This window comes from Enterobacter cloacae complex sp. P29RS (assembly GCF_014893445.1).
Classification (GTDB): Bacteria; Pseudomonadota; Gammaproteobacteria; order Enterobacterales; family Enterobacteriaceae; genus Enterobacter; species Enterobacter intestinihominis.
Window position 1 is genome coordinate 57,672 of sequence record NZ_JADBPZ010000006.1, and the last position, 57,396, is coordinate 115,067.

The following is a 57,396-nucleotide window of genomic DNA, read 5'->3' on the forward strand; positions in this document are numbered from 1 at the left end:
GTGAGGCTGCTGACGGCCAGTTCATTTAACAGCGTCACGTCCAGCACTTTATGAGCGCGGGCGCCCAGTTTGAGGGCCAGTTCACGAGCGACATCGATTTCAGCGCGATGACGCTGACCATAATCAAAAGTGACGCAATGCACTTCATCATACTGGTGAAGTGCCTGAATCAGGCAGGTTGTGGAATCTTGTCCTCCGCTGAACACGACGACGGCACGTTTCATAGATCATCTCGACAGTTACGGTAAAAGCGTCATGTTAACGCCTGGCTAAAGCGGCGACCAGCTTCTTCACGCGTTTGGTGGAGGAAGCCAGGCTTCGGTGAAGTCAAACCAGCCGCGAGTGTTAAGGCGTATGCCGTTGACCCCCGGAGGCGCGCTGATTTGATACTGGTAGTTAAAGAGCGGTGTCAGGACGGCTGTCTCCATTAATCGGCTGAAGATAGCCTGAAGTCCTGCGTGTCGGTCACGTTCGTCGGCCTGCGTCTGCACCGCATCCAGCGTGGCCTGCAAATGGGCGTATGCCGGTGCGCTCAGCAGATGCGGCCAGAGCGCATCGCAGCGGAGCCATTGCTCAAGGGTATACGCTGGCGCTTCGCCAATCAGTCTGTCTCCCATCATGATGTCTGCATCGGCAAGCTGCTGGCAACCGTCCCACGTCTTGGCGTCGTGAAAGATGACGGTCAGTTCACAACCTTGCCGCGCAAGGTATGCTTTTAACTGGCTGGCCATGGTGTGAAGCTCAACCGGCAGGTGGTAGACAAGCGTCAATGCCTCTGGCAGCACAACGTCGGTTAAATCAGTCCACTGGGGGATCGCCCAGCCGGGAAGCAGTTCTTCGGTAGGAGTGATGAGCCCTTCGTTCAGGGGAAGCGTGTGCAGCAGCGTTGAGAGATGAATGATATTAATCAGCCGCTTTGCCTGAAGTTCGCTCAGACGCGGACTTTGTTTCAGCGTGAGGTAGCAGAAGCCCAGACTGGTGCTGTTACTCACCAGCCGCAGGCTGGTCAGCTCGTCGGCCTCGCCAATGGCGATTTGCACCGGGTGGCGACAGCTGGTGCCCAGACTGTAGTCAAAAAGCTGGGGCGTGATCCAGTACTCGATAGCCTTAAGCAACGGATGGCCAAGGTGATACTGCTCGTGGCTTTCCAGACGCACCAGTTCAGGCTCAAAAACGCTCAGCCGAAAGGGACCGCTGCCCACCACGGGGTAATCAGGATGCGCCAGACGGCTACAGTAGGTTGCCAGCCTGTGCGCCAGCCAATAGTCAGGTTGATGCAGAATAAACGTCAGGCTTTGCGGATGCGTGGTTTCGATACGTAAGACGCTGCGGAAAAGCGTGTCCATGCCGGGCTGCGATAGCAGCGCCGTCAGGCTTTGCCTGAGCTGTGCCGTCTCTATTTTATCGCCGTTATGCCAGTGCAGGGTGGAGCGTATGTAGAAATGCCAACGCAGGCCGTCAGCAGAGACTTCCCAGTGATGCGCCAGATCGCCCGTGGGTTCACTGCTGTTACCATTAAAACGCATCAAACCAGAGAATACCTGTCCCGCCAGATGCTGCTCCGCCCGGCCAGGGAGAAACCCCGGCTGAAGCGGCTCCAGCGAGCGATAGTAGGGAATACGCAGCGTCGGCGTATCGTTCTGCCATTGCCCGCCCATAAACGGATGCAGCAGCGATCGCAAATCTTCAGGCGCGAGCTGGGCCAGCTCCAGCGCGTTGTGCTGCTGTCCACTTTTCAGGGCCTCTTCCATCATCGTATTACGCAACGAATCCGGGGTGACGTGAAAGCGTAATTCCCCACGCTTTCCTCGTCCGGAGCGGGCGTTCCAGCTTAGCCAGCCCGCCTCCTGCGCCTGGCGCAGCAGGGTGCGTACATGTCGCTCGCTGCAAAAGCAGCGGCTGGCAAGTTCACTGATGGTCACCTGCTGCGTTGCGCCGGCGGAGGGGTGCCACAGACGCTGATACTGGTTAAGACGGTTAAGCTGGCGCATGAAAAACCCGGAACAATAATTATCATCTATTCACTATTACTTCCGTATATCTCACGTAATACTGATGCACAAGTTAACCGCATCACATTTCGGGAGTAATTATGGCTCGGCTCGCTGCATTTGATATGGACGGCACGCTTTTAATGCCGGATCACCGTTTAGGGGAGAAAACCCTGAACACACTTAAGCGCCTGCGCGAGCGTGAAGTCACCCTGACGTTTGCCACTGGTCGTCATGTGCTGGAGATGCGCCATCTGCTGGGAACATTTGCCCTCGATGCGTTCCTGATCACCGGCAACGGGACGCGCATTCACTCCGTCGAGGGCGATGTGCTGCACCGTCAGGATCTGGATCCGGAAGTGGCGGACATCGTCCTGCACAGCACCTGGGATACGCAGGCCAGCGTGCATGTTTTTAACGATGAAGGCTGGTTTACCGGGCGTGAGATCCCGGCCTTGCTGCACGCTCACGTTTACAGTGGCTTTAAATATCAGCTCATCGATTTGCGCCGCATTCCGGCACACAAGGTAACCAAGATCTGCTTCTGCGGCGATCACGACGATCTCTGCCGCCTGCGTATTCAGCTTAACGAGGCGCTGGGCGACCGGGCGCACCTGACCTTCTCGGCGGTGGACTGTCTTGAAGTGCTGCCGGTGGGCTGTAACAAAGGATCTGCGCTGGCGGTGCTGAGCGATCGTCTGGGGCTGACGATGCAGGACTGTATGGCCTTTGGTGACGCCATGAACGACCACGAGATGCTGAGCAGCGTAGGTCGTGGGCTGATTATGGGGAACGCGATGCCGCAACTTATCGCCGCGCTCCCGCATTTACCGGTTATCGGACACTGTCGTAACGAAGCGGTGTCCCATTTTTTGACGCATTGGCTGGACAAAAATAACCTCCCATATTCCCCCGAATAGCGAGATCCTTCCAGCAAGCCAGGCTAAAGCCTGGCTTTTTTTTATTTCACCAGATGCGAAATCTGCGCTTTCCACGGTTCAACATCGCCAATATTGGCCTGTACCCATTCTGCGTTGTAATAGGTGTCCAGGTAGCGTTCCCCGCTGTCGCACAGCAGCGTGACGACAGAGCCGCTAAGGCCTTCTTCACGCATTCTCGCGGCCAGTTGTAGCGCCCCCCACATATTGGTGCCGGTAGAGGCTCCGACCTTACGGCCAAGCTGTGTCTCCAGCCAGTGCGCCGTCGCGACGCTGGCGGCGTCCGGCACGCGGAGCATCTCATCCACAACGTCCGGAATGAACGAAGGTTCGACGCGCGGGCGACCAATTCCTTCGATCTTGCTCCCCACAGGGCTGCGCAGGCTGGCATCGCGAGATTGCCAGTAATCAAGGAACACCGAGTTCTGAGGGTCAACCACCATCAGCTGCGTATCATAACCCTGACAGCGGATATAACGTCCGATGGTGGCGGAGGTTCCGCCCGTGCCCGCGCTCATGACAATGTAAGAGGGGACGGGATGTGGCTCGTGGGTCATCTGGCGGAAAATGCTGTCCGCAATGTTATTATTGCCGCGCCAGTCGGTGGCGCGCTCGGCGAAGGTGAACTGGTCCATATAGTGACCATTTAGTTCGCGGGCCAGCATTTCGGAGGCCGCATAGATTTCGCAGGCGCTTTCCACAAAGTGGCAGCGTCCGCCGTAAAATTCGATCTGTTCAACTTTACGTTTCGCCGTGCAGGAGGGCATCACAGCGATAAACGGCAGGCCCAGCAGGCGGGCAAAGTAGGCCTCTGAGACGGCAGTTGATCCGGACGACGATTCAATAATCGTGGTGCCTTCTTTAATCCAGCCGTTACATAAACCGTATAAAAAGAGTGAACGCGCCAGGCGATGCTTCAGGCTGCCGGTAGGATGGGTACTTTCATCCTTCAGGTAAAGCTGAATGCCGGGAAATCCAGGCAAAGGCAGGCGGATCAAATGGGTGTCTGCCGAGCGCTGATAGTCGGCATTTATTTCGCTGATGGCATGTTTAACCCAGGTGCTATTCATCGTAGTTATCCGTTTGTCATTTTGTGCCCAGCATAGCGAAAAGCACAGAAAAAATTGTTGCTATCTGGCCTTTAAAATAGAATGTAAGGAGAATAATTTTCTCTGGGAGGTGGATATGCTAGATAAAATTGACCGCAAGCTGCTTTCTTTGCTGCAAAGCGACTGCACCCTCTCTTTGCAGGCGCTGGCAGATGCCGTTAATCTGACCACCACACCGTGCTGGAAGCGCCTCAAGAAGCTGGAAGACGATGGCATTCTGCTGGGACGTGTGGCGCTGCTGGACCCCGAAAAACTGGGGCTTGGACTGACCGCCTTCGTCCTGATAAAAACGCAGCATCACAGCAGCGAATGGTACAGCCGCTTCGTCACCCAGGTTTCCGACATGCCCGAGGTGCTCGGCTTCTGGCGCATGGCGGGGGAATACGACTATCTGATGCGTGTTCAGGTGGCAGACATGAAGCGCTACGATGATTTTTACAAGCGGCTGGTCAATAGCGTACCGGGCTTGTCCGATGTCACCTCCAGTTTCGCCATGGAACAGATTAAATACACCACAGCGTTACCCATTGAATAACTTCATAAAATATCTTCAGGAAAAGACCGCGTGCGATTATTTGCCCAATTAAGCTGGTACTTTCGTCGGGAGTGGCAACGCTACCTCGGCGCGGTGGCCCTGCTTATTATCATTGCCATTTTGCAACTGATCCCACCCAAAGTGGTGGGATACGTCGTGGATGGTGTTACGGAACAACATTACACCGCCGCACGGGTGATGATGTGGGTCGGTACGCTGGTGTTGACGGCCGTGGTGGTTTACCTGCTGCGTTATGTCTGGCGCGTGCTGCTGTTCGGCGCGTCCTATCAGCTTGCCGTTGAGCTGCGCGAGGACTTTTACCGCCAGCTGAGCCGCCAGCACCCTGAGTTTTATCTGCGTCACCGTACCGGGGATCTCATCGCCCGCGCCACTAACGATGTGGACCGTGTGGTGTTTGCCGCCGGTGAAGGGGTGTTAACGCTGGTGGATTCCCTGGTGATGGGCTGTGCGGTACTGATTGTGATGTCTACGCAAATTAGCTGGGAGCTCACGCTGCTGGCGCTGCTGCCGATGCCGCTGATGGCGCTGGCGATTAACCGCTACGGCGAGCAGCTCCATGAACGCTTTAAGCTGGCGCAGGCGGCGTTCTCGTCGTTAAACGATCGCACCCAGGAGAGCATGACCAGCATCCGCATGATCAAAGCGTTTGGTCTGGAAGACAGGCAGTCCGCGCTGTTTGCGGCCGACGCCGCCGATACCGGTGCGAAAAACATGCGCGTGGCGCGTATAGACGCCCGCTTTGATCCGACAATCTATATTGCGATTGGCATGGCGAACCTGCTGGCGGTGGGCGGCGGCAGCTGGATGGTGGTGCGAGGCACCATGACCCTCGGGCAGTTAACCAGCTTTGCGATGTACCTCGGGCTGATGATTTGGCCGATGCTGGCGCTGGCCTGGATGTTTAACATCGTTGAACGTGGGAGCGCCGCCTACAGCCGTATCCGCGCCATGCTGGCGGAAGTGCCGGTAGTGAACGATGGCAGCGAGCCGGTACCGGAAGGTCCGGGTGTTCTGAAGGCTGATATCCGCGTCTTTATCTACCCGCAAACGGAACATCCGGTGCTTGAAAACGTCAGTTTCACGCTGCGTCCTGGTCAGATGCTGGGCATCTGCGGCCCGACGGGCTCCGGTAAAAGCACCATTCTGTCACTGATTCAGCGCCATTTTGACGTGAGCGAAGGCGATATCCGTTTCCATGACGTCTCCCTGCCACGTCTGCTGCTGGATGACTGGCGCAGCCGCCTGGCGGTCGTCAGCCAGACGCCGTTTTTGTTTTCAGACACCATAGCCAACAATATCGCGCTCGGGTGCCCGACGGCGACACAGGACCAGATCGAGCATGTGGCGCGCTTAGCCAGCGTCCATGAGGATATTCTGCGCCTGCCGCAGGGCTACGACACAGAAGTGGGTGAGCGGGGCGTTATGCTCTCCGGTGGACAAAAACAGCGTATCTCTATTGCCCGCGCGCTGCTGCTGGACGCTGAGATCCTGATTCTGGATGATGCGCTGTCCGCGGTTGACGGGCGTACCGAGCATCAAATTCTGCATAACCTTCGCCAGTGGGGGGAGGGGCGCACGGTCATCATCAGCGCGCACCGTCTGTCGGCCCTTACCGAAGCCAGTGAAATTCTGGTGCTTCAGCACGGGCATATTGCTCAGCGTGGTCAGCATGAGCAGCTCGCCGGGCAGGCCGGCTGGTATCGGGATATGTACCGCTATCAACAGCTTGAAGCTGCGCTGGATGAGGAGGTCACCGATGCGTAAGTTTGGACAGATGTGGCCGACGTTAAAACGGCTGCTCGCCTATGGCTCACCGTGGCGCAAACCGCTTTCCATCGCCGTGCTGTTACTGTGGATCGCCGCGATTGCGGAGGTGACCGGTCCGCTGCTTATCAGCTATTTTATCGATAACATGGTGGCGAAAAGCTATCTGCCGCTGGGGCTGGTGGCGGGGCTGGGTGTGGCGTATGTCGGGCTACAGCTGACGGCGGCGGGGCTGCACTATGCGCAGTCGCTGCTGTTTAACCGGGCCGCCGTGGGCGTGGTCCAGCAGCTACGCACGGATGTGATGGATGCCGCGCTGCGCCAGCCGCTGAGTGAGTTTGATACCCAGCCGGTCGGGCAGGTTATTTCGCGCGTCACCAATGACACCGAGGTGATCCGCGACCTTTATGTGACCGTTGTCGCAACGGTTCTGCGCAGTGCCGCATTGATTGGCGCGATGCTGGTGGCGATGTTCAGTCTGGACTGGCGGATGGCGCTGGTAGCGATCGCTATTTTCCCGGCGGTGCTGATTGTGATGGTGATTTACCAGCGCTACAGCACGCCGATTGTTCGTCGCGTGCGCGCTTACCTTGCAGACATCAATGATGGCTTCAACGAAGTGATCAACGGCATGAGCGTTATCCAGCAGTTTCGCCAGCAGGCGCGTTTTGGCGAGCGAATGGGAGAAGCCAGCCGCTCGCACTATATGGCGCGGATGCAGACGTTACGTCTGGACGGCTTCCTGTTACGCCCGCTGCTGAGCCTCTTCTCTGCGCTGGTGCTGTGCGGGATGTTGATGCTGTTTGGCCTGACGACGCGCGGAACCATTGAGGTGGGGGTGCTGTACGCGTTTATCAGTTACCTTGGCCGTCTTAACGAACCGCTGATTGAACTCACTACGCAGCAATCGATGCTGCAACAGGCGGTAGTCGCGGGTGAGCGTGTGTTTGAGCTGATGGACAGGCCGCGTCAGACCTATGGCGATGATGAACGTCCGCTGGAAAGTGGATCCATAGCGTTTGATCATGTCTCGTTTGCCTACCGCGACGATCAGCTTGTCTTGCAGGATATCAACCTCGAGGTACCGTCGCGCGGTTTTGTCGCCCTGGTTGGGCATACCGGCAGCGGCAAAAGCACGCTCGCCAGTTTGCTGATGGGCTACTATCCGTTGACGCAGGGGGAGATCCGTCTGGATGGACGGCCTCTTTCCGCGCTTAGCCACAACGCGTTGCGTAAAGGCGTCGCGATGGTGCAGCAGGATCCGGTAGTGCTGGCGGATACCTTTTATGCCAACGTGACGCTGGGACGATCTTTCACGCCTGAGCAGGTATGGGAGGTGCTGGAAACGGTGCAGCTGGCAGATCTGGCGCGCGGGTTAAGCGAGGGGATCAATACCCGGCTGGGCGAGCAAGGCAATAACCTCTCTGTCGGGCAAAAGCAGCTCCTGGCGCTGGCGCGCGTGCTGATTGAGACGCCGCAGGTGTTGATTCTGGATGAAGCGACCGCAAGCATCGACTCCGGTACCGAACAGGCGATCCAGCTGGCGCTGGCTGCCGTGCGGGATCGCACTACGCTGGTGGTGATCGCTCACCGCCTCTCAACGATCGTCGATGCCGATACCATTCTGGTGCTGCACCGTGGCCAGGCCGTTGAACGGGGTACGCACAAAGCGCTGCTCGAGGCGAAAGGACGCTACTGGCAGATGTATCAGTTGCAGCTGGCAGGCGACGAGCTGGCCGCCAGCGTGCGCGAGGAGGAGTCGCTCAGCGCCTGATGCACCATAACAAGGCAATGCGCTAACAGTCTTAACCGTTGGTGCAAAACTGAAACGCACCCTGCACTGCCATGGTGCGTTTTTTTTCTCCCCTTCGCGGCGCATGCGCGCCGCGGCGCTTTCCTCCTCACATTTCACTTCTGGCACACCCTTTGCAATATCCCTCTCGTGTTAGCTGCGGCCATTACCGAATTCTGACTGGAGGGGATATATGAAGCTGGTTACGGTGGTAATCAAACCATTCAAACTCGAAGACGTGCGTGAAGCGCTGTCTTCCATGGGTATTCAGGGACTGACTGTCACCGAAGTGAAAGGCTTTGGGCGTCAGAAAGGTCATGCCGAGCTTTATCGCGGGGCGGAATACAGCGTTAACTTCCTGCCAAAAGTGAAGATTGATGTGGCGATTGCCGACGATCAGCTTGATGAGGTGATTGATGTCGTCAGCAAAGCGGCCTACACCGGAAAAATTGGCGACGGCAAAATTTTCGTTGCCGAACTACAGCGCGTCATTCGCATCCGTACCGGCGAATCTGACGAAGCGGCGTTGTAAGTAACTCCTGGCACACAGTGATAGGGATCGAGAAAATGATGAAAGCAACAATGAAAACAGGTCTGGGTTCGCTGGCACTGCTGCCGGGCCTGGCAATGGCTGCACCTGCTGTGGCAGACAAAGCCGATAATGCCTTTATGATGATTTGCACCGCGCTGGTGCTGTTCATGACGATTCCGGGGATCGCGCTGTTTTACGGCGGCCTGATCCGCGGCAAGAACGTACTCTCCATGCTGACGCAGGTTGCCGTCACGTTCGCGCTGGTGTGCGTGCTGTGGGTGGTTTACGGTTACTCGCTGGCCTTCGGGGAGGGCAACGCCTTCTTCGGCAACGTTAACTGGGCGATGCTGAAAAATATCGAACTGACCGCGGTAATGGGCAGCTTCTATCAGTATATTCATGTCGCGTTCCAGGGCTCATTCGCCTGCATCACCGTGGGGCTGATTGTGGGCGCGCTGGCTGAGCGTATCCGCTTCTCTGCGGTACTGATTTTCGTGGTGGTCTGGCTGACGCTCTCCTATGTCCCGATTGCGCATATGGTCTGGGGCGGTGGTCTGTTGGCTTCCCATGGCGCTCTGGACTTTGCGGGCGGCACCGTTGTTCACATCAACGCCGCCGTAGCCGGCCTGGTAGGCGCATACCTGATTGGCAAGCGCGTGGGCTTTGGGAAAGAAGCATTTAAGCCGCACAACCTGCCGATGGTCTTTACCGGCACCGCCATCCTCTACTTTGGCTGGTTCGGCTTCAACGCAGGTTCAGCCAGCGCCGCTAACGAAATCGCCGCGCTGGCCTTCGTGAATACCGTGGTGGCAACTGCCGGGGCCATCCTCTCATGGGTATTTGGCGAGTGGGCCGTTCGCGGCAAGCCATCCCTGCTGGGTGCCTGTTCTGGGGCGATTGCCGGTCTGGTAGGTATTACGCCAGCATGCGGTTACGTGGGCGTGGGCGGCGCATTGCTGATCGGTATCGTCGCGGGTCTGGCGGGGCTGTGGGGCGTTACCGCACTGAAACGTATTCTGCGCGTTGACGATCCGTGTGATGTATTCGGCGTACACGGTGTGTGCGGCATTATCGGCTGTATCATGACCGGAATCTTTGCTGCACAATCTTTGGGCGGCGTAGGTTATGCTGAAGGCGTGACCATGATGCATCAGGTGCTGGTCCAGCTTGAAAGTATCGCGATTACGGTTGTCTGGTCGGGCGTTGTAGCTTTTATCGGCTACAAGCTGGCCGATATGACCGTGGGGCTGCGCGTACCGGAAGAGCAGGAGCGCGAAGGTCTGGACGTCAACAGCCACGGCGAGAATGCGTACAACGCATAATTTGAGTGCCTTGCCGGGTGGTGGCTTCGCCTTACCCGGCCTGAAAAAGTGAAATTTGCAGGCCCGGTAAGCGTAGCGACCGGGCTTTTTACCTCACCCGCGATTACGCATCACACCTTCCTGCACGGTAGAAGCCACCAGCACACCATCCTGGGTGTAAAACTCCCCGCGAACAAAACCGCGTGCGCTGGACGCAGAGGTACTTTCTACGCTGTAAAGCAGCCACTCGTTCATATCGAAAGGACGATGGAACCACATGGAATGGTCAATCGTGGCGACCTGCATCCCTTTTTCCAGGAATCCCACGCCGTGCGGCTGTAGCGCAACCGGCAGGAAGTTGAAATCCGACGCATAACCCAGCAGATACTGATGCACGCGCAAGTCTGCCGGTACGCTGCCGTTGGCGCGGATCCACACCTGGCGGGTGGGCTCAGCAGTATGCCCCTTCATTGGGTTATGAAATTCGACCGGGCGGATCTCCAGCGGTTTATCGCACAGAAACTTCTCTTTTACCTGCGGCGGCAGCAGATGTGCGAGTGCGCGGGCAATTTCGGTTTCCGATTTCAGATCGTCCGGCGATGGGGCAGACGGCATCTGTTTTTGATGCTCATAGCCCGGCTCTGGCGCCTGGAAGGAGGCGGTCATGTAGAAGATGGGCTTCCCATGCTGGATGGCCGCCACACGGCGAGCGCTGAAGCTTTGGCCGTCACGCAGAACTTCCACGTCGTACACAATCGGTTTAGCGCTGTCACCGGGGCGTAAAAAGTAGCTGTGGAATGAGTGCACCAGACGGTCTGCCGGAACGGTCTCCTTAGCGGCATATAGCGCTTGCCCCACGACCTGGCCCCCAAAAACCTGGCGTAAGCCTAAATCTTCGCTCTGTCCGCGAAAAAGCCCTTCTTCTATTTTTTCCAGGTTCAGCAATGTCAGCAGATTGTTCAGTGCCTGACTCATAGTGGTCCTCAATAAACGCCGTGGCGAAAGATACGCTGAGTATAACGCAGAAACGATAGTGGTCCGATGGGTAGAATTATCTTAATACCTGGGCAAAATTAGGCATAAATCCGTGATTTGTGCCACACTTGTTTACGTTATGTGAATAAAACGACATCGGATGGGATCGATCCCGCCGGTGCATTGATGATAAGGAGACTTCAATGAAACTCGTGCCTATGTTAAGCGGTGTTGCAATGGCGGTGGCGTTGTCCGCCTGTGCGGATAAGAGTGCCGATGTAGCGGTACCAACGGCGACCCCAAACGGGATTAACACCCTTTCACAGCAAGCTATTCGACAGCCTAACGTGTCCGGTACCATCTGGATCAAACAGAAAGTCGCTCTGCCGCCGGACGCGGTTTTAACGGTCACGTTATCCGATGCGTCTCTGGCGGATGCACCGTCTAAAGTCCTTGCACAGCGTGCAGTTCGTACAGAGGGTAAACAGGCGCCGTTCAGCTTCGTGCTGCCGTACAACCCGTCTGACGTTCAGCCTAACGCGCGTATCCTCCTGAGCGCGGCGGTAACGATCAACGATAAGCTGGTCTTTATCACCGATACCGTGCAGGAAGCGGTCAACAAAGGGGGCACCAAAATCGACCTGACCCTGGTCCCGGTGCAGCAGACTGAAGTGCCTGTGGCAACGCAGACCAATCAGCCGACCTTGCCTACACCGCCAACACAGTTGTAACTTTCTTTCGCCCTCTTCATCTTGACGGGAGAGGGCGTCAGTATTCCCAGCGATACTTCTGCATATCTATCTGTCCCGTCCCGGACACCTGTACCCCTTCTGAGAGTAATGCCTGACGCTGGCGCTGCAAGTCTGGCCCGGTGAGGGAAATGGCGCCATGGCGATTAACGACCCGGTGCCATGGTAACGTACTTCCCTCCGGAAGCCTTCTTAGCACGCCGCCAACCTGACGCGCTGCGCGCGGAGAGCCCGCCAGTCGGGCGACTTCCCCATAGGTCGTGACACAGCCTTCCGGAATCGAGGCCACGATTTGCCACACTCGCTGTGGGAAAGAGTCGTGTTCGTCCATTGTTTCTCCAGCGGGAAATCAGCGAAGGGTAATGTTATACGAAGATAAAGAAGATTGTCGGGTCAGTTTGCGCAATAATCCAGCATCCAGTTGCCAGCGGCTTGCAATTGAGGTGCTCCACAGGGATAATGCGCCAGCGCGTTGGTTATCAACGCTCTCAATGGGGGCTCTGTTGGTTCTCCCGCAACGCTACTCTGTTCACCAGGTCAGGTCCGGAAGGAAGCAGCCAGGGCAGACGACGTGGGTGCCGGGATGTAGCTGGCAGGGCCCCCACCCATTTGTGTTCTTCTCTGAAGTTTCCCCCTATATAAACCTTCTCAATTATGTGCCTATTTTGTTCGTGCAATATATCCTTCATTGAACTGAAGTAATAATGTCATAAACCTGTAATAATAGACTGTCATTTTATTATCGGGCGTCTTTTTGTTGTCATAAGTAAAAAAATATATATCTGGATAACAAACTTATCTTCGTGTATTAAATTAAACACGTGTTCCGAAAGGATGTGACAATCATGGTAACTGCGGTTTTAAACGTTAAAATTGATGAAGCGCTAAAAGAAAGACTCCGCCACTATGCGGAAGACAATAATGAGAATTTAAGCGTGACCACAGAGAAACTGCTGCTGCTGGCATTTGAAGCAGTAGAAGAGGCGGGAGTATCGGAAGAGGATGTTGATAATCAGCATATGGAAGAAGAGAGCGTAAATCCATTTACTCCTAAAGAAATCAAAGCACTACGTAAACTTCTGAAGAAGAGAAAATGAAACAACAACTATCGACTGCCAGCGATTACAAAGAGGCCTGCAATCTGTTACGTTCGGGCTATGTGAAACATGTTCGACTTGGCTGGAATGTAGGAAGTGATGAGTTCTTTCGAATTGCGTCTGACTGGTGTGATACCGGTGCAAAAATAAAGAAAGAAGGTGAAAATTTCATTATTTCGCTGAAAGGCTTCCCGATTCCTCCTCAACATTAAGTTGTTCTTCATGAAAACAGCTGACTGCATGCGTTACAGTCAGCTGTTTTTATTGTTTCTGGCGAATAATTTACACCAGGCTCCGTTTTACTGGCGGTGTACTTTTATTCAAGGCAAGCCACAGCGGTTTGATACGCAGTAATGCCTCTTCAAGTTCTGGCGAATTGAGTGAGAAGGGCATACGCAGGTAGCGGTCAAACGCGCCTGAAAGCCCAAAGCGCGTGCCGGTGCCCATAATGATGCCTGTCGTTTCCGCACGTGCCGCCAGTTGAGTCGCCAGCATGCCGGGTAGTTCAATCCAGTATGAAAGTCCTCCCTCCGCTTCCTGAAACCGCCATTCGGGGAAATGCTCCCGTAACATCTGGCCGCAGCGGTCACGCCGTTCTGCCAGCATTTGCCGCCGGGCAGGCAGGAAGGTTTCACTGTTTTCGATAAGCCACAGCGTGGCCAGCTGTTCCAGCACCGGAGAGCCCAGATCCAGCGTATCGCGCGTCTGTGCGAGCGTGGCGATAGTGCGGGACGAGGCGCGGATCCAGCCGAGACGAAGCCCACCCCAGAAGCTTTTGCCTGCGGAACCCAGCGTAATCACCGCGGCCTCCGGGTTAAAGGCGGCCAGCGGCGGCGGCGGGGGAGCATCGAACCAGAGATCGACCATGGTTTCATCCACCACCAGCGTGGTGCGGGTTTGCGCGGCGATGTCGGTTATGGTCTGACGCGTCGCGGCATCCATGCAGCGCCCGGTCGGATTATGAAAATCCGGCATTAGATAGGCCAGACGCGGGGCTGTCTGGGCAAGCGTTGCGGCAAAACCATCGGTATCCCAGCCCGTTTCTGGCAGCGAGACGCCCACGGGCCGGCATTGCGCCCCCTGAATCGCGGCTATCGCCAGCGGGTAGGTGGGATGATCCACCACCACGCGATCCCCGGGCCCGGTCATCATTCTTAAGATCAGGGCGAAGCCGCTGACGGCACCGTTCACCACCATCACTTCGTCTGCCCGGGTGGGCAGACCGCGTGCAGTGTAGCGGGAGGCGATAGCTTCACGCAGCGCTGGAAGCCCAAGCTGATCGTACCCGGTCAGCGCCAGATTCGGCGTAATGGTCGTCAGCGCGTGGGTGTAGGCCTGATGGATCTCTGGCCCTGCGTTGAGCGCGGCGGTTGAGAGATCCAGCGCCGCGCTGGCAGTGGAAAGCGTGGGCACGGCCCGGCTGTCTGGCAGGATCGCCCGGGAACCGCTGCCGTGACGGCTCTCCAGAAAACCCTCTTCACGCAGATGCGCCAGCGCGCTGCTGATGGTGGTGCGGCTGACGTCCAGTGCGGCGGCCAGTTCCCGCTCTCCGGGCAGGCGCGTGTTTAGCGCCAGCCTGCCATCCAGAATTAACAGGCGTAACGCGTCAGCCAGCTGGCGCCACCGCGGGGTGCGGGAAGAGGTTTGTTGCCAGTGCCCTAACAGGCGAACCAGAGACTGGCTTCCAAAACGACGTGATGACATGTGCAGTCCACTATTTGAAAACTGGACATTAATCATAGTGCCATTTTCAGCGAAGATGGAAGCTGGTTCTTCGGAGAAGTGAAAATGGTGCGTCGTCTGGTACAACTTTATGTCGGTTTAGCCCTTTACGGACTTTCAACCGCGATGTTTATTCGTTCGGATCTGGGTGTTGATCCCTGGAATGTTTTTCACCTTGGCGTCGCCATCCAGGCCGGAATGAGCATCGGCACGGTGATGATTTTAACCGGGGCTGCGGTGCTGCTGCTATGGATCCCGCTGCGTCAGCTTCCGGGGCTGGGTACGGTCAGTAACGTGATTTGTATTGGCCTGGCGGCAGATGCGTCAATGGCATTGATCCCGGAACTCACCTCGCTGCCCGTGCGCATCACCCTGCTGGTTTCCGGCATTGTGGTTAACGCCCTTGCCACCGGAATGTATATCGGCGCGGGTTTTGGCGCAGGCCCGCGCGACGGTCTGATGACCGGCATACACGCCCGGCTGGGCTGGTCGATCCGCAGCGTGCGTACCGCAATCGAGGTGACCGTGTTGATCGTCGGCTATCTCCTCGGGGGAGCGTTTGGCGTCGGAACCGTGCTATATGCGTTAACCATCGGCCCGCTGATCCAGCTTTGTTTGCCGTGGTTTCGCCAGAGACCGCGCATGCAGAAAGCTGCGCAGCCGGAGCGGATTGCTTAATTTTGCGAAGCGCTCACAGGCTATAATGGCGTAACTGTGTCAGAATAGTGACTACCTTTTACGACGCCAGAATCTATGAAAGCGATCACTCTTTATGACGTTGCCCGCGTAGCGGGCGTTTCTTATCAGACCGTTTCCCGGGTGATTAACGACGCGGAACACGTTTCTGCCCGTACGCGGGAAAAGGTCCGACAGGCCATGGCGGCGCTACACTATGTACCTAACCGTGGCGCGCAGCAGCTGGCCGGAAAACGCACCCGCACGCTGGGGCTGATGACCAGCGATCTGGCGCTGCATGCGCCGTCGCAAATCGCCTCAGCTGTAAAATCCCGGGCAGTGGAGCAGGGGGCTGGCGTGCTCATCTCTATGGTGGAGCAGCCCGCGCAGTGTCAGGCTGCTTTGCAGGAGTTACTGGCGCAGCGCGTGGAGGCGCTGCTGGTGAACGTTCCGCTGGAAGATGCTCAGGCAGAAATGCTTCAGGAAATGGCCTCGCCGACCCCGGTTCTTTTTCTTGATGTTTCCCCCACAGCTCGGGTTAACAGCCTCGTTTTCAATGCTGAACAGGGCGCTGGCCTGGGGGCGGAGCATCTGCTTTCGCTGGGGCACCGGCGAATTGCGCTGCTCGCCGGGCCGGAAAGTTCTGTCTCTGCCCGGGCTCGCCTGGCGGGATGGAAAACTACGCTGGCTCAGGCTGGCGTGGAGGCGTTTGCGGTGGCGCAGGGCGACTGGAGCGCGGCTTCAGGCTACGAGAAAGGGCATCAGCTCCTGGCGGGCGCACAGCTGCCGGAGGCGATCCTTGTGGCGAACGATCAGATGGCGCTTGGCGTTTTACGCGCCTGTGCGGAAAAAGGCGTTGCGGTACCGGGGCAGATCTCGGTTGTCGGGTTTGATGATACGGCTGACAGCGCGTGGTTTTCCCCTCCGCTGACCACCGTTCGGCAGGCGTTCCGCGAGGCCGGTGAACGCAGCGTGGAGTGGCTCCTGGCAACAGCCCGTCACGCCGAACCCTGGCAACAACAACTTCCCGTTACGTTGATCGTTCGTCATTCCACCGCGCCGCGCGCCGTACAACAGGCCGATCGTGAAGAGCTGGCGCAACAGCTAAGAACGCTGGCGCTGCTGGCGGAGAAACTGGCGCGCAGCTAGCGCTTTTGTGATCGTGCTCGCCTGGTGACGATCAAAGTCTTTACCGCCACCGTTTACCATGGCATGTTGACTAAAATTGTGAGCGCTTCGCAAAGAGGTTGATATGTCTTCCACATTGCCGCTGACCCTCAGCGCAATTCTGGCTCGTCGTGACTGGGAAAACCCGGGCGTGACGCAGTGGAATCGTCTGGCCGCACACGCGCCTTTTCATAGCTGGCGCGATGAAACCCTCGCCCGGGAGGATAAGCCTTCGCTGAGCAAGCGTCTGCTTAACGGCATCTGGCGATTCAGCTTTTTCCCGGCACCAGAGCAGGTGCCCGAGGCATGGGTAACGGACGATCTGTCTGATGCCGTTGAGATGCCCGTGCCGTCGAACTGGCAGATGGAGGGATTTGATACCCCCATCTACACCAACGTCACCTACCCGATAAATGTGAACCCGCCCTATGTTCCGGCTGAAAACCCAACCGGTTGTTACTCGCTCACATTTGAGATGGATGGTGCCTGGCTGCTCAGCGGGCAAACCCGCATTATCTTTGATGGGGTGAATTCAGCTTTTCATCTGTGGTGTAACGGCCAGTGGATGGGCTATTCCCAGGACAGCCGTCTGCCTGCGGAGTTCGACCTCAGCGCGGTGCTGCGACCGGGGCAGAACCGCCTGGCGGTGATGGTGTTACGCTGGTGCGACGGAAGCTACCTGGAAGATCAGGACATGTGGCGGATGAGCGGCATTTTCCGTGACGTCTCGCTGCTGCACAAGCCGGAAACGCGAATTGCCGATTATCAGATCGTGACCGATCTGAATGCCGAATGCGATCGGGCGATACTCCGGGTTGACGTTGCGCTGGAAGGCACACGCTACGCCGAATGCGAGGTGGCGTTTACCCTGTGGCGTAGCGGCGAAGCCTGCGCGCGAACCACGCAGCAGCCCGGATCGGCCATCGTGGACGAACGCGGCAGTTGGGCTGAACGGCTTACGGTGGCGATACCCGTGAACGCTCCCGCGCTGTGGAGCGCTGAAACACCGGAATGCTATCGGCTGACAATGTCGCTTCGGGATGCGCAGGGTAACGTGCTGGAAACTGAAGCCTGCGATGTCGGTTTCAGACGCGTCGAAATCAGCAACGGCCTGCTGAAGCTTAACGGCAAACCGCTGCTGATCCGCGGCGTGAACCGTCACGAACATCATCCTGAGAAGGGGCAGGTGATGGATGAGGCGACCATGCGCCGCGACATCGAACTGATGAAGCAGCATAACTTCAACGCCGTGCGCTGCTCGCATTATCCGAACCATCCTCTGTGGTACACGCTTTGCGATCGCTACGGCCTGTACGTGGTCGATGAGGCGAATATTGAAACCCATGGCATGGTACCGATGAGCCGTCTGGCGGACGATCCGCGCTGGCTGCCTGCCATGAGCGAACGCGTAACGCGTATGGTGCAGCGGGACCGGAATCATCCGTCCATCATCATCTGGTCCCTGGGGAATGAGTCCGGGCATGGGGCGAATCACGATGCGCTGTACCGCTGGCTGAAAACCACCGATCCCACGCGGCCGGTGCAGTACGAAGGCGGAGGGGCCAGTACGGCGGCAACCGATATTATTTGCCCGATGTATGCCCGCGTCGATCAGGATCAGCCGTTCCCGGCGGTGCCAAAGTGGTCGATTAAAAAGTGGATTGGTATGCCGGACGAAACCCGTCCGCTGATCCTGTGCGAGTATGCCCACGCGATGGGTAACAGCTTTGGCGGCTTTGCCAGCTACTGGCAGGCATTCCGCAGCCATCCCCGGTTGCAGGGCGGCTTTGTCTGGGACTGGGTCGATCAGGCGCTGACGAAAAAAGCGGAAGACGGCACGGCATTCTGGGCCTACGGCGGCGATTTTGGCGATAAGCCCAACGATCGTCAGTTCTGCCTCAACGGGCTGGTGTTTCCCGATCGCACCCCGCATCCCGCCCTTTACGAGGCACAGCGTGCCCAGCAGTTCTTTACCTTTACGCTGGTGAGCACCGCTCCGCTGGTCGTCGATATCCAGAGCGATTATCTGTTCCGTCATACTGACAACGAGAGTCTGCGATGGTCGGTGGCGCGTGACGGTGTGGTGTTGGCTTCCGGCGAAATAACCCTTTCTGTTGCGCCCCAGGGGACACAGCGCGTGGAGATCCCGCAGACTGAATTCGGCGCTGAACCGGGCGAGGTCTGGCTCAACGTGGAGATCGTTCAGCCGCAGGCCACGCCGTGGTCGCCGTCCGGCCACCGTTGTGCCTGGGATCAGTGGCCGCTCCCGGCTCCGCTGTACCTTACGCCACCGAAAGCAGACGGAACCCCACCACAGTTAACGGTGCAGGAAGAGGTGCTGGACATCACTCATCAGCAGCAGCGCTGGCAGTTTAGCCGTCTCACCGGCAACCTGACCCAGTGGTGGAACGCGGGCGCTGAAACGCTCCGTTCCCCGCTAACGGATAACTTTACCCGGGCGCCGCTGGATAATGACATTGGCGTCAGCGAGGCGACCCGCATCGATCCGAACGCGTGGGTGGAACGCTGGAAAGCGGCAGGGATGTATGAGATATCCTCGCGCCTTATCCAGTGTGAAGCGGAACAGCATGCCCGTGAGGTGGTGGTGACCACGCAGCACGTCTGGGAGCATCAGGGTAAAGCGCTGTTTATCAGCTACAAGGTCTGGCGGATTGATGACCACGGGTTACTGCACGGTGATGTGCAGGTGACGGTGGCGTCTGACATTCCTGAACCCGCTCGCGTGGGCCTGAGCGTTATGCTGGCGGATATCCCGCAAACGGTGCGCTGGCTGGGGCTGGGCCCGCTGGAGAATTATCCGGACAGAAAACTGGCGGCGCAGCAGGGGCGCTGGGCGTTACCGCTGGACGCCATGCAGACGCCGTATATCTTCCCGACGGAGAACGGTTTACGCTGCGACACCCGTGAGCTGACGTTTGGCTCACATCACTTCCAGGGACAGTTCCATTTCTCCCTGAGCCGTTACAGCCAGCAGCAACTGCATACGACAACGCATCACCATTTGCTACGGGAAGAGGATGGCTGCTGGTTGAATCTTGATGCGTTCCACATGGGCGTGGGGGGGGACGACTCATGGAGCCCGAGCGTAGCACCCGCCTTCATTCTGCAAAACCGTCGGCTGCGCTACACGTTTAGCTGGCAGCAGAACGGCTGAGCCGAAACGTGCGGCCACTGTCGTGGCCGCACGTAACACCGCGTAATGGGTTTATTTCCTGAGGTTGTGCTCGGCCCAGCGAATGAAATCTTCTTTAGGCAGCGCCTTGCTGAAATACCAGCCCTGTCCGTACTGCACGCCGTGGCGATGCAACCATTCGAGCTGCCCTTCAGTTTCAATGCCTTCTGCGACCATCGCCAGCTTAAGCGATTTGGCCATTTCGATGATGTGGGGAGTCACGTTCTTATACTCCAGCGCGTCCACAAAGGATTTATCAATCTTCAGGGTATCGACATCAAGATCCTGCAAATAGCTCAGGCTGGAGTAACCCGTACCAAAATCATCAATGTAGATGGCATGCCCGGAGCGCCGAAACGCAGCGATGGCAGGGGCGCTGACGGCAGGATCGGCAAAGCCGCGCTCGGTCAATTCAAGGGCGATCTGGCGCGGGTGGACGCCCCATTTGTTGAGCAATTGACTCAGCAGGCGAGGCAGCTCGGGGGACGTTAAATCGGCTGGCGCAAGGTTGACAGAAATGTGCAGTTCCGGGTGATGATGCAGCCAGGCACCTAAATCCTCAAACACCTTATTCACCACCAGCTGTGTCAGCGTTGAAATAAGCCCCGTCTGCTCCGCCAGGGGAACAAAGAGATTAGGCGACAGGTCACTGCCATCTGGCTGCGGCCAGCGCATCAGCGCTTCTGCACCCACCAGTTTTCCACTGCATAGCGCCACAATGGGCTGATAGTAAACCTCGATCTCCCGGTTGTTGATCGCGTCGATCAGCCGGTTACGCGGGGAAAGCAAACGGCGGAGGATGCGAAGCACAATAAGGGCTGCAACCAGGCTTATCAGTATGCCTGCCGGTAGCCAGATGATCAGCTGCTGATGCCAGGATGCCGCGAGCGGTTTTAACGATGCCCAGGCAATAACCGTAAGCCCCAGTTCTGGCACCGGTTTCAACACGTACATCGAGCCGTTGTATTGCACGCGCTTAACGTCCTGCTGCTCCTTAACGACAGAAAGAATATACGGGTCGAGAATATTGCTTCTGGCAAATATCCGATGGGTTTCGCTTCCCACCAGGGCGGCATCCATCGAAATGTCACCGAACGGGACAACATCCACAAGCGACGCCGGATCGACCATTACCAGATAATGTCCTTTCCCCAGAACGGCCATATAACGGTGAATGCCGAGGTCGTTTTGCGAGGTGAGCCACGCGCTATATCCGTCTGCGGTGATCCGCATCGGGGGCGGTAAGATCGCCGTATTACTGGATTGTTCCAGAGAGGAGCAGAGCGGCTTCAGGTTATCGATATACATCACTTCCTGAATATAGCGCCATGAGAACGCGACACGACGCATTTCGCGTAAGTGCGGAGGAGTGCAGGGCGGGGCGTTGAACAACTGTAGGTGCGTGAGCGCCTGTTTTGCCTGCGCAACGACTCTGTCGGTACGGATCAGGACGCGCGAGGCATATCTGTCCAGTGCATCCACAAATTTCGCCTCTGCCTGACGATGCGCCAGCCAGATACTGAGGCACACAGGGACCAGCACAGAGAAGATCAGTACGCCTGTCACCAGGCTGACCAGATGTCGGGTTCGCATGCTGCTGTATCCTTTCCATATGCCCGACCAGGGCATGGAGTTTGCGCGCCAGATGAAAAATTTTTTATCGCTAAATGATATAGTTATAGCATGTAACAGTCTCTCGCAGTATTTGAAAACCTTTCAAAAACAGGCTGTGCGTCACAGGGGTTGTTTTTGCAGCAAAGCTCAGATAGTATTTTGTTATGTTATAACAATACATGAAGGCCAGAGATGAAACCGAATATCCATCCAACCTATCGCACCGTTGTGTTTCACGACACCACGGCTAATGAATATTTTAAAGTTGGCTCAACGATTAAGACAGACCGTGAAATTGAACTTGAGGGGAAAACGTATCCCTACGTTACTCTTGATGTCTCCTCTAAATCACATCCGTTTTATACCGGGAAGCAGAAGACCTTCTCGACGGATGGCAGCGCGGCACGCTTCCGCAAGCGTTTTGGTGGCTTTCTTGATGCGAAGCGAGGCTAATCATGCAGGTGCTTAACTCATTGCGCAGTGCAAAACAGCGTCACCCGGATTGCCAGATAGTCAAACGCAAGGGACGCTTATACGTGATTTGCAAATCTAACCCGCGCTTTAAGGCGGTGCAGGGGCGTAAAAAAAGACGCTAGAGGCGCGTTTCTCGCCAGCTTTCCAGGGATCTTTTCTGTTTGCCATCGACGGTAAAATTGTCGGTGGCAAGCCAGCTTTCAAACGCGCTCGCCAGCGCTGACCACTCTTTGTCGAGAATTGAAAACCAGTCGGTGTCCCGGTTTCGGCCTTTAATGACCAGCGCCTGGCGAAAACGCCCTTCAAACTGAAACCCAAGACGCAGGGCCGCTTTGCGGGAGGGTTCGTTCAGGCTGTTGCACTTCCATTCATAACGTCGGTAGCCCAGGGTATCGAACACGTACCGCATCAGCAGATACTGCGCTTCTGTCGACATGGGCGTGCGGCTTAACAGTGACGAGAAGTGAACATGTCCCACTTCTACAACGCCGTTTTTAGGATCGATCCGCATAAGGGACAGCGTCCCGGCAGGAGATTGGGTCTGGTTATCGATAACGCTAAAGTGGATGGGATCGGATAATTTGCTCACGCTCGCCACCCATTCGGCAAACTCCTCTGCGGTGGCATCGGGTTCACGCAGCAGCCACGTCCAGCTTCGGGTATCTCCGGCCAGGGAATACGCAGAGAACAACGCGTGGGCATGCTCCACGCGCAGCGGCTCAAGCCGACAATAGCGACCCTGAAGTACCACCCGGGACGGGTGCGGGCGAGGCTGCCAGTCGGTAAGGCTTTCCCCTACAGGTTGTCCAAACTCATTGAATATACTCATCTTTATTTCCACGATGTTGAAAAGATCTCCAGATTAGTGAATTACTGGTTCCTTAAAAAGAACCACCAGGCTATGTTTTGCTGGTACCACGAGGAGGTAAAGATGAATATACCGGGTGATGAGCTATACACCCTGCTCCATGCTGCGCTGAAAAAACGTGGGGAAGAAACGCTCCAGCGCGCGCTCTACCTTGCTTTGCGGGAGGCCATACTGTGCGGAAGGCTTCGGTCCGGCAGTCATTTGCCCGGCTCGCGAACGCTGGCGCAGCAGATCTCGGTGTCCCGAAACACCGTTAATGCGGCGCTGGACCAGCTCACGCTCGAAGGTTATTTGCTGCGTAGCCGCCAGGGTACGCGGGTGGGGCAATTCGCGCATCGTACGATTGCCCGGACATTACCGGACCCGGACGTCAGGCTGACAAAACGTGTTGCCCTGCTGCCCGCGCCTGTGCCGCGCGACACTCCGGTGATGGCATTTACGCCAGGAACGCCTGCCATCAACTATTTCCCCTTGCCGCTGTGGCGGCGGTTATACGATCGCGTCCTGCGCGAGGAGGGGAGCGCCCTGTTAGGGTATGGCGACCCGGCCGGCGAGCCGACGCTACGGGCCGCCATTGCCCGCCATCTTGCGCTCTCCCGCGGCATTGACTGCGATGCCAGCCAGATTGTGATAACCGAAGGGGCACTGGAGGGCGTCAATCTGTGCACGATGCTGTTAAGCGAGCCGGGGGATGTCGCCTGGGTTGAAAATCCCGGCTATAGCGGTGCTAAAAGCGCTTTCGTCAAAACCGGCCTGGCGATGAGCGGCATACCGGTTGATGACGAGGGGATGTGCTGGGAAGGGTTGTGTGCGCCTTCACCCACGCTGATTTTTACCTCGCCATCGCATCAGTTCCCTTACGGAAGCGTGCTCAGCGCGCGGCGGCGTCTGGCGCTGCTGGAACTGGCCCGGCAGCACAGCGCGTGGATCATTGAGGACGATTACGACAGCGAATTCCGTTATGCCGGTGAGCCCGTACCGGCGATGCTGGGAATGGTCAACAATGCGCCCGTTGTGTATCTGGGGACGTTCAGCAAAACGCTGTTTCCGTCGCTCAGAATGGGGTTCATGGTATTACCGCCAGCGCTGGCGAAGGCGGCGCGTCCGGCCATTGGCTCGCTGCTGCGCGGCGGACATCGCGCTGAACAGCGCACCCTGGCGCTATTTATTGAGGAAGGCCACTATGCGCGACATCTTGCCGCCATGCGCCGACTTTATCGTAAGCGATACCGCCAGCTGCGGGAGGTGCTAAGCGCAGAGCTTCATACGCCGCACCGTGTTCTTGCCGGAGAAGGAGGGATGCACCTGGCGCTGGCAATTGACGGTATCGACGACCAGCGGCTGGTGGAGCAGGCAAGAGCGTTTCAGCTGGCACCCGCTGCACTGAGCGGGTACTACCTTGAGACGACGCAGGGGCAAACCGGTCTGGTTTTAGGTTACGGCAATACCTCTGCTTCGCAGTTTGCGCCGGGTATTCGACGTCTTCAGGCGCTCATTACACAGCAGCGGGGCGGGAAAGGGTAAAGACATCATAAAAAGAGAGCTGGCCCTTGGTGAGGACCATTTTCTGCAACTTCTCTTTTTGCCCGGCTTCGACAGCCGGCGAGTGCAGGATGCTGTCGATCAGCTCCTTCGGCACGTAACGCGTGTTGTACCACTCCCCGTTGTAGCAGACGCGGAAATCGAGTACGTCGATATCTTCATACCGGTAACGCGGATTGACGTCGAAAAAGAAAAACGCGTTAAACACCACGAACAGCACAACCAGCAGCCAGACGGAATCGACCAGCGTTTCAGACTTCAGCATGACGATAAGCGTTGCCAGCCAGGCGGCGTACATGGCGACGAACAATCCGGGATGATTGCGAATAAAGCTGATGCTAAAGCGCGGACGATTGTCGCGCTTTTCGCGGGTATTGAGCTCGTCGATGGTGGCGGTAAGCAGGCGCTGTATCTCTGTCATTTTTTGCCTTTATGATTGTTAAAAATACAGGTGATCTGCCTATTTTATGAGAGGGGTTTATGCGATGAAAGTAACAGTTATGCCAGGAAAAAGCATAACAGTTACTCAGGATGCGCTTAGATCATTTTAATGATTTTCGCCGGATTCCCGCCCACTACCGCATTGGCCGGCACGTCTTTGGTCACTACCGCGCCGGAAGCGATAACCGCATTATCGCCAATGGTCACGCCAGGATTAATCACCGCGCGTCCGCCGATCCAGACGTTATGGCCTATGGTGACCGATTTACCGTACTCCAGCCCGCTGTTACGTTCGGTCGCGTCCAGAGGATGCGTGGCTGTATAAATGTGCACCCCCGGTGCGAGCATACAGTTATCGCCAATGCGGATAGGGCAGACGTCCAGCATGACGCAGTCGAAGTTGGCGTAAAAATTGTTGCCCAGATAGATGTTATAGCCGTAGTCGCAGCGGAAGCTCGGCTCAATATAAGCGCCTTCGCTTTGACCCAGCAGGTCAGCTAATAAGGCGCGACGTTCGGCCTTCTCATCGGGTGCGGTATGGTTATAGCGGTGAACAATATGACGAGCGCGTAAACGGTCAGCCCTCAGCGTGTCATCGCCGGGGCGATAATATTCACCGGCAATCATCTTCTGTTTTTCTTCACTCATGGGAACCTCTCTGGAATCGTTTTACGTAGCGTAAAGAGGATTAGCCAGAAAGGGAACGTTCCCTAAAAGTGACTGTGACAGGAGTCACAACATTCTTGCGTATAAATACGTTTTATACGGGGACCTGGCGTTTGCACTTGAAGCGTAATACGAAAGGTAAATTCAGCTTAACAACGGGCGTAGTGCCTTTAAGTCTCTCTTCAACGACTAACGAACAAATTTCCATACCGAAGAGGGGATCTTGTCATAGAGTTTATTCATGGTCAGTTCAGCAAGACGATGGTCGGCAGCTGAATAAAATACCGCCAGTTCATTATCAGACAGCTCGTATTTATTTTTCTCAATAACACGTTCGAGCGTGTCAATTGACTGACAGCGTCGCAGGCGCATCAAATAATCGACTTTAGTTAATGGTTTATCAGACATAAAATTCACCTTAGTATTTGTAATAATTTTAACAGGAAAGACTAACCGGATTAGCTCTGCTGACATTCGTGAAGCAGCGAAATAGACGGTTTCCTGATTTACGCCATTTCTGCAAATCCTGTGCGTTAATGCCGTAGCTGCTGAACAACATAAAGGTGTCGTCCAGGTATTCATCAATTTGCTCTATCAACTTATTATCTTCATTGTACTTAATTTTATAATTAAGTGCGAAGGTTGCGATATGCTCGATCAGCTCATTAAGCTGTAAATTGATAGCAGACGTTGGATCGTTCACCCAGCCATGGTTACTTTCTTCAAGATTGGCAAGGCAGTCATGGTACAAGGATTCGCAGAGAAATTTCAACTGCGCGATATCATGCCTTTTTGGCGAGTACTCGTCCATAGCGCATCCCCTTCTGAGTGATTTTTTACTCACCGAACATCATGTCGGGATGGATACAACTTGCTTAGCCACACGGGAGCTGTGTTCCTGATAACACTAACTATAAGCCACTCTGATCAGGATTTCACCGCGCTATTACGAAAAATTACAATTAAAACGTTTCCTTGCGAGCGCTTACGCAAATGTGACCTCAGACGCGAACACTTTTATCGAGAGAAACCCTTTTTTTAATCCGTTCCTTAAGATTCATTGAGTTAGCGCAATGTTTCATTTGAAGTCCGGATTCAGATGTCTTCGGCATTTACGATGATTTAGGATTTGTCCGAATATTTTAGGCGATGAATTGATATTAAAAGAATGCTGAATTCTACGATTAGCTTATCGGATTATTATGATAAGTCTTATCAGGACGGGTGAAAATAAATAAAACGACAATAAGACTATTTTATGAATTTTTCTGAAACTGAAAAAGGCCGCTAATGCGGCCTTTTTATCATGTGAAACCGGTATCAGTGATGTTCTACCGAATGATTGTGCTCCACATCTTCATTTTTGCGGCTAAAGCGGCGACGTACCACCACGAAGAACACCGGTACAAAGAAGATGGCGAGAACGGTCGCAGTGACCATACCACCCATTACACCGGTACCTACCGCGTTCTGTGCGCCGGAGCCTGCGCCTGAGCTGATAACCAGCGGCATAACGCCGAGGATAAACGCCAGGGACGTCATCAGGATTGGACGCAGACGCATACGAACGGCTTCAAGCGTTGCTTCAATCAGGCCTTTACCTTCTTTCTCCATCAGATCTTTGGCGAATTCGACGATAAGTATCGCGTTCTTCGCCGACAAGCCAATGGTTGTCAGCAGGCCCACCTGGAAGTAAACGTCGTTAGTCAGCCCACGGAAGGTTGCGGCAAGCAGCGCACCGATAACCCCCAGCGGAACCACGAGCATAACGGAGAACGGAATCGACCAGCTCTCATACAATGCCGCCAGACACAGGAACACCACAATCAGTGAAATGGCGTACAGGGCAGGGGCCTGGTTACCGGACAGACGTTCCTGATAGGACATACCGGTCCAGTCGTAGCCAATACCCGCAGGCAGTTTGCTGGCCAACTCTTCCATCAGGTTCATGGCTTCACCGGTGCTTCGGCCCGGCGCCGCCTGACCGAGGATCTCCATCGATGGCAAGCCGTTATAACGCTCCAGACGCGGCGAACCGTATTCCCAGCGCGAAGTTGAGAAGGCGGAGAACGGCACCATCTGGCCATCGCTGCCGCGAACGTACCAGTTGTTGATATCGTTCGGCAGCATACGGTATTGCGCTTCGGACATGACGTACACTTTCTTCACGCGACCACGGTCGATGAAGTCGTTGACGTAGCTGCCACCCCAGGCTGCACCCAGCGTGGTATTGATGTCACTGATGGACACACCCAGCGCCTGTGCTTTTTCCTGGTCGATATCGATCTTGTACTGCGGCGTATCTTCCAGACCGTTAGGACGCACGCCCACCAGCAGGTCAGGGTGTTTAGCCACCTCGCCAAATAGCTGGTTACGCGCCTGAGTCAGTTTTTCGTGGCCCAGACCGCCCTGGTCAATCAGCTGGAAGTCGAAGCCGGTCGCCGTACCCAGTTCAACAATCGCTGGCAGGTTAAAGGCGAAGACCATCGCATCTTTAATCTGTGAGAAGGTACCCATGGCCCGGTTGGTAATGGCTTCAACTTTGTTCTCATCACCCGGGCGTTCGGACCAGTCTTTCAGAGAAACGAAGGCAATACCGGTGTTCTGACCACGACCCGCGAAGCCAAAGCCGTTAACCGCAAACACGGATTCGACGTTGTCTTTCTCTTTGGTCAGGAAGTAGTCGGTCATCTCATCCAGCACTTTTTGCGTACGTTCTTGCGTCGCACCCGCCGGAAGCTGAGCCATGCTCAGGAACACGCCCTGGTCTTCATCTGGCAGGAACGAGCTTGGCAGTCGAACAAACAGGAAAGCCATGCCCACCACGATGATGATATAGAGCAGCAGATAACGACCGGTGCTGCGCAGGATGTTCCCCACGCTGTCGGTGTAGTGATGCGTACTCTTATCAAACATGCGGTTAAACCAGCCGAAGAACCCTTTGTGCTCGCCGTGGCCACCTTTCTTAATCGGCTTCAGCATGGTCGCACACAGGGCTGGCGTCAGGATCAGGGCTACCAGCACCGACAGCGCCATCGCGGAAACGATGGTAATAGAGAACTGACGGTAAATCGCACCGGTTGAACCCCCGAAGAAGGCCATCGGGATAAATACCGCAGACAGAACCATCGCGATACCGACCAGCGCGCCCTGGATCTGGCCCATTGATTTACGGGTTGCTTCCTTCGGCGGCAGGCCTTCTTCCGCCATCACACGCTCAACGTTTTCGACCACTACGATGGCGTCATCCACCAGCAGGCCGATGGCGAGCACCATCCCGAACATCGTCAGGGTGTTTATCGAATAGCCAAATATCGCCAGAACCGCGAAGGTGCCGAGCAGTACAACCGGCACGGCGATGGTTGGGATCAGCGTTGCGCGGAAGTTTTGCAGGAACAGGTACATTACCAGGAAGACGAGGATGATCGCCTCAACCAGGGTTTTTACCACTTCGTGAATCGAAATTTTAACGAACGGCGTGGTGTCATACGGGTAAACAATTTTCAGACCTGACGGGAAGAAAGGTTCCATCTTCTTCAGTTCTGCACGGATAGCCGTCGCGGTGTCCAGGGCGTTCGCCCCAGTCGCCAGTTTGATACCTAAACCGGAAGCCGGTTTACCGTTGAACTTCGCAATAACGTCGTAGTTCTCGCCACCCAGCTCCACTTTCGCCACGTCACGCAGGCGAACCTGCGAACCGTCCTGATTCACCTTCAGCAGAATTTTACTGAACTCATCCGCCGAGGTCAGACGCGTTTGCGCGATGATAGACGCATTAAGCTGCTGGCCTTTCACCGGCGGCGTGCCGCCTAACTGACCGGCTGCAACCTGGGCGTTTTGCGCTTTAATTGCGCTGATCACGTCAACCGGGGTCAGCTGGAAGTTGTTCAGCTTATTCGGATCCATCCAGATACGCATCGCGTACTGTGAACCGAACAGCTGAACGTCACCCACACCAGACGTACGGCTGATGGCGTCCTTCATGTTGGCGCCCACGTAGTCGGAAATATCTTCCTGCGTCATGGTGCCATCGGTGTTAATCACGCCGACAACCATCAGGAAGCTACTGGACGATTTCTCGACGCTCACACCCTGTTGTTGCACTTCCTGCGGCAGCAGGGGCATCGCCAGCTGCAGTTTGTTCTGCACCTGAACCTGCGCAATGTCCGCATCCGTACCGGATTCAAAGGTCAGGGTAATCTGAACTGTACCGGTTGAGTCACTGTTTGAGGACATGTACATCAGGTTATCGATACCGTTCATGTTCTGTTCGATAACCTGCGTAACGGTGTCCTGCACCGTTTTGGCATCAGCGCCCGGGTAGGTTGCGGAGATCGTCACTGCCGGCGGCGCAATCGTTGGATATTGCGCAACAGGCAGCTTCAGGATCGCAAGTCCCCCGGCCAGCATGATGATAATGGCGATCACCCACGCAAATATGGGGCGATCGATAAAGAAATTAGGCATGTCTTAACGGCTCCTGTTTAAGTTAAGACTTGGTTTGTTCTGACTGGCCAGCGGCCGATGCTTGTTGTTTGTCGTCAGATTTCACTTCCTGAGCTTTGACCTGCGCGCCAGGACGAACTTTTTGCAAACCAGTAATAATCACGCGATCGCCATCTTTCAGACCTTCCGTTACCAGCCACTTGTCGCCAATCGCCTGCGTTGCAGTGATATTGCGTGTTTCGACTTTGTTATCGGCACCCACAACCAGCGCGCTCGCATCGCCGCGTGGCGTACGGGTCACACCTTGCTGCGGAACCAGAATGGCGCTTGGGTTAGTCCCTTCTTCAAGACGGGCGCGTACGAACATACCCGGCAGCAGGGTTTTATCCGGATTCGGGAAAATAGCCCGGATGGTGATAGAGCCGGTGGTCTGATCGACGGTCACATCAGAAAATTCCAGTGTGCCTGTCTGTGAGAACTTGATACCGTCGTTGGTAACCAGTTCAACTTTGGCTTTACCGTTTTCCTGTTTCAGTTGTCCGCTGGCAAGCTCCTGTTTGAGACGCAGGAAATCGTTGCTGGACTGTGTAACGTCAACGTAGATCGGGTCAAGCTGCTGCACGGTGGCCAGCGCGTTGGTTTGACCGTTCTGCACCAGCGCACCTTCGGTGACGGCTGATTTACCAATGCGACCGCTGATAGGGGAGGTCACTTTGGTGTAGGCGAGGTTAATACGCGCGGTTTCTACCGCCGCTTTCGCCGCCACAACGGCTGCATTGGCTTGCTGTGCATCGGCCAGGGCAGAATCGTAATCCTGTTGGCTGATGTACTGCGTGCCGAGCAGTTTCTTGTAACGATTCAACGTCAGTTGCGAAATTTTGGCTGCCGCTTCTGCTTTCGCCAGATCGCCTTTAGCGCTCTCATAAGACGCCTGATAGGTTGCTGGATCAATCTGATAAAGAGACTCACCTGCTTTCACATCACCGCCTTCGGTGAAGTTACGTTTCAGGATGATACCGCTCACCTGCGGACGTACTTCTGCAATGCGATAGGCGCTGGTGCGGCCCGGTAGTTCTGTTGTCATCTGGAGAGGTTCGGATTTGAGCGTCACGACGCCAACTTCTGGCACCTGCTGAGCTCCTTGTTGAGCCTCTTTGTCGTCACATCCTGTAAGCGCTAAGCTGCCTGAGAGCATCAGAACGACCGCCAGAGGCGTTAACCCTCTGTTTTTGTTCATATGTAAACCTCGAGTGTCCGATTTCAAATTGATCAAGGGTCCTGAGTCTAAAAACCCATTGCTGCGTTTATATTATCGTCATGCTATGGTACATACATTCATAAATGTATGTAAATCTGACTCCTGTAAATTCATCAACGTATGGCACGAAAAACCAAACAACAAGCGCTGGAAACCCGACAACACATTCTGGATGTGGCAATGCGTTTGTTCTCACAGCAGGGTGTTTCGGCAACCTCGCTGGCGCAGATTGCTCAGGCCGCGGGCGTCACGCGGGGAGCGATTTACTGGCATTTTAAAGACAAGTCAGATCTGTTTGGTGAAATCTGGGAGCTTTCAGAGTCCAGCATCAGCGATCTTGAGAGTGAGTATCGGGCAAAATTCCCTCACGATCCACTCTCAGTATTAAGAGAAATATTAGTATATATCCTTGAAGCGACTGTTGTGGAAGAACGCCGACGTCTGATGATGGAAATCATCTTCCATAAATGTGAGTTTGTTGGCGAAATGGCGGTGGTTCAGCAGGCGCAGCGCGACCTGTGTCTGGAAAGCTACGATCGCATCGAGCAAGTTCTTAAGGAATGTATGCAGGCCGACATGCTTCCCGCTACGCTGTTAACGCGCCGGGCGGCGATCCTGATGCGCAGCTATATTTCCGGCCTGATGGAAAACTGGCTTTTCGCCCCGCAGTCGTTCGATCTGAAATCAGAGGCGCGCAGCTACGTCGCGATTTTCCTGGAGATGTGCCAGCTTTGCCCGACCCTCCGCAGCGAGGGAGCGCCGCTTACTGCCTGAATCTTTCCAGGAAATGTCTTAGAGGATTACCTTCCCGCTATTCTGCTTTAGCCGGGCGTGATATTCTTCACGCCCGACTATTTTCGGTCATTTCTCAGATCACATTCACGACTATGCTGCACACCTATCGCTCGACACATTCTGTTCTGGCCGTTTTTTTGATCCTGCTGTTTTTCTTTGCAGCCGCACCGCATTCCTGGGCCCGTGCAGACAACGGCAGTGACGTCCCGACGCGTGCCGAGGTTCAGTCGCAACTCGACACCCTGAATAAACAAAAAGATCTCTCCGCCCAGGAAAAGCTCGTTCAGCAGGACCTGACGGAAACCCTGGATACGCTGGATAAGATCGATCGCATCAAAGCCGAAACGGCCCAGTTGCGGCAGAAGGTCGCTCAGGCGCCGGAGAACATGCGTAAAGCAACGGAGGCCCTGAACGCGCTTAGCGACGTTGATAACGACGATGAAACCCGAAAAACGCTTGCCACGCTTTCGTTGCGCCAGCTCGAGTCGCGCGTGGCGCAGCTGCTGGACGATCTGCAAACGGCGCAGTCCGATCTCTCGACCTATAACAGCCAGCTGGTTTCGCTGCAAACCCAGCCTGAGCGCGTGCAGAACGCCATGTATTCTGCATCGCAACAGCTACAGCAGATACGTAACCGTCTGAATGGCATTACCGTGGGGGAAGGGGCGCTTCGACCGACCCAGCAAACGCTGCTGAACATCCAGCAGACGCTGCTGAACGCGGAGATTGAACAGCAGCGTAAGAGTCTGGAAGGCAACACGGTGTTGCAGGATGCGTTGCAAAAACAGCGTGACTACGTGAACGCGAATATCAACCGGCTCGAGCATCAGCTTCAGCTGTTGCAGGAGGCGGTGAACAGCAAGCGCCTGACGCTGACCGAAAAAACGGCGCAGGAAGCGGTCTCGCCAGACGAAACGGCGCGTATCCAGGCCAATCCGTTGGTGAAGCAGGAGCTGGAGATTAACCATCAGCTGAGCGAGCGCCTGATTCAGGCGACTGAAAGCGGCAGTGCGCTGGTGCAGCAGAATATTAAAGTCAAAAACTGGCTGGATCGCGCTTTGCAGGCTGAGCGCAATGTCAAAGAGCAGATTGCCGTCCTGAAGGGAAGCCTGCTGCTGTCGCGCATTCTTTACCAGCAGCAGCAGACGCTGCCGTCCGCCGACGAGCTGGAAGACATGACCAACCGCATTGCGGATTTGCGTCTTGAACAGTTTGACGTTAACCAGCAGCGCGATGCCCTGTTCCAGAGCGATACGTTTGTTGCCAAAGTGGAAGAAGGCCATTCAAGTGAAGTAAACGGTGAAGTTCACGACGCGCTGTTGCAGGTTGTGGATATGCGCCGCGAACTGCTCGATCAGCTTAATAAGCAGCTGGGCAACCAGCTGATGATGGCGATTAACCTGCAAATCAACCAGCAGCAGCTGGTGAGCGTGTCTAAAAGCCTCCAGGAGATCCTGACCCAGCAGATTTTCTGGGTGAACAGCAACAAACCCATGGACTGGGACTGGTTTAAATCTTTCCCTGAAACGCTGAAATCCCAGATCAAAAGCATGAAAATTACCGTGAACTGGGAGAAAGCCTGGCCTGCGGTAATGATTGCCTTCCTTGCGGGTCTGCCTTTGCTGCTCATCGCCGGAGTAATACGCTGGCGTTTGAAATGGCTGAAGCAGTACCAGGCGAAGCTGGCCTCGGAAGTGGGGCAACTGCGTAACGACAGCCAGCTGCACACCCCGAAAGCGATCCTGATCGATCTGATCCGTGCTCTGCCGGTCTGCCTGCTGATCCTCGCCGTCGGCCTGATCCTGTTGACCATGCAGCTCAATATCAGCGACCTGCTGTGGGCGTTCAGCAAAAAGCTGGCGCTGTTCTGGCTGGTGTTTGGTCTGTGCTGGAAAGTGCTGGAAAAAGATGGCGTCGCGGTCCGACACTTCAACATGCCGGAGAAACTCACCAGCCACTGGCGTCGCCAGATTGTACGTATCAGCCTCGCGCTGTTGCCGCTGCACTTCTGGTCCGTTGTGGCCGAGCTTTCGCCGCTGCATCTGATGGATGACGTGCTGGGACAGCTGGTAATTATGCTGAACCTGCTGCTGATAGCCGTCCTGATGTGGCCGATGTGCCGCGACAGCTGGCGGGATAAAGAGTCCCACAATCTTCGTCTGGTTACCGTAACGGTGCTGGCGATCATTCCGCTGGCGCTGATGGTGCTGACGGCAACGGGTTACTTCTATACCACGCTTCGTCTGTCAGGCCGCTGGATTGAAACCGTGTATCTGGTGATCCTGTGGAACCTGTTGTTCCAGACCGTGCTGCGCGGTTTGAGCGTGGCGGCGCGCCGCATTGCGTATCGTCGTGCTGTTGCCCGTCGGCAGCATCAGGTGAAAGAGGGGGCTGAAGGGGCTGAGCCGCAGGAAGAGCCGACCATTGCCCTGGAGCAGGTCAACCAGCAAACGATGCGTATTACCATGCTGGTGATGATTGCGTTGTTTGCGGTGATGTTCTGGGCCATCTGGTCTGATTTAATTACCGTCTTCGCCTACCTCGACAGTATCACCCTCTGGCAATACAACGGTACCGAAGCGGGCGCTGCGGTAATGAAAAGCGTCACCATGGGCAGCCTGCTCTTTGCGCTGGTGTCGTCGGTGGTGGCCTGGGCGTTGATCCGCAACCTGCCTGGTCTGCTGGAAGTGCTGGTGCTCTCAAGGCTGAACCTGCGTCAGGGGGCGTCGTATGCCATTACCACCATCCTGAACTACGTCATTATTATTGTCGGGGCGATGACGGTATTCGGCTCGCTGGGCGTCTCGTGGGATAAACTCCAGTGGCTGGCGGCGGCGCTGTCGGTAGGTCTGGGCTTCGGCTTGCAGGAGATCTTCGGTAACTTTGTTTCTGGCCTGATAATCCTGTTCGAACGTCCGGTGCGTATCGGCGATACCGTCACCATCGGCACCTTCTCCGGGACCGTCAGCAAGATCCGTATTCGTGCGACCACCATCACTGACTTCGATCGTAAAGAGGTGATCATCCCGAACAAAGCCTTCGTGACCGAGCGACTGATCAACTGGTCGCTTTCGGATACGACGACGCGCGTGGTGGTCCGACTCGGGGTGGCCTATGGTTCAGATCTGGATAAAGTGAAAGAGGTCCTGCTGGAAGCCGCGAAATCACATCCTAAAGTGATGCACGATCCTGCGCCTGACGTGTTCTTCACCACCTTCGGGCCAAGCACGCTGGATCATGAGCTGCGCCTGTACGTACGCGAACTACGCGATCGCAGCTACACTGTCGATGAGCTGAACCGCACCATTGACCGTCTGTGCCGTGAAAACAACATTAATATCGCCTTCAACCAGCTTGAAGTTCACCTGCGTAACGAGAAAGGTGACGAACATACGGAAGTGAAGCGCGAGATTAAGGGTGACGAAAACTCCGCCCCTCACCCTGCCCTCTCCCCAGAGGGGAGAGGGTAAAAAGCGAATCAGGGCAGATCTTCCAAACCGCACCTAACGGTCCCCTCTCCCTCCAGGGAGAGGGCTAGGGTGAGGGTGAGGGCAACCGGCCTTCACCTTTCCCTCAAAATCCCGCCGCACAATCTCCAGCGCTTTCAGCACCGTCTCCGCCGGGATCTCGTGATTCTCCAGCAGCATAATTAAATCGACGGCCAGCTTGACCTCGTCGGGGGCATTTTCCAGTGACATTAGTGGCTCCTGTTAACGGGTCTGGCGTTCAATGACGCGTTCAATCTCATCCAGCGCCTGACGGCAGCGGACGATGCGGCCTTCCAGCGCGCTGATTTCACGCATTAATAACTGCTGCTGTTGCAGCGTTTCGCTGGTGGTCAGGCGGGCTTCGCGCTCACACTTCATCTCAAACAGACGCCGCTCAAACTCCTGGTTCTCCAGCCGCTTGCGCTGCCATTTTCCGAGCCCAGGCGAGGCGCTGTCCCACGCCCGTAGCGGCCAGGCGGCGATTTCGCGGTGCAGGGCGGTGATCTGCTCGGTAAGATGCTCCGCAAGCCACACCACCTGTTCCTGCTGTTCACTCTCAACCGCGTGGCGAAGCTCGTCGAGGTTGGTCTGCATCTCAGCAAGGTAATCCTGAATGACGGTACTGCGGGTGCGGAAGAGCTGCCGGTCAAAGCGCGGTTTCAGCGTAGCATGTCCCATCAGCGGTGTGGCCTGCGCCCGCAGCGCGATCAGCTGATTTTGCAGCCTCTCAAGAAGCAGTGCTGTTTTCAATGCGCTCTCCAGTGGTAAAGTAGCCGTTCAGTTTGATAACGATTCGCATTATGCAGCGTACTATTTTAATCATCATTGGCTGGCTCGCGGTAGTGCTGGGTACGCTGGGCATCGTATTGCCCCTGCTGCCGACCACCCCGTTCATCCTGTTGGCCGCCTGGTGCTTCGCCCGCTCGTCGCCGCGTTTTCACCACTGGCTCCTGTACCGTTCGTGGTTTGGCGGCTACCTGCGGCACTGGCAAAAACACCGGGCCATGCCGCCCGGGGCCAAGCCGCGCGCCATTGCCTTCATCCTGATCACCTTCGCCGTCTCGTTATGGCTGGTGAAAATGATGTGGGTGCGCATTCTGCTGCTGGCGATCCTGGTCTGCCTGCTGATCTTCATGTGGCGGATCCCCGTGGTTGATGAAAAGCAACAAAAGCACTGAAGCCTCATCATGGCGGTTGCAATTATGGCGCACAGCCAGTAAATTCGACCGTTTTCGAGCACAGGTGCGCCTGGTCAAAGGTTAAACAACTGTTACTTTGACCGACTCGTCGCGCGCCGTGAGTAACACTGTTTCATTTAGGCACAAACCGATGACCGCAACTGCACAGCAGCTTGAATATCTGAAAAATAGCATCAAAAGTATCCAGGATTATCCAAAGCCTGGCATTCTTTTCCGTGATGTCACCAGCTTGCTGGAAGACCCGAAAGCGTACGCCCTCAGCATTGAACTGCTGGTTGAGCGTTATAAAAACGCCGGGATCACCAAAGTAGTAGGTACCGAAGCCCGTGGCTTCCTGTTCGGCGCACCGGTTGCGCTGGCGATGGGCGTGGGTTTTGTGCCGGTGCGTAAGCCGCGCAAACTGCCGCGTGAAACCATTGCTGAGAGCTATGAGCTGGAATACGGCACCGATCAGCTGGAAATTCACGTTGATGCCATCAAGCCAGGCGACAAAGTGCTGGTGGTGGACGATCTGCTGGCAACCGGCGGCACCATCGAAGCGACCGTGAAGCTGATCCGTCGTCTGGGCGGGGAAGTGACCGACGCGGCCTTCATCATCAACCTGTTCGATCTCGGCGGCGAGCAGCGCCTGGAAAAACAGGGTATTACCAGCTACAGCCTGGTGCCTTTCCCGGGACATTAATCCCGTATCTCACAACCTCGCTCAATGGGTGAGGTTGTGATAGCATTCCCCTCCATTAATTCACCTTCCAGCGTTGCAGAGCCTGCCCATGAGTTATCAGGTGTTAGCCCGTAAATGGCGACCACAAACCTTTGCTGACGTTGTCGGTCAGGAACATGTGCTGACGGCCCTGGCGAACGGCTTGTCGCTAGGTCGCATCCATCACGCCTATCTTTTCTCCGGCACCCGTGGCGTCGGTAAAACCTCTATTGCCCGTCTGCTGGCAAAAGGTCTGAACTGCGAAACCGGGATCACCGCCACCCCGTGCGGCGTATGTGACAACTGCCGGGAGATCGAGCAGGGGCGTTTTGTCGATCTGATCGAGATCGACGCCGCCTCGCGCACCAAGGTGGAAGACACCCGCGATCTGCTCGACAACGTGCAGTACGCCCCGGCGCGCGGCCGCTTCAAGGTCTATCTGATCGATGAAGTGCACATGCTGTCGCGCCACAGCTTCAACGCCCTGCTGAAAACGCTGGAAGAGCCGCCTGCGCATGTCAAATTCCTGCTGGCGACCACCGATCCGCAAAAGCTGCCGGTCACGATCCTGTCGCGCTGCCTGCAATTCCATCTGAAGGCGCTGGACGTTGAGCAGATCCGCGCACAGCTTGAACACATTCTTGATGAAGAGAAGATCGTTCACGAGCCGCGCGCCCTGCAGCTGCTGGCCCGCGCGGCGGACGGCAGCCTGCGTGATGCGCTGAGCCTGACTGACCAGGCAATTGCCAGCGGTGACGGTAAGCTTTCCACTGACGCGGTCAGCACCATGCTCGGCACGCTGGATGACGATCAGGCGCTGTCGCTTATCGAAGCGATGATTGCCGCCAACGGTGAGCGGGTAATGACCCTCGTCAACGATGCCGCCGCCCGTGGCATTGAATGGGAAGCGCTGCTGGTCGAGATGCTCAGCCTGCTGCATCGCGTGGCGATGCTGCAATTGTCTCCGTCGGCCATTGGCGCGGACATGGCGACCATTGAACAGCGGATGCGTGAACTTGCGCGCACCGTGCCGCCGGCTGATGTTCAGCTTTATTATCAGACGCTGCTGATTGGCCGCAAAGAGCTGCCGTTTGCACCGGATCGCCGGATGGGCGTTGAAATGACGCTGCTGCGCGCGCTGGCCTTCCATCCGCGCAAGCCATTGCCGGAGCCGGAAACGCCCCGGCAGTCCTTTGCGCCGGTTGCGCCGACCGCGGTAATGTCACCGCAGCAGGTGGCACCGCAACCGGCATCGCCGCCGCCGCAGAACGTGCCGCTGTCGGATGCCACCAGTTCGGTGCTTGCCGCACGAAGCCAGTTGCAACGTGCGCAGGGAGCAACCAAACCAAAAAAGAGTGAACCGGCAGCGCCTGCAAGAGCGCGGCCGGTGAACAACGCCGCGCTTGAACGACTGGCCTCGGTAACGGAGCGCGTGCAGTCGCGTCCGGCACCGTCCGCGCTCGAGCAAAAAGCCCCGGCGAAAGAAGAGGCATACCGCTGGAAGGCGACTACCGTTGTTGAAACGGTCAAGGAAGTGGTCGCCACGCCAAAAGCGCTGAAAAAGGCGCTTGAGCATGAAAAAACGCCGGAGCTGTCCGCGAAGCTCGCGGAAGAGTCCATCGAGCGCGACGCCTGGGCCGCTGAGGTCAGCAAACTTCAGCTGCCGAAGCTGGTGGAGCAGGTCGCGCTGAATGCCTGGAAAGAGCAGGAAGGCAATCAGGTGCGTCTGCACCTGCGCCCTGGCCAGCGGCACCTCAACTCCCCTGGCGCGCAAAAGGCGCTGGCCGAGGCGCTTACCGCCTTACAGGGTGTGCCGGTTGAATTGACTATCATTGAAGATGATAATCCGGCGGTGAAAACGCCGCTCGAGTGGCGACAGGCGATTTATGAAGAGAAGCTCGCGCAGGCGCGCGAGTCGATTATCGCGGATAACAACATCCAGACCTTGCGCCGGTTCTTCGACGCCGATCTGGATGAAGAGAGTATTCGCCCCCTTTGATCGTGAGTCTGACTTACGGTTGTAATCCTTAACGTGAAAGAAGAGAGAAGCCTATGTTTGGTGGAAAAGGCGGTCTGGGTGGCCTGATGAAGCAGGCTCAGCAGATGCAGGAAAAAATGCAGAAGATGCAGGAAGAGATCGCTCAGCTGGAAGTCACGGGTGAATCGGGTGCCGGTCTGGTCAAGGTGACCATCAACGGTGCGCACAACTGCCGTCGCGTTGAAATCGACCCGAGCCTGCTCGAAGACGACAAAGAGATGCTGGAAGATCTGGTTGCAGCCGCGTTTAACGATGCCGCTCGCCGTATCGACGAAACCCAGAAAGAGAAAATGGCCTCTGTTTCCAGCGGTATGCAACTGCCGCCGGGCTTTAAGATGCCATTCTGATGCAAACCAGTCCGCTGCTCACGCAGTTAATGGAAGCACTGCGCTGCCTGCCGGGCGTTGGCCCGAAGTCGGCGCAGCGTATGGCGTTTACGCTATTGCAGCGCGACCGCAGCGGCGGGATGCGCCTGGCGCAGGCTCTGACCCGCGCCATGTCAGAAATTGGTCACTGTGCGGATTGCCGGACCTTTACCGAGCAGGACGTCTGTAACATCTGCACGAACCCGCGTCGTCAGGAAAACGGTCAGATTTGCGTGGTGGAGAGTCCGGCGGACATCTACGCCATCGAACAAACCGGGCAGTTTTCCGGCCGCTATTTCGTGTTGATGGGGCATCTCTCCCCGCTGGACGGCATCGGCCCGGATGATATCGGTCTCGATCGTCTTGAACAGCGTCTTGAGTCCGAGACGATCAAAGAGGTGATCCTCGCCACCAACCCGACGGTGGAAGGGGAGGCAACCGCCAACTACATCGCCGAGCTGTGCGCGCAGTACGGCGTTGACGCCAGCCGCATCGCCCACGGCGTGCCGGTCGGCGGTGAGCTGGAGATGGTCGACGGCACCACGCTGTCGCACTCGCTGGCCGGACGACACAAGATTATTTTCTGACCAAACGGAGGCTGCGTGCGCGGCCTCCGCTTGAAAATTCCCCCCCTTATCCCCATCTCTCACTCAACGTTTTACAACCCCATTAAATGGCATTGTTGAGGTCGACTTAGATGAAAGGACAAGAAACCCGTGGTTTCCAGTCAGAAGTAAAACAGCTTCTGCACCTGATGATCCATTCCCTGTATTCCAACAAAGAAATCTTCCTGCGTGAGCTGATTTCCAACGCCTCCGATGCGGCGGACAAGTTGCGCTTCCGCGCGCTGTCCAACCCGGATCTGTACGAAGGCGATGGCGAACTGCGCGTGCGCGTCTCTTTTAATAAAGAGAACCGCACCCTGACGATTGCCGATAATGGCATCGGGATGAACCGCGACGAGGTGATCGACCATCTCGGCACCATCGCTAAATCCGGCACCAAAGCGTTCCTCGAGTCCATGGGCTCTGATCAGGCGAAAGACAGCCAGCTGATCGGTCAGTTCGGCGTAGGCTTCTACTCGGCATTCATCGTGGCGGATAAAGTCACCGTGCGCACCCGCGCCGCGGGCGACAGCGCCGAAAACGGCGTGCTGTGGGAATCCAAAGGGGAAGGCGAATACACCGTTGATGATATCACCAAAGCGGATCGCGGCACCGAAATCACTCTGCACCTGCGCGAAGGCGAAGACGATTTCCTGAACGACTGGCGCGTACGCTCCATCATCAGCAAATATTCTGACCACATCGCGCTGCCGGTTGAGATTGAAAAACAGGAAGAGAAAGACGGCGAAACCGTGGTTTCCTGGGAGAAAATCAACAAGGCGCAGGCGCTGTGGACGCGCAACAAAGCTGAAATTAAAGACGACGAGTACAACGAGTTTTACAAGCACATCGCCCACGACTTTACCGACCCGCTGACCTGGAGCCACAACCGTGTGGAAGGGAAGCAGGAGTACACCAGCCTGCTGTACATTCCGGCGCAGGCGCCGTGGGACATGTGGAACCGCGATCACAAGCACGGCCTGAAGCTGTACGTGCAGCGCGTCTTCATCATGGACGACGCCGAGCAGTTCATGCCGAACTACCTGCGCTTTGTGCGTGGCCTGATAGATTCCAACGATCTGCCGCTGAACGTCTCCCGTGAAATTCTCCAGGACAGCACCGTCACCCGTAACCTGCGTAACGCCCTGACCAAGCGAGCGTTGCAGATGCTGGAAAAACTGGCGAAAGACGATGCGGAAAAATACCAGACCTTCTGGAAACAGTTCGGCCTGGTGCTGAAAGAAGGCCCGGCGGAAGACACCGCGAACGTGGAAGCTATCGCTAAACTGCTGCGCTTCGCCTCTACGCACAACGACTCCTCCGCCCAGACCGTATCGCTGGAAGAGTACGTCTCCCGCATGAAAGAAGGGCAGGAGAAGATCTACTACATCACCGCCGACAGCTATGCGGCAGCGAAGAGCAGCCCGCATCTGGAGCTGCTGCGTAAGAAAGGCATCGAAGTGCTGCTGCTGTCTGACCGCATCGACGAGTGGATGATGAACTACCTGACCGAGTTCGACGGTAAATCCTTCCAGTCCGTTGCTAAAGCCGACGAGTCTATCGATAAGCTGGCGGATGAAGTGGACGACAGCGCGAAGGAAGCCGAGAAGGCGCTGGAGCCGTTCGTTGAGCGCGTGAAAACCCTGCTGGGCGATCGCGTGAAAGAGGTGCGCTTCACGCACCGTCTGACCGATACGCCAGCCATTGTCACCACCGATGCGGACGAAATGAGCACCCAGATGGCGAAACTGTTCGCTGCGGCGGGCCAGGCCGTGCCGGAAGTGAAATATATCTTTGAGCTTAATCCGGATCATCCGCTGGTGAAACGCGCGGCGGATACCCAGGACGACGCCCGCTTTGCGGAGTGGGTTGAACTGCTGCTGGATCAGTCCCTGCTGGCCGAGCGCGGCACCCTGGAAGATCCTAACCTGTTCATTAAACGTGTGAATGCGCTGCTGCTGGCGTAATACAAAACCTACCCCTCACCCTGGCCCTCTCCCCAAAGGGGAGAGGGTATAATCGTCCCCTCTCCCCTTTGGGGAGAGGGTTAGGGTGAGGGGACATTCTCGCATTCACCCAAATAATCTCCCCCCGTTAACCGTTTCAGCCTCCCCGCCTTCCTTGAGCGATACCCGTTCTGGTGGTATTGTTTAGCGCTTTTGAAAAATTGAATCGACATTTGAGGGGATTTTCGCAATGCGTATTATTCTGCTTGGCGCTCCGGGCGCGGGTAAGGGAACTCAGGCTCAGTTCATCATGGAGAAATACGGTATTCCGCAAATCTCTACTGGTGACATGCTGCGTGCCGCTGTTAAATCTGGCTCCGAGCTGGGCAAACAAGCTAAAGACATCATGGACGCAGGCAAGCTGGTGACCGACGAACTGGTTATCGCGCTGGTAAAAGAGCGCATTGCTCAGGAAGACTGCCGCAATGGTTTCCTGCTGGACGGCTTCCCGCGCACCATTCCTCAGGCTGACGCCATGAAAGAAGCGGGCATCAACGTGGATTACGTGCTGGAGTTCGATGTACCGGACGAACTGATCGTTGACCGTATCGTTGGCCGTCGCGTGCACGCTGCCTCTGGCCGCGTTTACCACATCAAATTCAACCCACCTAAGGTTGAAGGCAAAGACGACGTGACCGGCGAAGAGCTGACCACCCGTAAAGACGACCAGGAAGAAACCGTGCGTAAACGCCTGGTGGAATACCATCAGATGACCGCACCGCTGATCGGCTACTACTCCAAAGAGGCGCAGGCGGGTAACACCAAATACGCGAAAGTTGACGGCACCAAAGCCGTGGCTGACGTACGTGCAGAGCTGGAAAAAATCCTCGGCTAAGCGCACCTCTCTCACCCGGAGCCCCGGGTGAGAAAAATTCTCATCTTACCTATTACAGCAATGGGTTTCGTTTAAACGCATTTCCGCTACAATTGACAGCCTATCAAATGGTTAAGAGGCGTGAATGAGTCAGGCGAAAACCGGCATCCTGCTTGCCAATCTGGGCACCCCAGAAGCACCTACTCCAGCGGCGGTAAAACGCTACCTGCGACAATTTTTAAGCGACACGCGCGTCGTGGATACCCCAAGACTGCTGTGGTGGCCACTGCTGCGTGGTGTCATTCTGCCGATTCGTTCTCCGCGTGTAGCAAAGCTCTATCAGTCCGTGTGGATGGAAGAAGGCTCGCCGCTGATGGTCTACAGCCGTCGTCAGGAGAAGGCGCTGGCCGCCCGTCTGCCGGACATGCCCGTTGCGCTCGGTATGAGCTACGGTAAGCCATCCCTGGAAAGCGCCGTCGACTCTCTGCTGGCGCAGGGCGTTGAACACATTGTGGTGCTGGCCCTTTATCCGCAGTATTCGTGCTCCACGGTGGCTGCCGTCTGGGACGAACTGGCACGCATTCTGGCGACCCGCCGCCGTATACCGGGCATCACCTTTATCCGCGACTACGCCGATAACGAGCTGTACATTCAGGCGCTTGCCAGCAGCGCGCGCGCGTCGTTTGAAAAACACGGCGAGCCGGATCTGCTGCTGCTCTCCTATCACGGTATTCCGCAGCGTTTCGCGAACGAAGGGGACGATTACCCCCAGCGTTGCCGCGATACCACCCGCGAGCTGGTCTCCGCCCTCGGCCTGCCGCCTGAGAAGGTGATGATGACCTTCCAGTCGCGCTTCGGTCGTGAACCGTGGTTGACCCCGTATACTGATGAAACGCTAAAAATGCTGGGCGAGAAGGGCGTGAAGCACATTCAGGTTATGTCGCCGGGCTTCTCGGCGGATTGTCTGGAAACGCTGGAAGAGATTGCCGTCCAGAACAAAGAGTTCTTCATGGAGGCCGGCGGAACGAAATACGAATACATTCCTGCGCTTAACGACTCCCCTGAACACATCGATATGATGGTGTCACTGGTCACCACCCGCCGCTGATCGCGTTACGGGCCGGGTTTGTGCTACCATTCCCGGCCCGTATTCTTTGCACAGTTCAGACCATGAAATTTCCCGGTAAACGTAAGTCCAAACACTATTTCCCCGTCGATGCCCGCGATCCGCTGTTACAGCAAATTCAGCAGGAAAGCGAAACCAGCGCTGCCTGGGTGGTCGGTATCGATCAGACGCTGGTGGACATTGAAGCCAAAGTGGATGATGCGTTTGTCGCACGTTACGGTCTGAGCGCCGGGCACTCGCTGGTGATTGAGGATGACGTTGCCGAAGCGCTGTATCAGGACCTGATGCGCGAAAATCTTATCACCCACCAGTTTGCTGGCGGCACCATCGGTAACACCATGCACAACTACTCCGTTCTGGCAGACGACCGCTCGGTGCTGCTTGGCGTGATGTGCTGCAATATCGAAATCGGTGGCTACGCCTACCGCTACCTGTGCAATACCTCCAGCCGCACCGATCTGAACTATTTGCAGGGCGTTGACGGGCCGATTGGTCGTTGCTTTACGCTGATAAGCGATTCCGGCGAGCGTACCTTTGCCATCAGCCCCGGCCATATGAACAAGCTGCGCGCTGAAAGTATCCCGGAAGAGGTGATCGCGGGCGCGTCTGCGCTGGTGTTGACGTCTTATCTGGTGCGCTGCAAGCCGGGCGAACCAATGCCGGACGCAACCATGAAGGCAATTGAGTATGCGAAGAAATACAACGTGCCTGTGGTTCTGACGCTGGGCACCAAATTCGTGATTGCCGACAACCCGGAGTGGTGGCAGGCCTTCCTGAAAGAACACGTCTCGATTCTGGCGATGAATGAAGAAGAAGCCGAAGCGCTGACCGGCGAAAGCGATCCGCTGCTGGCGTCTGATAAGGCGCTGGACTGGGTGGATCTGGTGCTCTGCACCGCCGGGCCGGTCGGGCTGTACATGGCGGGCTTCACGGAAGAAGAGAGCAAGCGGAAAACCCAGCACCCGCTGCTGCCGGGCGCAATCGCCGAATTTAACCAGTACGAGTTCAGCCGCGCCATGCGTCATAAAGACTGCATCAACCCGCTGCGTATTTTCTCCCACATTGCACCGTATATGGGTGGCCCCGAGAAGATCATGAACACCAACGGCGCGGGCGACGGTGCGCTGGCCGCGCTGCTGCACGACATCACCGCTAACGCCTACCACAAAACCAATGTGCCGAATTCCAGCAAACACACCTTCAACTGGCTGACCTATTCCTCGCTGGCGCAGGTGTGCAAGTACGCGAACCGCGTGAGTTATCAGGTGCTGAACCAGCATTCACCGCGCTTAACGCGTGGGCTGCCGGAACGGGAAGACAGCCTCGAAGAGGCGTATTGGGACAGGTAAAAGAAGACCCCTCACCCTGGCCCTCTCCCCAAAGGGGAGAGGGAACTTGAACACCCTCTCCCCTTTGGGGAGAGGGCTGGGGTGAGGGGACCAGGCCGCACAAAATTTACCCCGTCACCGCCTCTTCAACCGGCGGCTTCGTCAGCATTGTCAGCATCGTATTCGCAATCTCACGCTCACCCATCACCACCTGATTCGCGCCGCGCTCGGTAATGTACTCCACTTCGTCATCATAATGGGCGCGGGCTATGATTTCGATATGCGGGCATTTTTCACGGGCTGTGGCGACAATCTCGCCAGCCTCGTAACCGTTCGGGATAGTGAGCAGCAGCCAGCGAGCGCAGTCCAGATGCGCCAGATTCATAATCTCTTCGTTAGCCGCGTTGCCCAGCACCGCGCGGATGCCGCGCTCGCGAAGCTCGTCGACGCGAGTGCGTGACGTTTCAATCACTACAAGTGGAATGCCCTGAGCCATCAGTTTTTCACCCAGCAGGCTGCCGACGCGGCCAAAACCGACCAGCAGCGCGTGGTTGCAGATATCCACCGGGATCTGTTTCTCTTCTTCTGTCGCCTCTTCCAGCGTCAGCTCTTCGAGGGTTTCGGTCTTCTCGAGATATTTCTCCAGCAGGGCAAACAATACCGGGTTCAACATGATGGAGAGGATCGCCCCCGCCAGCACCAGATTTTGCCCAGCCTGTGGCAGCAGATTCAGGGCCATTCCCAGACCAGCCAGAATAAAGGCGAACTCGCCAATCTGCGCCAGGCTGGCGGCGATGGTCAGCGCCGTGCGCGGCGAGTGACCGAACATCCGCACCAGGAAGAAGGCGGCAACGGACTTACCAAAGATGATGATTGCCAGCGTACCCAGCACGGCCAGCGGCTGCTGGATGAGGATCATCGGGTCGAACAGCATCCCGACGGAGACAAAGAACAGCACCGCGAACGCATCACGTAGTGGCAGAGTATCGTGCGCGGCACGGTGGCTCAGCTCGGACTCGTTCAGCACCATCCCGGCGAAGAACGCGCCCAGCGCAAAGGAGACGTCAAACAGCTCGACAGCGCCAAAGGCAATGCCCAGCGCCAGCGCAAGGACCGAAAGCGTGAACAGTTCACGCGAGCCGGTGGCGGCGCTGCGGGACATGATCCACGGCACCAGACGGCGGCCCACCAGCATCATGATGGCAATAAACGCCACAACCTTACCGATGGTAATGCTCATATCCAGCGCCAGCGAAGCGAAGCCGATATTCTCTTTTTCCATCATCCCGGCGACGGCGGGCAGCAGTACCAGCGTCAACACCATCACCAGATCTTCAACTATCAGCCAGCCAATCGCGATTTGCCCGCGCTGGCTGTCTATCAGCTGCCTCTCTTCAAGCGCGCGCAGCAGCACCACGGTACTGGCGGTTGAAAGACACAGCCCAAATACGATACCGGTCATGATTGACCAGCCCAGCACCGCCGAAAGCGCCATGCCCAGCAGCGTCGCCACCCCTATCTGGGCGATCGCTCCCGGTATGGCGATCGACTTTACCGCCATCAGATCCTTCAGGGAAAAATGCAGTCCGACGCCAAACATCAGCAGGATAACGCCCAGTTCCGCCAGCTCCGGTGCAAGTTTGGTATCTGCGACAAAACCCGGCGTAAAGGGCCCTGCCAGCACGCCCGCTAACAAATAGCCTACCAGGGGCGAAATACGCAGTTTGTTGGCAATCATGCCGAGGATAAAAGCGAGCACAAGTCCACCAACAATGGTGGTGATAAGCGGTGTGGCGTGGTGCATTCCGTCTCCTTTCGCGATGGGTGATCCATTTTTGGTGCAAATACCAAAAAGCCGATTAATAGTTTATGACAATTTTTACGCTTATGTTTATGAATAATTGTTGAAATCACAATAAAAAGGCAATAAGCACGAAAAAAGGCAGATTTTGATAAATTTGCTGAGGGGAGGGAGAGGAAAGCCTTATGGCATCAGGTTATCCGACTGCCAAAGTTTAACTTTGGCAGCCATGAAGTTACGCTTTATGACGGTTGTCAGGCAGGAATATGGTCAACATCCCCAGAAGTGGCAGGAAAGCGCAGATTTTATAGACCAGGAAGATGCTGGTGTGGTCTGCAACCATCCCTAACACGGCGGCGCCAAGGCCGCCCATGCCAAAGGCAAAACCGAAAAAGAGACCGGAAACCATACCGATACGTCCCGGCAGCAGCTCCTGCGCATAGACCAGAATGGCTGAAAACGCCGACGCGAGAATAAAACCTATAATCACTGTCAATATTCCGGTCCATTCCAGCGTTGCGTACGGTAAAACAAGCGTAAACGGCGTAACGCCGAGGATAGAGCCCCAAATCACATATTTACGTCCGATTTTATCTCCCACAGGGCCGCCAATCACCGTGCCTGCCGCCACCGCAAACAGGAAGGCAAAGAGATGGAACTGGGCATTTTGTACCGATAATCCGAATTTTTGCATCAGATAGAAGGTGTAATAGCTGCTGATGCTCGCCATATAGAAATATTTCGAGAAAATCAGCACCAGCAGCACGCTGACGGCAAGAATCACCTTATTACGCGGAAGGGGATTGGTTATCTTTGCGACAGGTTTTCCCTTATTTACGCGATGCTGCGCGGCATACCAGCGGCTGATTTGCGCCAGGACGACAATCGCCAGCAGCGCGGCCAGCACAAACCACGCCACGTTGCCTTTGCCGTAAGGTGCGATAATTACCGCCGCCAGCAGAGGACCGAGGGAGCTACCAAAGTTCCCCCCCACCTGGAACAGAGACTGCGCCAGCCCGTGGCGTCCGCCGGAGGCCATACGCGCCACGCGGGACGATTCCGGATGGAACACCGATGAACCGGTTCCTACCAGCGCCGCGGCAACCAGTACCGCCTCAAAGCTGCCCGCCATGGCCAGCAGCACCAGCCCGCTCAGGGTGAAGCACATCCCAATGGGCAGCGACCATGGCATCGGGTATTTGTCCGTCCAGTAGCCCACCACCGGCTGTAGCAGCGAAGAGGCCAGCTGGAAAGTCAGGGTGATCATCCCGATCTGCACGAAGGTTAATGAGAACTCAGACTGCAACAGCGGGTAGATCGCCAGAATCAGCGACTGGATCATGTCGTTGAGCAGATGAGAGAGACTGATTGCGCCTAATACTTTGAAGGAAGTGCGCGATTTCGGCGGCGACGCCGGAACGCCCTGAACAGGCTGGGTTGATTCACTGATTGCCATAAATACCACGTCAATTTGTAATTAGAGATGCAGGGAGTAATTATTATCCGACTAACATACCCGTCCGTGACATTTGAAGAAAGTCGCAATTCTGAAAACTTATTTGTCTATTCTTGTGAGTCACTGTAATTTTTGCGTTTGTCTATGGGTCAGGGAGAGAGAAGATGAAGTTAATAAAGCGTGGCGTCGCGCTGGCGCTCATCGCCGCATGGGGGCTGACAAACCTGCCCGCGCAGGCGTATGAAAAAGATAAAACTTATAAAATTACCATTCTGCATACTAACGATCATCACGGCCATTTCTGGCGTAGCGAATACGGTGAATATGGCCTGGCGGCGCAAAAAACGCTGGTGGACGGCATTCGTAAAGAGGTCTCGGCTCAGGGCGGCAGCGTGCTGTTGCTGTCGGGCGGGGATATTAATACCGGCGTACCGGAATCTGATTTGCAGGATGCCGAGCCTGATTTCCGCGGCATGAATTTAATTGGTTACGACGCGATGGCGGTCGGAAACCACGAGTTTGATAACCCGCTGAGCGTATTGCGCCAGCAGGAAAAGTGGTCCAAATTTCCGTTCCTTTCCGCCAATATTTATCAGAAAAGCACCGGCGAGCGCCTGTTTAAACCGTGGGCGCTGTTTAAGCGTCAGGATCTGAAGATCGCGGTCATCGGCTTAACCACCGACGATACGGCCAAAATTGGCAACCCTGAATTTTTCACCGACATCGAATTCCGTAAACCGGCGGACGAAGCGAAGCTGGTGATCCAGGAGTTGCAGCAGAATGAAAAACCGGATGTGATTATCGCTACCACCCACATGGGGCATTACGACAACGGTCAGCACGGCTCTAACGCGCCGGGCGACGTGGAGATGGCGCGCAGCCTTCCTGCGGGCTCGCTGGCGATGATTGTGGGCGGTCATTCGCAGGATCCGGTCTGCATGGCTTCTGAGAATAAAAAGCAGGTAGATTATGTGCCCGGCACGCCGTGCGCGCCGGATCGTCAGAACGGGATCTGGATTGTACAGGCCCACGAGTGGGGTAAATACGTAGGCCGTGCGGATTTCGAATTCCGTAACGGCGAGATGAAGCTGGTGCACTATCAGCTCATCCCGGTCAACCTGAAGAAGAAAGTAACCTACCCGGACGGCAAAAGCGAGCGGGTACTCTACACGCCAGAGATCGCTGAAAACCAGCAGATGCTCTCCCTGCTGACGCCGTTCCAGAGCAAAGGGAAAGCGCAGCTGGACGTGAAGATTGGCACGCTTAACGGACGACTGGAAGGGGACCGCAGCAAAGTCCGCTTCGTACAAACCAACATGGGGCGTCTGGTGCTGGCCGCGCAGATGGCGCGCACGAATGCGGATTTCGGCGTGATGAGCGGCGGCGGTATTCGTGATTCCATTGAAGGCGGAAACATCACCTATAAAGACGTGCTCAAAGTGCAGCCGTTTGGCAACGTGGTGGTGTATGCGGACATGAGCGGGAAAGAGGTAATTGACTACCTGACCGCCGTGGCGCAGATGAAGCCGGACTCCGGAGCGTATCCGCAGTTTGCTAACGTCAGCTTCGTCGCGAAGGACGGTAAGCTCAACGATCTCAAAATCAAAGGCGAACCTGTTGATCCGGCGAAAACCTACCGCCTGGCAACGTTAAGCTTTAACGCCACCGGCGGCGACGGCTATCCGCATATCGATAACAAACCGGGCTATGTAAATACCGGGTTTATTGATGCGGAAGTGTTAAAGCAGTTTATCCAGCAAAATTCACCGATTGACGTGAACGCGTATGAGCCGAAGGGCGAGGTGAGCTGGCAGTAGTGTTGTGCGGCCTGATGCCCTCACCCCAACCCTCTCCCACCGGGAGAGGGCGCGAACACAAAAAAACGGTAACGCCTGTTACCGTTTTGCTTTTACCTCGCAGCGCCACCGGGCAATTTTCTCAATCCCTGCGCGCAATATCCGCAAATTTCGCGTCCAGCATTTTCGCCAGATCGCCTGCGGCCAGTTCGATATCCAGCCCGCGTTTGCCGCCAGAAATATAGATCGTCTCAAATTCCTGCGAAGGCGCATCGATCAGGGTCGGCAGACGCTTTTTCTGGCCGAGCGGGCTGATCCCGCCGACCAGATAACCCGTAGTGCGTTGCGCAACCATCGGGTCTGCCATATCGACCTTTTTCGCTCCCAGCGCTTTGGCCACTTTCTTCAGATCAAGCTGTCCGGCGACGGGCGTCACAGCCACGGCGAGGTGCTTCATATCGCCATTCACCGCGACCAGCAGCGTTTTGTAAACCTGGTCCGCGTTCAGCCCCAGCTTGCGCACCACTTCATCACCAAAGTTGGTTTCGTTCGGATCGTGATCGTAGGTGTGGATCCGGAAAGAAATTTTGTTTTTTTCGAGTAATTTAACGGCGGGAGTCATGGCTATCCTTCTTACGACAGACGGTTCATGCCAGCAGCATACGCCTGACGTTTGTCTAAAAAATAGCACCATCTTGCGCAATAGTATTGGCAGTGATGGTTACTTTGAGCGACAATCGGCGTAGCCGAAGGTCACTTCGGTATAATAAAAACGATGAAATTCCTCTTTGACGGGCCAATAGAAATATTGGCCATTTTTTTATTTCAGCAGCGACGGCAAATTCCCTTCTCCGTACAAATGCAACGCGCCAACCGCGACAACATAACGACCGGCAGGCAGGGCATACAGCGTCTCACGCCACGCCTGGTTGCGCGCGTTCATCAGCACATCATACAACGATTCACTGAACGTCGACGGTAACGCCAGCTTACCGTCTGCGGGCGGCGCATCCAGCCACCAGCCAATCATCGTTTGCAGCAGACGCGCGTTGGTGTGCCAGTGGGTCAGGGTATCATCCAGTAGCATCTTACCGTCATCAGGAAGCTGGCGAAGAAGCGCAATCTGGCTGTCCGTGCCTTCCAGTTCAATGACGGACAGGTTGCACGCCCGTGCCGCATTCAGCAGTTGATAATCGATACCGTAATCGCCGCGCAGCCCCAGGCGCTGCGCCTGGGTTGCCTGTAGCACCATGGCAATTTGCCACAGGGGCAGGGTGTCGAGCATTGAGAGCGAGACGCCGGACTCATCCGCAAGACGGGTAAGCTCAGCCAGCTGCGTCTCGTTAAGACGTTCAGCCAGGGGGCGGTCGCTTTCCAGCCCGGCAAACGGCGATTCATGGCCGGATATGTCGGCTTCGACGATCAGCGCGTCGGCGCGCTTCAGTAGTTTAATCAGGCCGGAGGGCAGGGGGGACATATCCTGCGTGCCCATATGAATGCTTCCCACCAGGTGCAGTTGCTGCCCACCCGGAAGCGAAATATCCATACCGGGCCAGGCATAACGGCGGGGAAAAAGGGCGCGAAACGATGTTTTTATACGATTAAACAGACCCATACGCGCTCCATAAACGGAAAGGTTCATGCTAGCGCGTGGGGAAGGGGGGCGCAATAGGCGAAAGCCGGGCGGCGCTGCGCTTACCCGGCCTGCTTCCGGGATTCTACGCTTTCGGTTTAAACCGCAGCAGACGGTTAGCGTTGCTCACCACGGTAATTGACGAGAGCGCCATCGCCGCACCCGCAACAACCGGGTTCAGCAGGGTGCCGGTCAGCGGCCACAAAATCCCGGCGGCAATCGGAATGCCGAGCGAGTTATAGACGAAGGCCCCCAGCAGGTTCTGCTTCATGTTGCGCAACGTGGCTTTCGAAATCGCCAGCGCATCCGCCACGCCCATCAGGCTGTGGCGCATCAGGGTGATCGCCGCGGTTTCAATGGCGACATCGCTCCCGCCGCCCATCGCAATACCTACGTCAGCCTGCGCCAGCGCCGGGGCGTCGTTGATGCCGTCGCCGACCATCGCCACCTGACGACCATCACGTTGCAATTTCCTGATGGCGTCCGCTTTGCCATCTGGCAGTACGCCGGCTATCACCTCATCAATCCCGGCTTCTCTGGCGATGGCGTTAGCGGTAGTCGGGTTATCACCGGTTAACATCACCAGGCGATATCCCGCATGGTGCAGGCGTTGCAAGGCATCCACGCTGTCCTGGCGTAACGGATCGCGTACGGCCAGCAGCGCCGCCACCTGACCATCTTTCGCCAGCAGAACCGGCGTCGCGCCTTGAGAGGCCTGCGCGTTCAGCTCAGCGTCCAGCGCGGACGTATCAACACCGTGTTCAGTTAGCAGTGCCTGGTTACCCAGCAGCAGCGTATGGCCTTCTGCTTCACCGCTGACCCCTAAACCGCGCAGGGTGCGGAAGTTGCTTACCTGCGGCAGACGGGCATCACCGGCTTTCTCAAGGATGGCGCGCGCCAGCGGGTGACTGGAGCCTTGTTCCAGCGCGGCGGCCAGGCGCAGGGCATCCGTCTCCGTACAGCCAATGGTATTAACGGCCACTACCTGCGGTTTGCCCTCGGTGAGCGTGCCGGTTTTGTCAAAGACGAGGGTGTCCAGCGTGCTTGCCCGTTGCAGGGCGTCAGCATCACGGACCAGTACGCCAAATTCGGCGGCGCGTCCGACGCCAGAGATAATCGACATCGGCGTGGCCAGACCAAGGGCACAAGGGCAGGCGATGATCAGTACCGTGGTGGCGATCACCAGGGTGTAGACAATCTGCGGCGCCGGGCCGAAGAAATACCAGATTGCCGCGCTCAGCAGGGCAATACCGACCACCACTGGCACAAAAATGGCGGAGATTTTATCGGCAAGCTGACCAATTTCCGGCTTACTGCTCTGCGCCTGGCGGACCATCCGAATGATGCGTGACAGTGTGGTATGACTGCCAACGGCGCTGGCGCGGAACAGCACGCTGCCGTCCTGTACCACCGTACCCGCATGCACCGCATCGCCCTGAGATTTCTGCTGGGGGATCGGCTCACCGGTCAGCATGGCTTCATCAAGCCAGGCATCGCCCTGGGTGATTTCACCGTCGACGGGCACGCGGTCACCGGTGGTGAGACGCAGCGTCATACCGGGTTGCACCTCTGAGAGAGGAACGCTTTTTTCCCCATCGTCGGTGACCACGCGGGCCGTCGGCGGGGTTAAATCGAGTAATCTTTCCAGCGCTTTCGACGAGCGCTGACGCGCGCGGGCTTCAAGCATATGGCCTAAGTTAATCAGACCTATAATCATCGCGCTCGCTTCATAATAGAGATGGCGCGCCTCCATCGGGAACCACTGCGGCCAGACGTTAACGCTCATTGAATACAGCCACGCCGCACCCGTCCCGAGCGCGACCAGCGTGTCCATCGTCGCGGTGCGGTTTTTCAGGCTCTTCCAGGCGCTGGTATAGAAATGTCCGCCTGCAAACACCATCACCGCTAGGGTAATCAGACCAATCACCAGCCACAGGGTGCGGTTGTCTGCGGTGACCATCATGTTGTCACCCATCATGCCCCACACCATCACCGGAATACCGACCAGCAGGGCGACGATCGCCTGCCAGCGGAAGCGCTTCATGGTGGCGGCAGCCGTTTCCTGCTGGCGCTCGCGGCGCTCGGCATCATCTTCGATGGCCTCCGCCCCGTAGCCCGCTTTCTCCACGGCCTGCACTAAATCTGCGGCGGAGGCACTGCCCATCACCAGCGCAGTACGCTCCGCCAGGTTTACCCGTGCCTGTGCGACGCCCGGTACCGCCTGTAAGGCGTTTTGTACCCGGGAGACACAGCTGGCGCAGCTCATGCCGTTGATCAGCAGCTGTTGGCTGTCATCAATATCATCAGCTACCGGAAGCTCAGGAGTGGCCGCTGTCAGTGCTTCCGACGGGGATGATGACTCTGCCAGCGGTTTAGCCTTTGGGTGGCTTAACTCCGCCCCGTAACCGGCCTGTTTAATGGTATCAATCAGCGCGTCGGCGCTGGCGCTGCCGGTCACGGCGGCATGATCGATAGTCACCTCAGCGCTTTCCACGTCAGGACGCTGCTCCAGGCTTTCTTTAACACGTTTGACACAGTGGCCGCAGGAGAGGCCGTCCAGTGTCAGGTCAATAGTGTGAGACATAACAAAACTCCCGTATAATGTTCTGGTCAATTGTTGACCTTCACTCTGCTTTTCGCTAACTGTTATGAAGGTTAAACCTTCCATCAAGGGGAAGGTCAAGGGGGAAATGTGAATATCAGCGATGTTGCGAAAAAAACCGGCTTAACCAGCAAAGCGATTCGCTTTTATGAGGAAAAAGGGCTGGTGACGCCACCGTTGCGCAGTGAGAACGGCTACCGCAGCTATACGCAACTGCATCTTGATGAACTGACGTTACTGCGCCAGGCAAGACAGGTAGGATTTAACCTTGAAGAGTGCGGCGAGCTGGTTAACCTGTTTAACGATCCGAAACGCCACAGTGCCGACGTGAAAAAACGTACGCTGGAAAAAGTGGCGGAGATCGAACGCCATATCATCGAATTACAGGCGATGCGTGAGCAACTGTTACAGCTGGCAGAATCCTGCCCGGGAGATGACAGCGCCGAGTGCCCGATTATCGACAATCTTTCCGGCTGCTGCCACCGTAAAACCCACGCCTAACAGGCTTTAACCCGCAGGGTAATGCCTTCTACCGCAATGACCTCAACCCGCGTGCCGGCGCTGAGGTCATCATTGGCCACCACCGGCCATGAACTGTCCCCCACGCGCATATGACCGCGTCCGTTGATCAGCGCGTTATCAAGCGTAAAACGTTTACCCACGATCTGCTGCCCACGCTGATTGAGATGCGCGTCGACCGGCTTCTGCGCCTTCACCCGTTTGTTCAGCCAGCGCCACCACAGCCAGGCGGCCAGCAGCGTCAGCACGGCAAACAGCGCGCCCTGCCACTCCCAGCCGACAGGCAGCAGCCAGACGACCAGCCCGGTAATCACAGCGGCAACACCGCTCCACAGCAGATAACCGTTGCCGCCAAGCATCTCGGCGGCCAGCAGCAAGCCGCCAAGGCTTAGCCAGAACGCATGAGGATGTGCAACGATGAGCTCAATCATTTTTTACGCTCGTTTCCGCCGTCTTTGATCAACTCGGCAATTCCGGCGATAGATCCCATCAGACTGCTGGCATCCAGCGGCATCATCACCACTTTGCTGTTGTTCGCAGAGCCGATCTCCTTCAGCGCATCGGTATATTTTTGCGCGACGAAGTAGTTCACAGCCTGGATATCCCCGGCGGCAATCGCCTCGGAAACCATTTGCGTCGCGCGGGCTTCCGCTTCTGCCGAACGTTCACGCGCTTCTGCCTGGAGGAAGGCAGACTGACGGTCGCCCTCGGCTTTCAGGATCTGCGACTGTTTTTCCCCTTCCGCTTTCAGGATCTCGGCCTGACGCACCCCTTCGGCTTCAAGAATATAGGCGCGTTTGGTACGCTCGGCCTTCATCTGCGCATTCATGGAAGCAATCAGCTCTGCCGGTGGGCGCACGTCGCGGATCTCAATGCGGGTCACTTTGATCCCCCACGGATTGGTGGCTTCATCAACAATGTGCAGCAGGCGGGTATTAATGCTGTCGCGCTGGGAGAGCATTTCGTCCAGCTCCATCGAGCCAAGCACGGTACGGATGTTGGTCATCGTCAGGTTGACGATCGCCAGCTCCAGGTTGCTCACCTCATAGGCCGCTTTCGGCGCATCAATCACCTGAATAAAGCACACCGCATCGATGGTGACGTTGGCGTTATCCTTAGAGATGACTTCCTGGGAAGGAATATCCAGCACCTGCTCCATCATGTTGATTTTACGCCCAATTCTGTCCATGAAGGGGACGATCAGGCTTAAACCCGGCTGAAGGGTATTGGTGTAGCGACCGAAACGTTCGACGGTCCACTGGTAACCCTGCGGGACAATTTTGACGCCTGCGCCCACGATAACCAGCGCAACGAAAATAAGGACAGGAACAACGATGAGCATAAAAACCTCCTGTTTTGCATGCCGTAACGAGAAAAATTGCGTATTTGTTGAACGTAAGTATATCGGTTAACGGGCGGGATTTCGCCCCTGTAAAGAGGTGGGAACCGGACTGGTAAAATTAAAACGCCCCGCCAGGAGAGCGGGGCGCATAGCGTTACTCTTCAGACCAGGTATAGCTGAAGTCGGTGATAAACCCATCCCCGGCGTCAGCGATGGCTTTCGATAAGCCCTGATAGTATTTTTCCAGGCCGATGGCCTCTATCTGCTGGATCTGCTCGCGAACGGGAGCGCAGAACAGTACTGCATTGCCCGCTCCGACACGTTTGTTGTTCGGCGGCAGATCGCCGGTAATCCCCTTAAACCAGGTTCTGATCCCTTGCTTTAAGCTGTGCGGCGCTTTTGCAAGATCCTTCTGGCCTGTCAGCACCTGTAAGGTGGGGAACTCATTTGCATTGACGGCGGTTTTCATGCGTGCAAAGAACGCGGTAAAAAGCTCAAAAGAGCCGAGATCCGTGACGCGAGGCTTGGTGGTTTTTCCGTTTTTATTGCCCATTTTTCCGGCAGGGGCTGTAGGCGCCGGAACCACATTGACCTTATGCAGATCCAGACCAAACAGCAGATTGCAGTGCGCCCGGCGCTCTTTAAGCGGGTAGGACATTAGCACGTCAATAAACGCTGTCGCCTTCACATCGGCCAGGTCATGGTTAATCAGCCATTGCGAGCGGGCAAATTCCGCGGGGGAAACGAACCAGTCCGGCACCTCAGTAAAGCGTCTGGATTTACCCTTGCCGTCAAACTCGAGAAAGTAAGCCCCATCATCGAAAGCAAAATAGCAGTTTTTAAAGCTTCCGATCGTGGTGTTAACGATGAGCGCCTTCTTAACAAAATCGACCACCTCTGCACCCATGACAAA

Annotated in this window: 52 protein-coding genes, 1 other RNA gene and 1 other annotated feature (2 of these 54 running past the window's edge); of the genes, 29 read left to right on the plus strand and 24 right to left on the minus strand. The window is 56.2% G+C overall.

Annotation, left to right across the window (positions count from 1 at the left end):
• A protein-coding gene (queC, locus tag IM282_RS06160) for a 7-cyano-7-deazaguanine synthase QueC (RefSeq protein WP_045142053.1) crosses the window boundary here: on the minus strand, positions 1-224 show its beginning. 472 nt of this gene lie to the left of the window's left edge; only the first 224 of its 696 coding nucleotides appear in the window; it begins with the start codon at positions 222-224; its stop codon lies beyond the left edge, outside the window.
• 66 nt (positions 225-290) lie between these two features.
• Positions 291-1,991: an SgrR family transcriptional regulator gene (locus IM282_RS06165; RefSeq protein ID WP_126503087.1), complete on the minus strand. Its 1,701-nt coding sequence runs from the start codon at positions 1,989-1,991 to the stop codon at positions 291-293.
• A 101-nt stretch (positions 1,992-2,092) separates the two neighbouring features.
• On the opposite strand from IM282_RS06165, the gene cof reads away from it, so the two are divergent.
• The gene (gene cof / locus IM282_RS06170; protein ID WP_023299454.1) at positions 2,093-2,911 is read left to right on the plus strand and encodes an HMP-PP phosphatase; all 819 of its coding nucleotides are present in this window, start codon (positions 2,093-2,095) and stop codon (positions 2,909-2,911) included.
• Between the two features lie 41 nt (positions 2,912-2,952).
• Here the strand turns inward: cof and IM282_RS06175 are convergent, their stop codons facing one another.
• Positions 2,953-3,999, minus strand: coding sequence for a PLP-dependent cysteine synthase family protein (locus IM282_RS06175; RefSeq protein WP_022647253.1), 1,047 nt, complete (start codon positions 3,997-3,999; stop codon positions 2,953-2,955).
• A 115-nt stretch (positions 4,000-4,114) separates the two neighbouring features.
• Here IM282_RS06175 and IM282_RS06180 point away from each other — a divergent pair, with 115 nt between their 5' ends.
• The 5 genes from IM282_RS06180 to amtB all read left to right on the plus strand — a co-directional run bounded on the left by IM282_RS06180 (position 4,115) and on the right by amtB (position 10,004).
• Positions 4,115-4,573, plus strand: a complete 459-nt coding sequence (locus IM282_RS06180) for an Lrp/AsnC family transcriptional regulator (protein ID WP_022647254.1) — start codon at positions 4,115-4,117, stop codon at positions 4,571-4,573.
• 30 nt (positions 4,574-4,603) lie between these two features.
• Positions 4,604-6,358: a SmdA family multidrug ABC transporter permease/ATP-binding protein gene (locus IM282_RS06185; protein WP_023305589.1), complete on the plus strand. Its 1,755-nt coding sequence runs from the start codon at positions 4,604-4,606 to the stop codon at positions 6,356-6,358.
• On the plus strand, positions 6,351-8,132 hold the full coding sequence (locus IM282_RS06190; RefSeq protein WP_023299457.1) for a SmdB family multidrug efflux ABC transporter permease/ATP-binding protein: 1,782 nt from the start codon (positions 6,351-6,353) through the stop codon (positions 8,130-8,132). The genes IM282_RS06185 and IM282_RS06190 overlap by 8 nt, the downstream gene beginning before the upstream one ends.
• Before the next feature lie 211 nt (positions 8,133-8,343).
• Positions 8,344-8,682 carry a P-II family nitrogen regulator gene (gene glnK / locus IM282_RS06195; RefSeq protein ID WP_006809867.1) on the plus strand — a complete coding sequence of 113 codons (339 nt, stop codon included), beginning with the start codon at positions 8,344-8,346 and terminating at the stop codon, positions 8,680-8,682.
• Positions 8,683-8,717: 35 nt separating this feature from the next.
• Positions 8,718-10,004 (plus strand): ammonium transporter AmtB, encoded by a 1,287-nt coding sequence (amtB, locus tag IM282_RS06200; protein ID WP_022647257.1) that lies wholly within the window; start codon positions 8,718-8,720, stop codon positions 10,002-10,004.
• Positions 10,005-10,097: 93 nt separating this feature from the next.
• Here the strand turns inward: amtB and tesB are convergent, their stop codons facing one another.
• Positions 10,098-10,958 (minus strand): acyl-CoA thioesterase II, encoded by an 861-nt coding sequence (gene tesB, locus IM282_RS06205; RefSeq protein WP_022647258.1) that lies wholly within the window; start codon positions 10,956-10,958, stop codon positions 10,098-10,100.
• A gap of 203 nt (positions 10,959-11,161) precedes the next feature.
• Between tesB and IM282_RS06210 the strand changes: the two genes are divergently transcribed.
• Entirely contained in the window at positions 11,162-11,689 is a 528-nt protein-coding gene (locus IM282_RS06210) for a YbaY family lipoprotein (RefSeq protein ID WP_022647259.1), read from the plus strand.
• A gap of 37 nt (positions 11,690-11,726) precedes the next feature.
• On the opposite strand, the gene IM282_RS06215 is transcribed toward IM282_RS06210, so the two are convergent.
• The gene (locus IM282_RS06215) at positions 11,727-12,038 is read right to left on the minus strand and encodes an MGMT family protein (protein WP_022647260.1); all 312 of its coding nucleotides are present in this window, start codon (positions 12,036-12,038) and stop codon (positions 11,727-11,729) included.
• A 170-nt stretch (positions 12,039-12,208) separates the two neighbouring features.
• Between IM282_RS06215 and ffs the strand changes: the two genes are divergently transcribed.
• The 3 genes from ffs (at position 12,209) to IM282_RS06230 (ending at position 13,016) form a co-directional block, all read left to right on the plus strand.
• An RNA gene (gene ffs, locus IM282_RS06220) (signal recognition particle sRNA small type) lies at positions 12,209-12,305 on the plus strand.
• Between the two features lie 247 nt (positions 12,306-12,552).
• A complete protein-coding gene (locus IM282_RS06225; protein WP_192970229.1) occupies positions 12,553-12,804 on the plus strand; it encodes a hypothetical protein in 252 nt (83 codons plus the stop codon).
• The gene (locus IM282_RS06230) at positions 12,801-13,016 is read left to right on the plus strand and encodes a hypothetical protein (protein ID WP_069596301.1); all 216 of its coding nucleotides are present in this window, start codon (positions 12,801-12,803) and stop codon (positions 13,014-13,016) included. Before IM282_RS06225 ends, IM282_RS06230 begins: the two co-directional genes overlap by 4 nt.
• A gap of 70 nt (positions 13,017-13,086) precedes the next feature.
• Here IM282_RS06230 and IM282_RS06235 read toward each other — a convergent pair whose 3' ends face one another.
• A complete protein-coding gene (locus IM282_RS06235) occupies positions 13,087-14,508 on the minus strand; it encodes a PLP-dependent aminotransferase family protein (RefSeq protein ID WP_023299459.1) in 1,422 nt (473 codons plus the stop codon).
• 84 nt (positions 14,509-14,592) lie between these two features.
• Here IM282_RS06235 and IM282_RS06240 point away from each other — a divergent pair, with 84 nt between their 5' ends.
• From IM282_RS06240 to IM282_RS06250, 3 genes are all read left to right on the plus strand, one after another.
• A complete protein-coding gene (locus tag IM282_RS06240) occupies positions 14,593-15,204 on the plus strand; it encodes a YitT family protein (protein WP_022647263.1) in 612 nt (203 codons plus the stop codon).
• A 75-nt stretch (positions 15,205-15,279) separates the two neighbouring features.
• Positions 15,280-16,350 carry a LacI family DNA-binding transcriptional regulator gene (locus IM282_RS06245; protein ID WP_022647264.1) on the plus strand — a complete coding sequence of 357 codons (1,071 nt, stop codon included), beginning with the start codon at positions 15,280-15,282 and terminating at the stop codon, positions 16,348-16,350.
• Positions 16,351-16,453: 103 nt separating this feature from the next.
• Complete coding sequence (locus tag IM282_RS06250) at positions 16,454-19,543, plus strand: beta-galactosidase (protein ID WP_192970230.1); 3,090 nt, start codon at positions 16,454-16,456, stop codon at positions 19,541-19,543.
• A gap of 51 nt (positions 19,544-19,594) precedes the next feature.
• On the opposite strand, the gene IM282_RS06255 is transcribed toward IM282_RS06250, so the two are convergent.
• Positions 19,595-21,154 (minus strand): EAL domain-containing protein, encoded by a 1,560-nt coding sequence (locus IM282_RS06255; protein WP_063844024.1) that lies wholly within the window; start codon positions 21,152-21,154, stop codon positions 19,595-19,597.
• A 213-nt stretch (positions 21,155-21,367) separates the two neighbouring features.
• On the opposite strand from IM282_RS06255, the gene IM282_RS06260 reads away from it, so the two are divergent.
• Complete coding sequence (locus IM282_RS06260) at positions 21,368-21,628, plus strand: type B 50S ribosomal protein L31 (protein WP_015571255.1); 261 nt, start codon at positions 21,368-21,370, stop codon at positions 21,626-21,628.
• A 2-nt stretch (positions 21,629-21,630) separates the two neighbouring features.
• Positions 21,631-21,771 (plus strand): type B 50S ribosomal protein L36, encoded by a 141-nt coding sequence (gene ykgO / locus IM282_RS06265; protein WP_003859006.1) that lies wholly within the window; start codon positions 21,631-21,633, stop codon positions 21,769-21,771.
• On the opposite strand, the gene IM282_RS06270 is transcribed toward ykgO, so the two are convergent.
• Entirely contained in the window at positions 21,768-22,478 is a 711-nt protein-coding gene (locus IM282_RS06270; protein WP_192970231.1) for a GNAT family N-acetyltransferase, read from the minus strand. The two genes, ykgO and IM282_RS06270, sit on opposite strands and share 4 nt — an antisense overlap.
• A 102-nt stretch (positions 22,479-22,580) precedes the next feature.
• Between IM282_RS06270 and IM282_RS06275 the strand changes: the two genes are divergently transcribed.
• Positions 22,581-24,041, plus strand: a complete 1,461-nt coding sequence (locus IM282_RS06275) for a PLP-dependent aminotransferase family protein (protein ID WP_023299463.1) — start codon at positions 22,581-22,583, stop codon at positions 24,039-24,041.
• Here IM282_RS06275 and IM282_RS06280 read toward each other — a convergent pair.
• From IM282_RS06280 to acrA, 6 genes are all read right to left on the minus strand, one after another.
• Positions 24,013-24,480, minus strand: coding sequence for a YlaC family protein (locus tag IM282_RS06280; RefSeq protein WP_023305595.1), 468 nt, complete (start codon positions 24,478-24,480; stop codon positions 24,013-24,015). The two genes, IM282_RS06275 and IM282_RS06280, sit on opposite strands and share 29 nt — an antisense overlap.
• 116 nt (positions 24,481-24,596) lie before the next feature.
• Entirely contained in the window at positions 24,597-25,148 is a 552-nt protein-coding gene (gene maa, locus IM282_RS06285; RefSeq protein WP_022647270.1) for a maltose O-acetyltransferase, read from the minus strand.
• Between the two features lie 207 nt (positions 25,149-25,355).
• The gene (locus tag IM282_RS06290) at positions 25,356-25,574 is read right to left on the minus strand and encodes an HHA domain-containing protein (RefSeq protein ID WP_015571250.1); all 219 of its coding nucleotides are present in this window, start codon (positions 25,572-25,574) and stop codon (positions 25,356-25,358) included.
• A 28-nt stretch (positions 25,575-25,602) separates the two neighbouring features.
• Positions 25,603-25,977 carry an Hha toxicity modulator TomB gene (tomB, locus tag IM282_RS06295; protein WP_006809850.1) on the minus strand — a complete coding sequence of 125 codons (375 nt, stop codon included), beginning with the start codon at positions 25,975-25,977 and terminating at the stop codon, positions 25,603-25,605.
• A gap of 509 nt (positions 25,978-26,486) precedes the next feature.
• Entirely contained in the window at positions 26,487-29,633 is a 3,147-nt protein-coding gene (gene acrB / locus IM282_RS06300) for a multidrug efflux RND transporter permease subunit AcrB (protein ID WP_023299464.1), read from the minus strand.
• A 22-nt stretch (positions 29,634-29,655) separates the two neighbouring features.
• Positions 29,656-30,849, minus strand: a complete 1,194-nt coding sequence (gene acrA, locus IM282_RS06305; protein ID WP_022647272.1) for a multidrug efflux RND transporter periplasmic adaptor subunit AcrA — start codon at positions 30,847-30,849, stop codon at positions 29,656-29,658.
• Positions 30,850-30,990: 141 nt separating this feature from the next.
• Between acrA and acrR the strand changes: the two genes are divergently transcribed.
• Together acrR and mscK are read left to right on the plus strand one after the other, a co-directional pair.
• Positions 30,991-31,644 (plus strand): multidrug efflux transporter transcriptional repressor AcrR, encoded by a 654-nt coding sequence (acrR, locus tag IM282_RS06310; protein ID WP_032624732.1) that lies wholly within the window; start codon positions 30,991-30,993, stop codon positions 31,642-31,644.
• A 113-nt stretch (positions 31,645-31,757) separates the two neighbouring features.
• Positions 31,758-35,135, plus strand: a complete 3,378-nt coding sequence (gene mscK, locus IM282_RS06315; protein WP_023305598.1) for a mechanosensitive channel MscK — start codon at positions 31,758-31,760, stop codon at positions 35,133-35,135.
• A 33-nt stretch (positions 35,136-35,168) separates the two neighbouring features.
• On the opposite strand, the gene rsmS is transcribed toward mscK, so the two are convergent.
• Positions 35,169-35,363: a pleiotropic regulatory protein RsmS gene (rsmS, locus tag IM282_RS06320; RefSeq protein ID WP_022647275.1), complete on the minus strand. Its 195-nt coding sequence runs from the start codon at positions 35,361-35,363 to the stop codon at positions 35,169-35,171.
• A 12-nt stretch (positions 35,364-35,375) separates the two neighbouring features.
• Complete coding sequence (priC, locus tag IM282_RS06325) at positions 35,376-35,903, minus strand: primosomal replication protein N'' (protein ID WP_171932942.1); 528 nt, start codon at positions 35,901-35,903, stop codon at positions 35,376-35,378.
• Positions 35,904-35,953: 50 nt separating this feature from the next.
• On the opposite strand from priC, the gene IM282_RS06330 reads away from it, so the two are divergent.
• The 9 genes from IM282_RS06330 to IM282_RS06370 all read left to right on the plus strand — a co-directional run bounded on the left by IM282_RS06330 (position 35,954) and on the right by IM282_RS06370 (position 45,355).
• Positions 35,954-36,331 (plus strand): DUF454 family protein, encoded by a 378-nt coding sequence (locus IM282_RS06330; RefSeq protein WP_023299466.1) that lies wholly within the window; start codon positions 35,954-35,956, stop codon positions 36,329-36,331.
• A 151-nt stretch (positions 36,332-36,482) separates the two neighbouring features.
• A complete protein-coding gene (gene apt / locus IM282_RS06335; protein ID WP_000127359.1) occupies positions 36,483-37,034 on the plus strand; it encodes an adenine phosphoribosyltransferase in 552 nt (183 codons plus the stop codon).
• Between the two features lie 88 nt (positions 37,035-37,122).
• On the plus strand, positions 37,123-39,051 hold the full coding sequence (gene dnaX / locus IM282_RS06340) for a DNA polymerase III subunit gamma/tau (protein ID WP_180256874.1): 1,929 nt from the start codon (positions 37,123-37,125) through the stop codon (positions 39,049-39,051).
• Positions 38,381-38,445 (plus strand) — a sequence feature (DnaX frameshifting element). (Overlaps the previous gene by 65 nt.)
• A gap of 53 nt (positions 39,052-39,104) precedes the next feature.
• Positions 39,105-39,437, plus strand: a complete 333-nt coding sequence (locus IM282_RS06345; RefSeq protein WP_003858972.1) for a YbaB/EbfC family nucleoid-associated protein — start codon at positions 39,105-39,107, stop codon at positions 39,435-39,437.
• Positions 39,437-40,042, plus strand: coding sequence for a recombination mediator RecR (recR, locus tag IM282_RS06350; protein WP_006809843.1), 606 nt, complete (start codon positions 39,437-39,439; stop codon positions 40,040-40,042). Before IM282_RS06345 ends, recR begins: the two co-directional genes overlap by 1 nt.
• Before the next feature lie 110 nt (positions 40,043-40,152).
• On the plus strand, positions 40,153-42,027 hold the full coding sequence (htpG, locus tag IM282_RS06355; RefSeq protein WP_015571245.1) for a molecular chaperone HtpG: 1,875 nt from the start codon (positions 40,153-40,155) through the stop codon (positions 42,025-42,027).
• 229 nt (positions 42,028-42,256) lie between these two features.
• Positions 42,257-42,901, plus strand: a complete 645-nt coding sequence (adk, locus tag IM282_RS06360; protein WP_022647279.1) for an adenylate kinase — start codon at positions 42,257-42,259, stop codon at positions 42,899-42,901.
• Between the two features lie 124 nt (positions 42,902-43,025).
• Positions 43,026-43,988: a ferrochelatase gene (hemH, locus tag IM282_RS06365; RefSeq protein WP_017383216.1), complete on the plus strand. Its 963-nt coding sequence runs from the start codon at positions 43,026-43,028 to the stop codon at positions 43,986-43,988.
• A 62-nt stretch (positions 43,989-44,050) separates the two neighbouring features.
• Positions 44,051-45,355 (plus strand): inosine/guanosine kinase, encoded by a 1,305-nt coding sequence (locus IM282_RS06370; RefSeq protein WP_192970232.1) that lies wholly within the window; start codon positions 44,051-44,053, stop codon positions 45,353-45,355.
• 106 nt (positions 45,356-45,461) lie between these two features.
• On the opposite strand, the gene ybaL is transcribed toward IM282_RS06370, so the two are convergent.
• Together ybaL and IM282_RS06380 are read right to left on the minus strand one after the other, a co-directional pair.
• Complete coding sequence (gene ybaL / locus IM282_RS06375) at positions 45,462-47,138, minus strand: YbaL family putative K(+) efflux transporter (RefSeq protein WP_022647281.1); 1,677 nt, start codon at positions 47,136-47,138, stop codon at positions 45,462-45,464.
• Between the two features lie 232 nt (positions 47,139-47,370).
• Complete coding sequence (locus tag IM282_RS06380) at positions 47,371-48,591, minus strand: MFS transporter (RefSeq protein ID WP_192970233.1); 1,221 nt, start codon at positions 48,589-48,591, stop codon at positions 47,371-47,373.
• A 164-nt stretch (positions 48,592-48,755) separates the two neighbouring features.
• On the opposite strand from IM282_RS06380, the gene ushA reads away from it, so the two are divergent.
• A complete protein-coding gene (gene ushA, locus IM282_RS06385; protein ID WP_192970234.1) occupies positions 48,756-50,408 on the plus strand; it encodes a bifunctional UDP-sugar hydrolase/5'-nucleotidase UshA in 1,653 nt (550 codons plus the stop codon).
• Positions 50,409-50,529: 121 nt separating this feature from the next.
• Here the strand turns inward: ushA and ybaK are convergent, their stop codons facing one another.
• The 3 genes from ybaK to copA form a co-directional block, all read right to left on the minus strand.
• Positions 50,530-51,009, minus strand: a complete 480-nt coding sequence (gene ybaK, locus IM282_RS06390) for a Cys-tRNA(Pro)/Cys-tRNA(Cys) deacylase YbaK (RefSeq protein WP_010428207.1) — start codon at positions 51,007-51,009, stop codon at positions 50,530-50,532.
• Between the two features lie 198 nt (positions 51,010-51,207).
• The gene (locus tag IM282_RS06395; protein WP_023299471.1) at positions 51,208-52,002 is read right to left on the minus strand and encodes a TraB/GumN family protein; all 795 of its coding nucleotides are present in this window, start codon (positions 52,000-52,002) and stop codon (positions 51,208-51,210) included.
• Between the two features lie 103 nt (positions 52,003-52,105).
• A complete protein-coding gene (gene copA, locus IM282_RS06400) occupies positions 52,106-54,604 on the minus strand; it encodes a copper-exporting P-type ATPase CopA (protein WP_192970235.1) in 2,499 nt (832 codons plus the stop codon).
• Between the two features lie 108 nt (positions 54,605-54,712).
• On the opposite strand from copA, the gene cueR reads away from it, so the two are divergent.
• Complete coding sequence (gene cueR / locus IM282_RS06405; RefSeq protein ID WP_017383222.1) at positions 54,713-55,123, plus strand: Cu(I)-responsive transcriptional regulator; 411 nt, start codon at positions 54,713-54,715, stop codon at positions 55,121-55,123.
• Here cueR and IM282_RS06410 read toward each other — a convergent pair.
• The 3 genes from IM282_RS06410 to IM282_RS06420 form a co-directional block, all read right to left on the minus strand.
• Positions 55,120-55,572, minus strand: a complete 453-nt coding sequence (locus tag IM282_RS06410) for an NfeD family protein (RefSeq protein ID WP_063146580.1) — start codon at positions 55,570-55,572, stop codon at positions 55,120-55,122. The genes cueR and IM282_RS06410 overlap by 4 nt on opposite strands.
• Entirely contained in the window at positions 55,569-56,483 is a 915-nt protein-coding gene (locus IM282_RS06415; RefSeq protein WP_003858941.1) for an SPFH domain-containing protein, read from the minus strand. The genes IM282_RS06410 and IM282_RS06415 overlap by 4 nt, the downstream gene beginning before the upstream one ends.
• 154 nt (positions 56,484-56,637) lie before the next feature.
• Positions 56,638-57,396: the 3' portion of a hypothetical protein gene (locus IM282_RS06420; protein ID WP_022647288.1), read on the minus strand. 96 nt of this gene lie beyond the right edge of the window; 759 of the gene's 855 nt are visible here — the last part of the coding sequence; the start codon falls outside the window, past its right edge; the stop codon is at positions 56,638-56,640.

Bases quoted from the DNA above. Each gene is read 5' to 3' on its own strand.
- IM282_RS06165 (WP_126503087.1), bottom strand. From the start codon at position 1,991: ATGCGCCAGCTTAACCGTCTTAACCAGTATCAGCGTCTGTGGCACCCC.
- cof (WP_023299454.1), top strand. From the start codon at position 2,093: ATGGCTCGGCTCGCTGCATTTGATATGGACGGCACGCTTTTAATGCCG.
- IM282_RS06175 (WP_022647253.1), bottom strand. From the start codon at position 3,999: ATGAATAGCACCTGGGTTAAACATGCCATCAGCGAAATAAATGCCGAC.
- IM282_RS06180 (WP_022647254.1), top strand. From the start codon at position 4,115: ATGCTAGATAAAATTGACCGCAAGCTGCTTTCTTTGCTGCAAAGCGAC.
- IM282_RS06190 (WP_023299457.1), top strand. From the start codon at position 6,351: ATGCGTAAGTTTGGACAGATGTGGCCGACGTTAAAACGGCTGCTCGCC.
- glnK (WP_006809867.1), top strand. From the start codon at position 8,344: ATGAAGCTGGTTACGGTGGTAATCAAACCATTCAAACTCGAAGACGTG.
- amtB (WP_022647257.1), top strand. From the start codon at position 8,718: ATGATGAAAGCAACAATGAAAACAGGTCTGGGTTCGCTGGCACTGCTG.
- tesB (WP_022647258.1), bottom strand. From the start codon at position 10,958: ATGAGTCAGGCACTGAACAATCTGCTGACATTGCTGAACCTGGAAAAA.
- IM282_RS06210 (WP_022647259.1), top strand. From the start codon at position 11,162: ATGAAACTCGTGCCTATGTTAAGCGGTGTTGCAATGGCGGTGGCGTTG.
- IM282_RS06215 (WP_022647260.1), bottom strand. From the start codon at position 12,038: ATGGACGAACACGACTCTTTCCCACAGCGAGTGTGGCAAATCGTGGCC.
- IM282_RS06225 (WP_192970229.1), top strand. From the start codon at position 12,553: ATGGTAACTGCGGTTTTAAACGTTAAAATTGATGAAGCGCTAAAAGAA.
- IM282_RS06230 (WP_069596301.1), top strand. From the start codon at position 12,801: ATGAAACAACAACTATCGACTGCCAGCGATTACAAAGAGGCCTGCAAT.
- IM282_RS06235 (WP_023299459.1), bottom strand. From the start codon at position 14,508: ATGTCATCACGTCGTTTTGGAAGCCAGTCTCTGGTTCGCCTGTTAGGG.
- IM282_RS06240 (WP_022647263.1), top strand. From the start codon at position 14,593: ATGGTGCGTCGTCTGGTACAACTTTATGTCGGTTTAGCCCTTTACGGA.
- IM282_RS06245 (WP_022647264.1), top strand. From the start codon at position 15,280: ATGAAAGCGATCACTCTTTATGACGTTGCCCGCGTAGCGGGCGTTTCT.
- IM282_RS06250 (WP_192970230.1), top strand. From the start codon at position 16,454: ATGTCTTCCACATTGCCGCTGACCCTCAGCGCAATTCTGGCTCGTCGT.
- IM282_RS06255 (WP_063844024.1), bottom strand. From the start codon at position 21,154: ATGCGAACCCGACATCTGGTCAGCCTGGTGACAGGCGTACTGATCTTC.
- IM282_RS06260 (WP_015571255.1), top strand. From the start codon at position 21,368: ATGAAACCGAATATCCATCCAACCTATCGCACCGTTGTGTTTCACGAC.
- ykgO (WP_003859006.1), top strand. From the start codon at position 21,631: ATGCAGGTGCTTAACTCATTGCGCAGTGCAAAACAGCGTCACCCGGAT.
- IM282_RS06270 (WP_192970231.1), bottom strand. From the start codon at position 22,478: ATGAGTATATTCAATGAGTTTGGACAACCTGTAGGGGAAAGCCTTACC.
- IM282_RS06275 (WP_023299463.1), top strand. From the start codon at position 22,581: ATGAATATACCGGGTGATGAGCTATACACCCTGCTCCATGCTGCGCTG.
- IM282_RS06280 (WP_023305595.1), bottom strand. From the start codon at position 24,480: ATGACAGAGATACAGCGCCTGCTTACCGCCACCATCGACGAGCTCAAT.
- maa (WP_022647270.1), bottom strand. From the start codon at position 25,148: ATGAGTGAAGAAAAACAGAAGATGATTGCCGGTGAATATTATCGCCCC.
- IM282_RS06290 (WP_015571250.1), bottom strand. From the start codon at position 25,574: ATGTCTGATAAACCATTAACTAAAGTCGATTATTTGATGCGCCTGCGA.
- tomB (WP_006809850.1), bottom strand. From the start codon at position 25,977: ATGGACGAGTACTCGCCAAAAAGGCATGATATCGCGCAGTTGAAATTT.
- acrB (WP_023299464.1), bottom strand. From the start codon at position 29,633: ATGCCTAATTTCTTTATCGATCGCCCCATATTTGCGTGGGTGATCGCC.
- acrA (WP_022647272.1), bottom strand. From the start codon at position 30,849: ATGAACAAAAACAGAGGGTTAACGCCTCTGGCGGTCGTTCTGATGCTC.
- acrR (WP_032624732.1), top strand. From the start codon at position 30,991: ATGGCACGAAAAACCAAACAACAAGCGCTGGAAACCCGACAACACATT.
- mscK (WP_023305598.1), top strand. From the start codon at position 31,758: ATGCTGCACACCTATCGCTCGACACATTCTGTTCTGGCCGTTTTTTTG.
- rsmS (WP_022647275.1), bottom strand. From the start codon at position 35,363: ATGTCACTGGAAAATGCCCCCGACGAGGTCAAGCTGGCCGTCGATTTA.
- IM282_RS06330 (WP_023299466.1), top strand. From the start codon at position 35,954: ATGCAGCGTACTATTTTAATCATCATTGGCTGGCTCGCGGTAGTGCTG.
- apt (WP_000127359.1), top strand. From the start codon at position 36,483: ATGACCGCAACTGCACAGCAGCTTGAATATCTGAAAAATAGCATCAAA.
- dnaX (WP_180256874.1), top strand. From the start codon at position 37,123: ATGAGTTATCAGGTGTTAGCCCGTAAATGGCGACCACAAACCTTTGCT.
- IM282_RS06345 (WP_003858972.1), top strand. From the start codon at position 39,105: ATGTTTGGTGGAAAAGGCGGTCTGGGTGGCCTGATGAAGCAGGCTCAG.
- recR (WP_006809843.1), top strand. From the start codon at position 39,437: ATGCAAACCAGTCCGCTGCTCACGCAGTTAATGGAAGCACTGCGCTGC.
- htpG (WP_015571245.1), top strand. From the start codon at position 40,153: ATGAAAGGACAAGAAACCCGTGGTTTCCAGTCAGAAGTAAAACAGCTT.
- adk (WP_022647279.1), top strand. From the start codon at position 42,257: ATGCGTATTATTCTGCTTGGCGCTCCGGGCGCGGGTAAGGGAACTCAG.
- hemH (WP_017383216.1), top strand. From the start codon at position 43,026: ATGAGTCAGGCGAAAACCGGCATCCTGCTTGCCAATCTGGGCACCCCA.
- IM282_RS06370 (WP_192970232.1), top strand. From the start codon at position 44,051: ATGAAATTTCCCGGTAAACGTAAGTCCAAACACTATTTCCCCGTCGAT.
- ybaL (WP_022647281.1), bottom strand. From the start codon at position 47,138: ATGCACCACGCCACACCGCTTATCACCACCATTGTTGGTGGACTTGTG.
- IM282_RS06380 (WP_192970233.1), bottom strand. From the start codon at position 48,591: ATGGCAATCAGTGAATCAACCCAGCCTGTTCAGGGCGTTCCGGCGTCG.
- ushA (WP_192970234.1), top strand. From the start codon at position 48,756: ATGAAGTTAATAAAGCGTGGCGTCGCGCTGGCGCTCATCGCCGCATGG.
- ybaK (WP_010428207.1), bottom strand. From the start codon at position 51,009: ATGACTCCCGCCGTTAAATTACTCGAAAAAAACAAAATTTCTTTCCGG.
- IM282_RS06395 (WP_023299471.1), bottom strand. From the start codon at position 52,002: ATGGGTCTGTTTAATCGTATAAAAACATCGTTTCGCGCCCTTTTTCCC.
- copA (WP_192970235.1), bottom strand. From the start codon at position 54,604: ATGTCTCACACTATTGACCTGACACTGGACGGCCTCTCCTGCGGCCAC.
- IM282_RS06410 (WP_063146580.1), bottom strand. From the start codon at position 55,572: ATGATTGAGCTCATCGTTGCACATCCTCATGCGTTCTGGCTAAGCCTT.
- IM282_RS06415 (WP_003858941.1), bottom strand. From the start codon at position 56,483: ATGCTCATCGTTGTTCCTGTCCTTATTTTCGTTGCGCTGGTTATCGTG.